Genomic DNA, 57,671 nt, shown 5'->3' on the forward strand with positions numbered 1-57,671 from the left:
AACCAGCAACCCTTCGATTAACAGTCGAATGCTCTGCCAATTGAGCTAAGGAGGATTGAAGCGGGTATTAGCCTAGCAAACACCCGCCGTGGAAACGAAATCGAGGCAGGCCCCTACGGGTATGGGAGCCTTCCTACGCGTCAGCGCGCAGCGCACGGCGTTCCATTTCGAGCATCATCAGCTCCCGGTTGAGCCGCTGGTAGGTTTCAGGGTCGGCCGCCGGGTCCAGCCGCTGCAGCTGCCCCATCTTGTCCGCCTTGACCCTGGTGATCTGCAGCTCGAACAGCCGTGACAGGATGTCCCGGCAGTACTTCTGCACCGCCTCCTCAGTATTTGCCGGCAGCGGCACCACCGCCAGCTCGGAGACCAGGGCCCGCAGCGGTTCCGGAACTTCCTCCATCACGTGCTCCACCCAGCGCACCGGATCAACGGTGAGGCCCGGACCGGTGGCACGCATGGCATCGTGGACGGCCTGGAAGGCAGGGGTGGCGAAACGGGCGGCGGCGAAGCGGTCCCACACTCCGCCGGCCAGCAGGGCGGGTTCCTGGAGGGCCACTTCCAGCGCCTGGCGCTCCATGGAGGCCACGGGGTCCCGCGGGTCCGGCCGGTGGAAGGAGGGCACAGCGCCCGACGGCGGCCCTGCAGCTACGCCGGGTCCGCCCGGTTGGGCGGGGCGGGAGGCAGCCCCGGGGCCGGAGGCGGCGGGGCCGCCTTGGTCGCCCCGCTTTACCGCCGCGGTAACCAGGCGCAGCACCTCGTTGGGGTCCGGCATGCCCAGCCACCCGGTCAGGGCCTGGCAATAGCCCGTACGGGTGGACGCGTCGCGGATCGCGGCAACCACGGGGACGGAGGCTTTCAGGCCCTGCACGCGGCCCTCCACGGTGTCCAGGTTGAACTGCTTAAGGGTGGTGCGGATGGCGAACTCAAACAGCGGCCGCCGGGACTGCACCAGGGCGTGGACCGCCTCGTCGCCTTTGCTTTGGCGCAGGTCGCACGGATCCGCCCCGGTGGGTTCCACGGCAACGTAGGTCTGTGCGGTGAACCGCTGGTCCTCCTCGAAGGCGCGCAGGGCCGCCTTCTGGCCGGCGGCGTCGCCGTCGAACGTGAAGATGACCTCTCCCCCGGTGCCGTCGTCGGAGAGCAACCTGCGGGCGATCTTGATGTGCTCGGTGCCGAACGCCGTTCCGCAGGTGGCCACCGCCGTCGGAATTCCCGCCAGGTGGCACGCCATAACGTCGGTGTAGCCCTCCACCACCACCAGCTGCCGGTCCTTGGCGATGCTCCGTTTGGCGAGATCGATCCCATAGAGCACCTGGGATTTTTTGTACAGGGTGGTCTCGGGGGTGTTGAGGTATTTGGGGCCCTGGTCGTCCTCGTAGAGCTTGCGGGCGCCGAAGCCGATGGTGTCCCCCGCGATGTCCCGGATGGGCCAGATCAGGCGGCCGCGGAAACGGTCGTAGATACCCCGGTTTCCTTCGGAAAACATCCCCGTGAGCTTCAGTTCGGCGTCCGTAAAACCGCGGCCGCGGAGGTGCTTGAGCAGCGCATCCCAGCCCTGCGGAGCGTAGCCCACGCCGAACTGCTCGGCGGCGGCACGATCGAACCCGCGCCCGTGCAGGAAGGTGCGGGCCTCTGCGGCGCCAGGGGTCAGCAGCTGCGCCCGGAAGAATTCGTCCGCGATCTTGTGGGCGTCCAGCAGCCGCTGCCGGCGCCCCACTTCCTCGCGGTTGGGGCCGGTGCCGCCGTCCTCATAGCGCAGCTCGTAGCCGATCCTGGCAGCGAGCTTCTCCACGGCTTCCTGAAAGGAGCTGTGGTCCTGCTTCTGCACAAAGGCAATAACGTCGCCATCTTCGCCGCAGCCGAAGCAGTGGTAGCGGCCTACCTGCGGGCGGACGGTGAAGGACGGCGAGCGCTCGTCATGGAAGGGGCACAACCCCTTGAAGGTACCCAGCCCGGCGCCCTTGAGCGTGACGTAGCCGTCAACCACTTCCTTGATGTCCGTGCGCTGGCGTACTTCGTCGATATCTTCACGTTTGATCAGCCCAGCCACAGAGCAATCCTAGCCCCGGGTACTGACCATCCGGTCCCGGGGTACGACGGCGGCCGCAACCCTGTGGCGGCCCTCACCACAGCGACGGCAGGCTCCCCACCAGGCGTTCGTACATTGCCAGGGCCGATCCGTCGGTGAGCGACGCCACCTGGTCGATGACCACGCGAAGGCGCGCGCCGTCGTCGGGCGCGTCCCGCCAGTCAGCAGCGAACATCGGCTCGAGATGGCGGTCCCCGGTGGCGCTCAGGGCCGTCACCAGCGCGTGGAGCACCTCGCGCTGCCGCTCGTAGATGGGCTGGCGGTGCTCGGTGGTCATCACGAAGGTGGTGGCCAGGCCCTTCATCACGGCGATCTCCATCACCGTCTCGTCCGGAACCATGAGCTGGGCGTTGTAGCGGGTCAGGTTCTCCGGACCGTAAACGGCGCGGGTGGTCTCCAGGGCGCTCTGGCAGAAGCGGCCGATCAGCTGGCTGGTCATGTTCTTCAGGGCGGCCATGGATTTGCGGCTGCCGTCCGCTTCCCGCACCCACACGTCCGTGGCCTCAAGCCGGGCCAAGGCGGCATCGATTGCGGCGGGATCATTGTGCGGCAGGTACCACTGCTTGGCGTAGCCAACCACGCGGGCGCGGTGGTCCGGGTTGTCCATCCAGCGGAGCTGGAAGTGGCCGGCTACGATGGCGTCCTCAACGTCGTGCACGGAATAGGAGATGTCATCGGCCAGGTCCATCACCTGGGCTTCCAGGCAGGACCGGCGTTCCGGGGCGCCCTCCCGGATCCAGTTGAAGATGGGGAGGTCGTCCTCGTAGGCGCCGAACTTGCTGGTGCGCTGGCCGTGGATCACGGGTGCTTCCAGTGCGGACCAGGGGTACTTCGACGCCGCGTCCAGGCTTGCCCTGGTCAGGTTGAGTCCGGCCGGCTGGCCGTCGGGGGCGAGGACCTTGGGCTCGAGCCGGGTCAGGAGGCGCAGTGTCTGGGCGTTGCCTTCGAAACCGCCAATGGCGTGCGCCACCTCGTTCAGCGCCGATTCCCCGTTGTGCCCGAACGGCGGGTGGCCGAGGTCGTGGCTGAGGCAGGCGGTGTCCACAACATCCGGGTCGCAGCCCAGGGCCCGGCCCAACTCGCGGCCCACCTGGGCCACCTCGAGGCTGTGTGTGAGCCGGGTCCGGACAAAGTCGTCAGTGTCCGGAGCTACCACCTGGGTCTTGGCGCCAAGCCTGCGCAGCGCGGAGGAATGCAGCACCCGGGCGCGGTCCCGCTCGAAGTCCGAACGGTAGACGTTCTTGGTGGGCTCCTCCACCCAGCGGGCGGAATCGTTGCTGTCATAGCCCGGCAGCACGGGTGCGGCGGTGCGCGTCTCAGCCACCGGAAACGTCCAGTTCTGCTGCGGAGATATCGGCGGACTGCGCCGCATTCAGTGCACGGGACTCCAGCCAGTCCTTGGGCAGGGCCGGCCTCTTGGGGGACCCCGCACGGCCGCGCGGACCCTCGGCGTCTACGCCGGGATACGGGGATTCCAGGTCCAGTTCGGCCAAAGTGTCGCGCAGGACCTGGAGGCTGGTCACCAGCGCCAGGCGGGTACGCAGTTCACCGCCCACCACATATCCCTTGAAGTACCAGGCGATGTGCTTGCGGATCTCGCGCAGCGCCTTGCCCTCGTCACCGAAGGTCTCCACCATCAGTTCCGCGTGCCGGTAGACGCCCTCGGCCACCTGGCGCAGGTTGGGCCGGAAGCGGGTGTCGCTGCCTTCGAAGGCGGCCTGGAGGTCGCCGAACAGCCAGGGCCGGCCCTGGCAGCCGCGACCCACCACCACGCCGTCAACCCCCGTTTCGCGGACCATGCGGACCGCGTCCTCGGCGGACCAGATGTCGCCGTTGCCCAGCACCGGAATGTCGGGCAGGGCATCGCGCAGGCGGGCGATGGCCGACCAGTCGGCCTGTCCCGAGTAGAACTGGGCGGCGGTCCGGCCGTGAAGGGCGACGGCGGCCACACCTGAATCGCGGGCGATGCGGCCGGCGTCGAGGTACGTGAGGTGGTCCTCGTCGATGCCCTTGCGCATCTTGATGGTCAGCGGGACGTTGCCCTTGGAAGCTTCCTTGACGGCAGTCTGCACGATGGAGGTGAAGAGGTCGATCTTCCAGGGCAGGGCGGAGCCGCCGCCGCGCCGGGTCACCTTGGGGACGGGGCAGCCGAAGTTCAGGTCGATGTGGTCCGCGCGGTTCTCCTCAACGAGCATCCGCACGGCCGCGCCGACAGTGCCGGGGTCCACACCGTAGAGCTGGACGGAGCGGACCTTTTCGTCGTCGTCATGGGAGATGATGCGCAGGGATTCAGGGGTGCGCTCCACGAGGGCACGGGACGTAACCATCTCCGCTACGTACATACCGCCGCCGTACTCGCGGCACAAACGGCGGAACGCCGAGTTGGTGATGCCGGCCATGGGCGCCAGGATCACCGGGGTGTCCACGGTGATGGGGCCCAGCTTCAGGGGCGGGAGTTCCAGCTTGGGGGCGGGAGGAGTTGCTGCAACAGTCACCTGTCCATTGTTGCAAAGCCGGGCAAATCGTGGATTGTCGGTGGTACTTTCGGCCCTCTGTCAGTCCCGCTCGGCGGCCCTGCGGCCCCGGCGGGTCTGGAAAGCTGCGGCCGCGAGCGTACCGGTATCGGGGAGGTCGTCAGGGTTGACGGCGGACCGCGTCATCGCGTGCGTGGCTGCCTGTTCCCCGGCCGGCGCCCGTCCGCCGTCGTCTGCTGCGCGTATGCCGGCCACCTGCGGCTCCGCCGCCTGTGACCCTGTAGCCTTCACCACCAGCACCGCGATCAACGTGGTGACCGGGATGGCCAGGACCAGGCCGATGGAACCCACCAGGGTGCGGATGACCTCTTCGGAGAGTTCCGCGCTGGTGAGCGTGTCCGCGAGCGGGCGGTCGTAGAGCATCACGATGATGAGGATCGGCAGGGCGGCGCCGGCGTAGGCGAACGCGATGGTGTACACGGTGGAAGCGATGTGATCGCGGCCGATCCTCATGGCCGAGGTGAACAGCTTCCGCGCGCTGCTCTGCGGTGCAAGTTCGTACAGTTCCCAGACGGCCGAGGACTGTGTGATGGTCACGTCGTTAAGGACACCGAGGCCGGAGATGATGAGCCCGCACAGGATCACGCCCGAGATGGAGATATTGGCCGAGGTGTTCATCAGGGTGGTGGCGTCATGGTTGCCCACGCCCGCGAGATTGGCAGCACCCGTGGCCCAGGCTGCCAGCAGGGCTGTGATGGCCAGGCCGAAGATGGTGCCCAGGAGTGCCGTGGAGGTGCGCGCGGAGAATCCGTGGGCGAAGTACAGGACCCCGATCATAATCACGGTGGATCCCACCAGTGCAAGCAGCAGCGGCGGTTTCCCTTCCACCAGTCCAGGCAGCATAAAGCTGGCCAGCACGAAGTAGGCGCCGACCAGTCCGATCAGGGCACGCAGGCCGCGCCAGCGCGCGACGGCAATCACCACCGCCGCGTACAGCAGCGCGAGCAGGACGATCGGGAGGGTCCGGACGAAGTCCACGAAGATGTAGGCGGGCGAACCCTGTGAGGCGGAGGCACCTTGTGCGTTGGACAGGTTCAGGTAGCGGATCTGGTCTCCGGGCTTGACGCCGTGGGACTTGGCTACGTCCGGGTTGATGACCACCTTCACCGGGCTGCCGCCCTTGTCCGGTTCGGTGAAGGCAAACGTACAGTCGGCCCCCTGTCCTTGCTGGGCCTGTCCCTGCTGGGGCTGGCCCTGCTGGCTTTGGGCCTGGTTCTGCTGGCTGACGCCCTGCATGCAGTTCTCGACCGCCACGCTCTGGATGGTTCCCGTGTCGAAGGTGACGCCCGGGGCCGCCGAATAAGGGTTGGCCAGGGAAACGCCTTCCTTGCTTCCCGAGGGCCACAGCATCGCCATCCCGGCAAGCGTCAGCAGGGTCAGTGGGATCAACACTGCGGCCAGGATCCGGTTTGCCCGCCGCCTGGCGGCAATCGCCTCTGGTGTCGGCTCCGAATGGTCTGTAGAAGCGTGGGAGTGTCCGGACCCCATCAGCAGTAGAACCTCATACGTTGAACTCTACGTCCGGCACCGTAGGGTTGATAAATGGATCGGCAGAACTGGGAGGAACCGGGCATGGCCAACCGCAGGACTGAGGAAAATGACGGCCTGAACGCGGCTGGAGCAGCCGCGGGAATGCTGCACCAGCCCGTGCTCAGCGTGCTGCCGTCGTCGGGTCCCACCCTGGGCATTGCCCTGGTGCTGCACGGAGGAAAGTCCCACAGCCGCGAGCCGGTGGAGGCCCGGCACCTGAGCCCCGCGCGGATGGTGCCTTTCGCCCGGCATCTCCACCGGGCAGGCCGGCAGCACGGGCTTGCCGTGTGGTCCCTTCGAAACAGCGTGCGGGGCTGGAACGGGGAGGATATGACTCCCCTCCAGGACGCCCGCTGGGCCCTCAAGCAGATCAGCAGCCAGCACCCGGACGTTCCCGTGTTCCTGGTGGGCCATTCGATGGGCGGGCTGACGGCCGTCTGCGCCGCGGACCACCCGCAGGTTGCAGCCGTGGTGGCCCTGGCCCCGTGGCTCAGCCCTGGTACGCCGGTCTCCGGGGTGGCGGCCAAGAAGGTGCTGATCGTCCATGGGACCTTCGACCGTTGGACCAGCCCGTCGGCGTCGCTCGCGTTTGCACGGCGCGCGGCGGCCGGTGCCGCCTCGATGCAGTACGTGGCGCTGAAGGGTGCCGGGCACTTTATGCTCCGCAAGATCAGGCTGTGGCACACGCTCTCCACCGGGTTTGTGTTGAAGGCCTTCAACGAAGCGGCGGGGACGGATGTGGCCCTGCCGCGCGGATTCAACCAGCTGCTGCCGGAATCGTCCGTGCAGGTGACCCTGTAAGCACCCTGTCCGCCCTGCCTGCACCGGCGTCACGAACGAAAGGAACTCCATGCCCTGGCGCCCCCAGCCGAGTGACCGTTTCTACCGGTTGCTGATCTGCATTGGCCTGTTCCTCCGGTGGGCTTTCCGGATCAGGATCATTGCCACGGGCATGGAGCATCTTCCGGCACCCGGGCCGCGCCAGGGAACCGCCCGGGCTCGGACGCCCGGCAGCGGTGCGGTCTTTGCCATCACGCACTTCGGCTTCCTGGACTTCGCTCCGGTGGAACTCATCCTGTGGAAGCATGCGCGTGCCCGGCTGCGGTTTATGATCCATCAGGGCGCGGCCGACCACTGGCTCGCCGGCCCGGTCATCAGTGCCACCAGCAGCGTGGTGGTGGGATACACGGAACGCGCCGGCGCCCTTGACGAGGCGGTCGCCAAGCTGTGGAGCGGTGAATATCTGGCAGTGTTCCCGGAGGCCGGTGTGAGCCGGAGCTTCAAGGTCAGGGAGTGCAAAACCGGCGCTGCCAGGATGGCCGCGGAGGCTGGCGTCCCTGTTATTCCGGTTTCCGTGTGGGGCGCCCACCGTCTGCTGACGAGGGGCCATGGGTTGTCACTGCACTCAGCCTGGCGTGCACCGGTCCGGATCCATGTGGGTGCACCGCTGGAGGTGGGGCCGGGCGTTGACGCCGAAATGGCCACGGCTGAACTGCGCGCCCGGCTGCAGGCGGGGATCGATGTGTGCATCGCGGACTTTCCCCTGCCCGTTCCGCCGGGCGCATGGTGGATGCCTGCCGACCTGGGCGGCGGCGCCCCGACCGAAGCCGAGCGGCAGCTGCTGGACGCCGAAGACGTGCTGACGCGCCGCCGTCGTACTTCCCGCGGAAAGTTGCCCAAGTAGGTAGCGCCAAGTGTCGTTTTGATGAATCAAAACGACACTTGGCGCTACCCAGTTGGGTGGCCGGGCGGCTTAGTCCGAGACCACCCAGGTCTCCGGGCCGGCGTGGCGGGCCTTGCCGCTTTCCAGCAGGGGCTCGACGGCGGCACGCAAGGCCGTCATGGAGTCGTCCAGTTCCAGCATCACCGGGTGCTGGTACGCGATCAGGGACAGCATGTCGCGGACAGCCTCGGCGGCGTCTTCCCGGGCAAGCGCCGGCTCATGGCCAACGAACACGTCCGTGGGCGCTCCCTGCCCGGCGCTCTCCGCACCTGGGGCGGCGTCAGGATCGGACGGCGCGGCGTAGCTGACGGCAAAGGCCCGGATCCGGCCCTTCTTACTGGGCGCAACCCCGGCACCGAACGCAGACTCCGGCTGTGCGCGCAGCACGATGGCGCCGTGGGCTCCCGTGAGGTCGTCCAGGAACAGTTTCTGCACCTGGCCCACGGACAGCACTCCCGGGGAATCCCAGTCGTGGATGGCTGTGTAGTACCGGCCCACAACGTCCGTCAATTCCACAGAGCCGGTGGCCAGGTCCATCACCACGTCAGAACCGGCGTTTTCGTCGTTGGCCGGTCCGCCGTCGTCCTTGGCCGGGAACACCGGAAGGCGCAGGGCGCCCGGTTCCACCACCACCAGCCGCGAACGCTGGATCGGGGTCAGGCCGAAGTGTTCGGCGAAGGCGGCGCCGGGGGTGCCCGGCTCCACCTTGGCGCGGAGCTTCGAAACGCCCGACGGCGACTGTTCGGATTCGCGGCGCAGCATGGTCAGGAGCGTGGCACCGATGCCGCTGCGGCGGTGGTCCCGCGCCACTTCGATGTAGGTCCAGAGTCGCTCGGGGTGCAGCGCCGCCTCATAGACCACGCCTGCTGCGACGGGAATGCCGACGCCGTCGATGACGTCCTCAGCCACGATGCAGCGCCGCCACGGCATGCCGGACCCGTCGGAGGATATGGCCAGGGCGCCGCGGAACTGACCTGCCTGATGGGTCTCCGGACCGCCCCAGATCTCCAGGAGGGCGAGGTCGTCCCCCTCGCGCCATTCGCGGTATTCGATGGCCATGCTCAGGCCCCGATCAGGCGTGCGGCCAGGTAGCCTTCCACCTTGTCCAGGGAGACGCGTTCCTGGCTCATGGTGTCCCGCTCGCGGATGGTCACGGCCTGGTCCTCGAGGGTGTCGAAGTCCACGGTGATGCAGAACGGGGTGCCGATTTCGTCCTGCCGGCGGTAGCGGCGGCCGATGGCGCCGGCGTCGTCGAAGTCGATGTTCCAGTTCTTCCGCAGCTGCGCTCCCAGGTCCTTGGCCTTCGGAGACAGGTCCTCGTTGCGGCTCAGCGGGAGCACGGCGGCCTTGACCGGGGCCAGGCGCGGATCCAGCTTCAGCACGGTGCGGACGTCCACGCCGCCCTTGGCGTTGGGTGCCTCGTCCTCGGTGTAGGCATCCACCAGGAACGCCATAAAGGACCGGGTCAGGCCGGCGGCGGGCTCGATGACGTACGGGGTGTAGCGCTCGTTGGTGGCCTGGTTGAAGTAGCTCAGGTCCGTGCCGGAGGCCTTGGCGTGGGTGGAGAGGTCAAAGTCGGTGCGGTTGGCGATGCCTTCCAGCTCGCCCCACTCGGAGCCCTGGAAGCCGAAGCGGTACTCGATGTCCGTGGTTCCCTTGGAGTAGTGGCTCAGCTTTTCCTGCGGGTGCTCGAAGAAGCGCAGGTTTTCCTCGCGGATGCCCAGGCCGGTGTACCAGGACATGCGCTCCTTCATCCAGTACTGGTGCCATTCCTCATCGGTGCCGGGCTCGACGAAGAACTCCATTTCCATCTGCTCGAACTCACGGGTGCGGAAGATGAAGTTGCCGGGCGTGATCTCGTTGCGGAAGGACTTGCCGATCTGGCCGATGCCGAACGGCGGCTTCTTGCGGGAAGTGGTGAGCACGTTGTTGAAGTTCACGAAGATGCCCTGGGCCGTTTCCGGGCGCAGGTAGTGCATGCCCTCTTCGCTGGCCACCGGGCCCAGGAACGTCTTGAGCAGGCCGGAGAATTCCTGGGGTTCGGTCCACTGGCCCCGGGTGCCGCAGTTGGCGCAGGCGATGTCCTTCAGGCCGTTCTCGGCGGCGCGGCCCTTCTTCTCTTCGTACTCTTCCTCGAGGTGGTCTGCGCGGTAGCGCTTGTGGCAGGACAGGCACTCCACCAGGGGGTCGGAGAAGACCTCCACGTGGCCGGAGGCTTCCCATACCTGGCGCGGCAGGATGACCGAGGAGTCCAGGCCCACCACGTCCTCGCGGCCGCGGACCATGGACTGCCACCACTGGCGCTTGATGTTTTCCTTCAGTTCGGCGCCGAGGGGCCCGTAGTCCCAGGCAGAACGCGAACCTCCGTAGATCTCACCGGCCTGGAACACAAAGCCCCTCCGCTTGGAGAGGGAAATGACCTGGTCGAGAACGGATTTTGCTGCCATGGGGGTAACTCCAATTTCTACAGGGCCGCTGGGTGCGGTCCGCGGTTTTCAGGCCCCGGTGCGCCACAGGTGTGCACCAGTGGCTGCCGGGAGGGGCGGATGAAGGAAAGATGCGTGAAAGCTGCGTGTCCTAGCCTACCGGTGCCTACCTGCGGAACGCTCCCCGCGGCCAGGGCAGGGTCGCCAGGACGATGGCGGCAAGGGTGAGGATGGTGCCCAGCACGGTGGCCGGCGCCACCACGGTTCCCGGCGCCGGGAGGATCACGTCCAGCGCCAGCGAGCCCAGCAGCTGGCCGGCGATCATGCCAAGGCCAGTGACCAGCACGCCCAGGCTGCGGACCAGCAGCGCGCCCAGCCCGATGAACACACAGCCCATGGGCCCGCCCACGTAGTACCACCACTCCCCCGGCAGCGGGTTGCCCGGCCCGGCCACGGCCAGCTTGATGCCGTAGGCCGTCCACAGCACCAGGCCGCCGGCAACGAAGTTGACCAGCGTGGCGGCGATGGGAGTGCCGTAATGGATGGTGGCCGTTCCGTTCATTGCCTGCTGGAAGCTCATCAGGAACCCTGCCAGCACGGGCAGGAGGAGGGGAAGCAGCAGGGCCGACGGACCGGCGTCGGGTGCACCTGATCCCGTGCCGCCTGCCGCCGCGGCCCCTGTGAACCGCGGCGAAACGGCCCAGGCGACGGCGGCGATGGTCAGCACACAGCCGATGATCCGGATCCCCGTGACCGATTTCTTGCCCGCCGGCCCGATGCCCAGCCGGTCAACCAGCAGTCCGCTGACGGTCTGGCCGGTGACGGTGGCCACGGTGAAGAGGGCAACGCCGAGGATGCCCACCGTGAAGGACTGGGCGAAAACGAACAGCGCGCCGATGCCGCCGGCCAGGACATAGATGCGGGGAAAGGCCCTGCTCCTTACGGCGGGGAGGATGCTGGCCAGGCCGGCGCGGCCGCGCGGCAGGACCAGGGAGATGAGGATCATCACCAGCAGGCCTGTGCTGAAACTCACCACGGACGCGGCGATGCCGTCGCCCAACCTGGCTCCCAGCGCACCGTTAATGCGGCCCTGGACTGGAATGGCAAGGCCCGAGCCCACCGCCAGCGGCAGGCCTGCGAGCAGGGGCAGGCGGTGGGTGGAGGTCATTGAATCCACATTACGTCAGGCATTATTGCTTCATGAGCAACGTTGAAGAGGTCCCCATCCGCGACAGCATGATCCGCCTTGGCCAGCTCCTCAAGCTCGCCAACCTCGTGGAGGACGGCGTGGAGGCGGCGGACCTGATCAAGAACGGGCTCGTTAAGGTCAACGGTGAGATCGATGACCGCCGCGGCCGCCAGCTGCACAACGGGGACACTGTCACCGTGAACAACCAGACGGTGAAGGTGGTCGCGCCGGAGGCCTGACCGGCTCCGCATCCCGGCGCCCGGCGGGCCTACTGCCTGAGCCGCCGCCCGCCGTCGTACTCCTACTTCTTGAGTACCTCGTGCGTGAGGAACTCGGACACGTGCCCGATCTCCTGCTGGTTGATTCCGTGCCACATGCCCGTGTACAGCACCTTGGTGAGCTTGACGTGCTTGCGGACCCAGCCCATGGTGTATTCGATCTTGTCGGGGGTGATCACGGGGTCCTGCTGGTCCCGTCCCCAGAACAGGGGGATGGTGCCGTCCAGTTCGTCGTCCTTGAACGAAGGATCGTCCCCGGCGTCCACCACAAAGCCTGAGAGTCCGACGACGGCGGCGAAGTCAGCGGGCCGCTGCCGCAGGAGCGTGGTGGCCATGGCCATTCCCATTGAGAAGCCGAGCAGGGTCACCGACGGGTGCCCCACCCGGATGGCGTCGATCCAGTCGAGCACATAGGACGAAGCGGCCTTGACCCGGTCCAGCGAGTAGTCGATGGATGCGGTGAGCGGGAACCAGGTGAAGCCGGGGCCCATGGCGATCGGTGCCCGGACCGATGCAACGGTGAAGTCCTCCGGCAGCAGGTCGGCCAGACTGAGCAGGTCCTGTTCGTTGGCGCCGTAACCGTGCAGGAGCACCAGCAGCGGCTTGCCGTCGCGCTGGTCCTCAGGATGGGACCACAGAACAACAGGGGCAGGAAATACTTCGGCTTCAGTCATGGTTTCCATTCTTACAGTTACCCAAAGGTAACAACTTACGTTCGCGTAGCCCGCGAAACGGAAGGCAGGATAGGACCGTGACTGATACAACCAGCATCCCAACGTCCACTGCCCCGGCCGGATCCCACCCCTGGACCCGGTATGTGGCCATGGGCGATTCCTTTACAGAGGGCATCGGCGACCCCGAGCCCTCAAGCCCCGGCGGCTACCGCGGCTGGGCGGACCGGGTGGCGGAGGAACTGGGCCGCACCAAGCCCGACTTCGCCTACGCGAACCTGGCAGTGCGCGGCCGGCTGCTGCAGCAGATCGTGGACCAGCAACTCGCACCGTGCCTGGCGCTGAAGCCGGACCTGGTGACACTGTCCGCGGGCGGTAACGACCTGCTGCGCCCGGGCGGCGACCCCGATGCGCTGGCCGAGAAGCTCGATTCAGTGGTCCAGTTGCTGGCCATGGACGGCGCCACAGTGGTTCTGTTCAACGGCCCTGATACGGGGTCCTCGGTGCTGGGCAGGATCCGCAGCAAGGTGGCCATTTATAACGAGAACCTGCGGACGGTGGCGGCCCGGCACGACGCCATCATTGCCGACATGTGGTCCCTGCGCCAGCTCAACGATCCGCAGATGTGGGATGTGGACCGGCTGCACTTCTCCCCGCTGGGCCACCACACCATCGCGGCGATGGTCCTGGATTCCCTGAACATTGACCACACCCTGGAACCGCTGCAGCCCAAGCCGCTGCCGTCGCGGACCTGGCGCGAGGCCCGGTCCGGCGACCTTGTGTGGGCCCGCGAATACTTTGTGCCCTGGGTGCTGCGGCGCCTGCGGCACCAGTCCTCCGGGGACGGCATCATGCCAAAACGGCCGACGCCGGGACCTGTGTTCGGCCCGGGTGTTCCGTTGGGTTCGGGCGAGGGTCCGTTGGGAACCACCGAGGCTGCCCGGCGCTAGCGTAGTGATGGCGGCCGGCGGGGCGCGCAGTTGAGTAGCGTGGTGGACATGGAACCGCGCGATGTGGTGCGGCTGCGGCTGCGGTCCCAGATGCTTCGCGGGCCCGGTGCTGCCTCGCCGGAAGCCGCCCTGCAGTCACTGCTGGCGGTGCAGGCGCAGGAGTTTCCCTATGCCAGATGGAGTCTGGTCCAGCGCGTGGGGGCCGCGACCGGGGACGCCGGAGCCGTCCCCGCCGGCGCGGCGGACATCGAGCAGGCGGTGGCGGACGGCCGGATCCTGCGGACACACATCCTGCGGCCCACCTGGCATTTTGTCCACCGGGACGATCTCCGCTGGCTCCGTGCACTCTCCGAGCCACGGCTGGAACAAATCAACGCAGCCACCTATCGCCGTACGGGTATTGACGCGGCTGCGGCCGCCCGTGGCGCGGAAGTCCTGGGCAGCGCGGTGTCAGGCGGCAACCATCTGACCCGGGACGGACTGGCAGTAAGGCTTCACGACGCCGGGTTCCCGGCTAAGGGCCTGGAGCTCGCTTACCTGATCATGCACGCCGAAATCAGCGGCGTCCTGGCCAGCGGCACGCCCGTGCGCAGCCCGGGCGGGGCACTGAAACAGACGTACGCGCTCTTTGACGAACGGGTCCCCGCCAGCCCCGGGTTGACCCGGCCGGAAGCTTCGGCGGAACTTGCTCGCCGCTACTTCACCAGCCGCGGCCCGGCGACTGTCAAGGACTGCGCCGACTGGTCCGGGCTGACCATGACGGACGTCCGGAAGGGCCTGCAACTTGCTAGCGAGGCACATCCGGAAGCCCTGGCTGAAACGGCAATTGACGGCGTCGTGCACTATTACGCCGCCGATCGTCCCGGTGGCAGCGACGGGGAAGCCGAAAGTACCTCGGAACCCCGCCCCCGGATCGACCTGATCCAGTGCTACGACGAGTACGTGATGGGCTATTCCGCCACGCGGCACTACATGGGCGGCGGCGCGCCGGCCTTCCCCTTCCAGGGCGAGCCGATGCATGTGGTGCTGCTGGACGGGCGGATGGCCGGCTCGTGGCGGCACACGCTGTTCCCGGGCCGCTGCGAGCTCGATATCCGGCTCTCGCGGGCTGAAACTCCCGGGTCTGCCCTGGCCGCGGCCGTGCAGGACGCCGTGGACAGGTACAGCGCCTTTATAGGGCTTCCCACCATCCGCCTGGAGTCCGGGGCTTAAGCTGGAAGGACACCAATGAGAGGCACGGCACCGTGAGCAACTTGTTTTTCTGGATCATCATTTTGTCATTTCTGATCCCGATGGCCATGCGGATGTACCGGAAGTCCGTCGCCCGCAGGAACCACGAACAAAGCTTCTCCGGACGCTACCCGGACCAGTTTCCCGGCGGCGGGATGTATCCCGGCTCCAATGGCCCGCAGAGCAATCAACCCCGGGACGGTTTCACCCAGCAGGACTACTTCGGCGGCGGATTCCGGCAGCTTGACCGGCCGCAGCCGCTCCCGGGCGAGCCGCTGCCGCCGGTCCAGCCGATCCCGCCGGTCCCGCCGATGGGCCAGCAGTTCCCGCCTTACGGGCAGCGCGAAGAAGCCCCGCAGCAGCCTGCTGCCCCCGCAACTCCCCCGCCGCCGTCGGCCCCGCAAGGCTACCGCGCGCGCAAGCTCGCCGAACTGGATCAGCAGTACAGCAACGGCGAGCTCTCCATGGAGGAGTACATGAGCCGCCGCAGCGACATAATGAACGGCTAAGCCCTCTTACCAAAAGCAACGCGGGGTCACTAGATGCCCGATAACTCCGGATCTTCGGGCCGGAAGTGACCTCGCGTTGCCCTTTGAAAACGTCATTAATCCACTTGCGGGAAGCCCAGGTCGATGACGGACGTTGCCGGGTCCGGCCACCGTGTGGTGACCACTTTGCCGCGGGTGTAGAACCGGATACTGTCCGGCCCGTACATGTGGGTGTCGCCGAACAGCGAGTTCTTCCAGCCGCCGAACGAGAAGGTGCCCACGGGAACCGGAATGGGCACGTTGACGCCGACCATGCCTGCTTCGACGTCGAACTCGAACTGGCGTGCGGCACCGCCGTCGCGGGTGAAGATGGCAACCCCATTGCCGAACTCGTTGTCGTTGACCAGGCTGACGGCGTCACTGTAGGTATCCACCCGCACCACGGACAGGACCGGGCCGAAGATTTCGTCGTCGTACACCCTCATGCCCGGCTTCACGTGGTCCACCAGGCTGACTCCGATGAAGAACCCGTTTGAATCAAACTGCTGTTCGCGGCCGTCCACCACCACGGTGGCGCCCTCGTTTTCAGCACCAGCCACATACGAGGCCACCTTGTCCCGGTGTTCAGCAGTGATCAGCGGGCCCATCTGCGACGCCGGGTCGGTGCCCGGGCCGATCTTCAGGGTGGCCATCCGGCCCTTGATGGCGGCGACGAGGTCGTCGGCGATGCTCCCGACGGCGACGAGCACGCTGACCGCCATGCAGCGCTCACCCGCCGAGCCGTACGCGGCCGAGATGGCGGCGTCCGCGGCCATGTCCAGGTCCGCGTCAGGCAGCACCACCATGTGGTTCTTCGCCCCGCCCAGGGCCTGGACCCGCTTGCCGTGGTCCGCGGCCCGCTTGTAGATCGACTGCGCGATGGGCGTCGAGCCAACGAAGCTGACAGCTTTGACGTCGCGGTGTTCGAGCAGGACGTCCACCGCCTCCTTGTCGCCCTGGACCACGTTCAGTACGCCGGCAGGCAGGCCTGCCTCCGCGAAGACTTCCGCGATGAACACCGCTGAGGACGGATCCTTTTCGCTGGGCTTCAGGAGCACGGTATTGCCGCAGGCCAAGGCGCTGCCGATCATCCACAGTGGCACCATGGCCGGAAAATTGAACGGGGTGATGCAGGCGACCACGCCCACCGGCTGCCGGACGGAGTGGACGTCCACGCCGCTGGAGACCTGCTCCGAGCGTTCGCCCTTGAGCATATGGGACAGTCCGGTGGCGAACTCGATGTTCTCGAGGCCGCGGGAGATCTCGCCTTCGGCGTCGGAAAGTACCTTGCCGTGTTCGCTGGTCAGGATGGCGGCCAGTTCGGCCTTGCGCTGGGTCAGGATTTCCCGGACCCGGAAAAAGATATTGGTCCGCTTGGCCAGGCTCGTTGCCCGCCAGGCCGGCAGCGCCGCCTTGGCCGCGGCGATGGCTTCCTCTACGCGGGCCGCGGAAGCCAGGGCCACCTGCTTCTCTTGCTCCCCGGTGGCGGGGTTGAAGACGGGGCCGAAGCGCTCGGCGTCGGCAACCCGGCTGCCGTTGATGTAATGCGGAATGGTTTGCATGGAAGTCTCTCTTCTACTTTGCTGAATCCAGGGAACCGTCGGCGAGCTTGATGATCATGGAGCAGTCCTTGCCGGACTCGCCCGCGTCGATAAGGCGCTGGTAGAGCCGCTGAACGTGCCTGCCGATTTCGAGCGGCGTGCCGGTGTCTTCCGCAGCGCTGATGGCCAGGCCAATGTCCTTGTTCGCCAGCTCGGCAGTAAACGTGGGAGCAAAGTCGTTGTTGGATGCGGCGGTGGGGACCACGCCGGGAACGGGGTACCAGGTGCGCAGGGCCCAGCTGTCCCCGGACGACACGGAGGCGATGTCCCAGAACACCTTCTTGTCCAGGCCCAGCCGGTCCGCCAGCACTGCACCCTCGGCCGTGGAAGCCAGGTTGATCAGGAGCATCAGGTTGTTGCAGATCTTGGCCGCTTGGCCGGTGGTGGCTCCGCCGGTGGGAATGATGTTGGCGGCCATCGGCCCGATGTACGTGGTGGCCTCAGACACGGCCTCCGGTTCACCGCCCACCATGAACGTCAGTGTCCCTGCCTTGGCGCCGCTCATCCCGCCTGAGACAGGGGCGTCCACGAAGCGGAAGCCGGCGGCAGCGGCGGCGTCGTGCAGTTCCTTTGCTGCGGCAATGTCAATGGTGGAGGAATCCACCAGGAGCGTGCGTGCATCGGCGTGTGCCAGCACGCCGTCCACTCCCAGGTAGACGGCCTTTACGTGCTCGCCTTTGGGAAGCATGGTGAACACGGCGTCCGCGCCGGTGACTGCCTCCGCGATGCCTCCCGCCGGCTTTACCCCTTCGGCCTCCGCAGCGGCGAGGGCAGCCGGGTTGAGGTCGAATCCGCGGACGTCGTGCCCCGCTTTTGCGAGGTTCGCCGACATGGATCCGCCCATGTTTCCCAAACCGATCCAACCGATTACTGCCATCGCCCAAGCTCCTTTGCTGTGCCTCCGGCCGGGAGCAGCCGGAAGGTCTGTGTCCACCATCACACCCTGCTACAGTGCAATCAAGGGGAAAAATCACAGACGGTATGTGCATTGATGCACACGGAATGAAGGGACACGGGGTGGCGCGGCTTCCAAGTCCGGACGACTTGCTCATTCTGCTCACGGTGGCCCGGCTGGGCCGCTTCAATGCCGTCGCCGAAACGATGGGCACCACGCACACCACCATCTCGCGGAGAATCCTTGCCCTCGACAAGCAACTGGGCGGCCGCACGCTGGAGCGTAGCCCGCACGGGTGGGAGCTGACGGAGCTTGGCGCGTCGGCCGTGGCCGCGGCGGAAACGATCGAGGAAACGCTCGGTTCTTTGGCCGCCGTTGTGGGCCAGGACCGGGACGCCGTGTCCGGCATGGTGCGCATCAGCACCTCTGACGGTTTCGGCGCCGAGTTCGTGACTCCTGCGCTGGTCCGTCTCCAGCAGCGGCACCCGTTGCTGAATGTGGAGATGCTCAGCGCCACACGCAAGGTCAGCCAGAACCGCTCCGGCGTGGACCTGGAAGTGGTGGTGGGCCGCACGGACGTGAGCAATGCCCAGGCAATCTTCCTGACCAACTACTTCCTGCGGCTTTACGCAAGCCCCGCCTACGCCAAGGAGCGGGGTTTGCCGGAAACGCCCGACGGCGTGGGGCAGCACGGCTTCGTCTCTTACGTTGAGTCGGCACTCCAGGTTGCCGAACTGGGCCACCGGTCCTCGCAGCTTCCGGTGCCGAAATCCAGCTTCCAGGCGACCAGCATCTTTGCCCAGGTGGAGGCGGTACGCCGCGGCGGCGGGATAGGACTGCTTCCGAACTTTATGGTGGCGCAGAGTCCGGAATTTGTTCCGGTGCTCCCGGACGCATTCCAGCGCCAGATTCCCGTCTGGGCCGTGGCCCGGCCGGAATCGCTGCGGTCCGCCCGGGTTCAGGCCGTGATTGCTGCGCTGAAGGAGGAAGTGGCGGAACGGCAGGATCTTCTGGCAGCTTAGCCCCTGTCACCCGCAGCACATTGTCAGGCCTGGAAAAGGCGCCTCACCACCTGCCCTGCGGCGAGTGCGTCGAGGCCCTCGTTGATCTCGGCAAGGGGCCTGGTGTCGGTGTGCAGCAGCTCAACGGGCAGCCGGCCTTCGCGCCAGTACCCCAGGTAGAGGGGGATATCCCGGTTCGGTACGGCATCGCCCATGTACGAGCCCAGCAGCCGCTTGCCCGCTCCGGCAAACTGGAGCGCAGGCACCGTCAGTTCCGCCGTCGGATGCGGCAGCCCTACCGAGACCACGGCGCCCCCACGGGTCACGTGCTCGAGGCAGGACGCGATGACCCGGGCTGAGCCGACAGCTTCTACGGCCGTATCCACGCCATCACCTGCAGCTTCCGCGATCAGCCGGGCAGCGTCGTCGGGAGTTCCCACGGCTGTTGAACCGCACTTCATGGCGAGCCCGTGCTTGCTGGTGTTGGGGTCGATGGCTATGACCGCTGAGGCGCCTGCGAGCGCCGCAGCCATGACTGCCGAAAGCCCCACGGCCCCGAGGCCGAAAACGGCTACGGACTGACCTGGTTGAACCGCCGCGGTGTTGAGGACGGCTCCCATCCCGGTGAGCACGGCGCAACCAAACATCGCCGCGATGGTGTCGGGGACGTCGTCGTCGATCACCACTACCGATTCACGGGCCACCACGGCATAATCCGCGAACGCCGAAACCCCCAGATGGTGATTGATCCGCTCCCCCTCGGGAGTGCGCAGCAGGGCCTCGCCATGCAAAAGGTCGCCGGAACCGTTGACCTCGGCCGCGCGGTGGCACAGGGCGGGCCGCCCCGCAAGACACGCACGGCAGGAACCGCAACTCGGGACGAACACGAGGACCACGTGGTCCCCCACGGATACGTCCGTGACGCCTTCGCCTACAGAGGCGACCCGTCCCACGGCCTCGTGGCCCAGCGCCATGGGAAGCGGCCTGACGCGGGAACCGTCCACTACCGACAGGTCCGAGTGGCACAGGCTGGAGTAGGCGACAGTGACGCCCAGTTCGCCGGCCCGGGGTTCGGGACGGCTGAGCTCCTGGACCACCAGCGGCTGCGCTTCGCCGTAACTGGTGCCGGCGGGAACGGTGGAATAAAGGACGGCTGCTCGCATGAGGTTCCTTACCTTGAAATTGGGGGCAGGCAGCTGCCCGGATCGGCGGGGACGTCCGGTCCGGGCAGCTGCCATTTCCGTCTTAATGTTCCGCGAGGACTACTTCTTGGTGGCCGCGAGAAGGTCAGCCGTGCCCTGGGCGTCCGCGGCGTCGACGTCCCGCAGCGAGATTCCGCGGGTTTCCCTCAGGAAGAGGACAGAGACCGCTGTGACGATGCAGGCACCCAGCAGGTACAGCGCCACCGGCGTGGAGGACTTGAAGCTGCCCAGCAGCGAGCTGGCGATGATCGGTGCCAGCGAACCGGCCACGATCGAGGTCACCTGGTAGCCGAGCGAAACGCCCGAATACCGCATCCTGGTGGGGAACATTTCAGCCATGATGGAGGGCTGCCCGGCGTACATGAGTGCGTGGAACAGCAGGCCGATGGTGATCGCGGCCAGGATGACGAGGTCGTTGGCGGTGTCCATCATGGGGAACGCGAAGAAGCCCCACGTTCCGCCCAGGACAGCTCCCGCCATGTAGACCGGGCGGCGGCCGAAGGCATCAGACATTTTTCCAACAAGCGGGACCGCACAGAAGTGAATGAAGTGGGCCACGAGCAGCAGCAGCAGGATGCGGGAGGTGTCGGTCTGGACAACGACCTTCAGGTAGGTGATTGAGAAAGTCACCACGAGGTAATAGAGGATGTTCTCGGCAAAACGCAGGCCCATGGCGGTGAAGACACCCCTCGGGTAACGGCGGAAGACCTCGGCCACGCCGTAACCCTTTTTCTCTTCCGTGACCTCCCTGCGCGCTTCCAGGAAGATGGGGGCATCCTGGACCTTGGTGCGGATGTAGTAGCCGATAACGACGATCACTGCCGAGAGCCAGAAGGCCACGCGCCAGCCCCAGCCGAGGAACGCCTCCTGCGAAAGGGTGGAGGACAGGATAAACAGCACGCCGGTGGCTAGCAGGTTGCCCATCGGGACGGCGGATTGCGGCCAGCTGGACCAGAACCCGCGCGACTTGTTGGGGCTGTGCTCGGCGACGAGTAGAACAGCCCCGCCCCATTCGCCACCTACGGCGAATCCTTGGACGAAGCGCAGGAACACCAGTGCCGCCGGAGCCCAGTAACCGATCTGGGCGAAACCTGGCAGGCAGCCCATCAGGAAGGTGGCCACGCCTACGAGGATGATGCTCAGCTGCAGGAGCTGCTTCCGGCCGAACTTGTCCCCGAAGTGGCCGAAGACAATGCCGCCTACAGGCCGGGCAACGAAGCCGACGGCGTACGTGACGAATGCCGCAATGATGCCGTCCAGCTCGGTTCCGGAATTGGGGAAGAACATCTTCCCGAACACCAAAGTGGCTGCTGAGGCGTACAGGAAGAACTCATACCACTCCACCACCGTTCCGGCCATGGAGGCTGCTACAACTTTTCGCAGGCCTGACGCCTTGACATCGGTTTCCCCGGACCGTTGTGCGGCGGACTTTTCCGTACTCATTAATGAACTCCTTCGGCGTCCTCTTCGACGCCACTGGGACAGGCTAAGGCGGGTACGTGTGATTTTGGCCACGCGCCGCCGGGTCCAAATGAGTATCGTCCGCCAATCCGTAGAGCTCAACGGCGAATCCTGCAGAGCCTATCTGCATTTATGCACATCCTGTGGATGGCAGGCCGGTTATGCCGAGAGGTGCACCCGGAGCTGGTCGCCCAGTTGGCCGATTTCAGTGAGGAATCCGTCGTGCCCGATAGGTGCCTCGATGAAGTGGACCTCCACGTCCCCTGGGAGCGCGCGGGCCAGTTCGAGGGACTGGGACGGGAAGTAGAGCCGGTCCGAATCCACGGCAGCCACGAAGAAGCGCGCACCGGCACGGGACAGGGTCTGCTCAAGCGGCCCGCGGCCGCGGCAGACATCGTGGCTCATCAGCGCTTCGGTAATGGCGATGTAGCTGTTGGCGTCAAACCGCTGGACCAGTTTGGTGCCCTGATGGTCCAGGTAGCTCTCCACCTGGTACCGGCCGCGCAACGCGAGCTGCTCGCCCTGGAGCGGCGATTCCGGGGCCTGGTGTGTCCGGCCGAAGCGGCCGTCCAGCTCCCCCGGTGAGCGGTACGTGATGTGGGCTATGCGCCGGGCCAGGGCCAGGCCCGCCTCCGGGAGTGGGCCGCCGTAGTAGTCGCCGCCATTGAAGTTGGCGTCCTGGCGGATGGCGAGCGTCTGCGCCTGGGCGAAGGCGATCTGCTCAGCGGTGCTCGCGGCCCCCACGGAAATCACCGCGCAGCGCTGCACGCGTTCCGGATACGTCACGGCCCATTCCAGCGCGCGGGCGCCGCCCATGGACCCGCCCAGCACCGCGAACCAGCTGCTGATACCCAGTTGGTCCGCCAGCCGGGCCTCCGCAACGGTGCTGTCCCGGAGGGTCACCAGCGGAAAACGGGAGCCCCACGGCTTGCCGTCGGGTGCCGGCGAGGACGGCCCGGTGGACCCGTAACAGCCGCCCACAATGTTGATGGAGACAACGAAGAACCGGTCGGTGTCCACCGGAGCGCCGGGGCCGGCGAGCTGCTCCCACCAGCCTTCTTCGGTGGTGTCGCCGCGGGTCACGTGCGTGCTGCCGGTGAGCGCGTGCTCGATCAGGACAGCGTTGCTGCCGTCCGCGTTGAGCGTGCCCCAAGTTTCGTAGGCCAGGGTGACATCCGGCAGGTAGCCGCCGCCTTCCAGCTTCAAATCCCCGATGGAGGCATAGCGGACAATCCCGTGTTCGGGGACGGTGGTACGGGTGACGGTAACCGTCATGGCAAGACCTCTTCTACGCGCTTGCCTGCCGTCGTCTGACCGGCAGGCCAGGTCTTCACCCGGGGCACCCCACCGCGGAAGGAGGGTTGCCGGCCAGCAAGCCGGGGCTGTCACTGGCACTCATGACCTGCATTGAGTGTACGAAACAGCCCCCGCCTGCCGCCAAGAGTGTGACTGGTTGTGACTTGCCGGCTTGCCGCCGCTGTGGCCATCGTCGGGCGCCGCTGGTGCCCGTGGTCCGGCGACGTTGGTGCCTGTGGTCAGGCGACGTTGGTGCCTGTGGTCAGGCGCCGCTGGCCTCCTTGGCCGCGCGGAAGCCGGCTTCGAGGTCAGCCAGGATGTCATCGATGTGCTCGATTCCCACGGAAAGGCGCACCAGGCCGGGCGTGACGCCCGCGACTGCCTGCTGTTCCGGCGAGAGCTGGCTGTGGGTGGTCGACGCCGGATGGATCACCAGGGAGCGGACGTCGCCGATGTTGGCAACATGGGAGTGCAGTTCCAGCGCGTCCACGAAGCGCTTGCCCGCCTCGGCCCCGCCGGCCAGGTTGAACGAGACGATGGCACCGGTCCCCTTGGGTCCGTACTTCCGGCCCCGTTCGTACCAGGGGCTGGAGGGCAGGCCCGCGTAGGCGACGGATTCGACGTCGTCCCTTCCTTCCAGCCAGCGCGCAACTTCCGTGGCATTGGCCACGTGACGTTCCACCCTCAGGCTCAATGTCTCCAGGCCCTGGGCAATGAGGAAGGCGTTGAAGGGCGACACCGCCGAACCCAGGTCGCGCAAGAGCTGGACACGGGCCTTGAGGATGTAGGAGAGGTTGGCGCCCAGTGCTCCCTCGGCGCCAAGGTCGCGGGCGTAGACCAGCCCGTTGTAGGTGGGGTCCGGAGTGTTGAAACCCGGGAACTTCTCCGGGTCTTTGCCAAAATCGAACTTCCCGGAGTCCACAATGACGCCGGCGATGGCAGAACCATGCCCGCCCAGGTACTTGGTGGCCGAGTGCACCACGATGTCCGCGCCCCATTCGAGCGGGCGGATCAGGTACGGAGTGGACAGGGTGTTGTCCACGATCAGCGGCACGCCGGCCTCATGGGCAACCTGGGACACGCCTTCAATGTCGAGGACGTCCTGCCGCGGGTTGGAAACTACTTCGCCGAAGAAGAGCTTGGTGTTGGGCTGCACCGCGTCGCGCCACTGGTCCAGGTTGTCCGGGTCCGCCACAAAGGTGACCGAGATGCCGAACTTCTTCAGGGTGTGCGCGAAGAGGTTATACGTGCCGCCGTAGAGGCTGGGGCTGGCCACGATGTGGTCCCCCGCCTCGGCGATGTTCAGGATGGCGAACGTCTCCGCGGCCTGCCCGGAGCTCAGCAGCAGTGCCCCCAGGCCGCCTTCAAGGCTGGCGATCCGCTGTTCCACGGCCTCCTGTGTGGGATTGCCAATCCTGGTATAGATGGGAGCCAGTTCGGCCAGGGCGAAGCGGTTGGCGGCACTTTCCGCGCTGGGGAACACAAAGGACGTGGTCTGGTAGATCGGGAGGGCGCGGGCGCCGGTAGCGCTGTCCGGCTCCTGGCCGACGTGGATCTGGCGGGTTTCGAAGGACCATCCGTTGGACATTTCAAGGCTCCTTTGACATGGGCCCGGCATGCTCGAAGCACTGCGGGCCGCGCTTGCAATCCGGCCTCTTGCCGGACAGCCAGGTCCTCACCCGGGGCACCCCACCGCGGTTGGAGGGTTGCCGGCCAGCGAGCCGGGGCTTGGCGCTGGCACTCATGACCTGAACCCAGTGTAGGAACACGCAGAGTACGCCCGACAGCATTGTGACGAACATGGTCCTGGACATCTTTACCGCCCTGGTGCGAATTTGTGGGGCCTGACCAGCGAAAATCCCAGTAAGGGTACCCTTAGCTGAGAGCCCGATCACAAAGTGCCAAGATGATGGCATGCGCATGGATCACGTCTCTTACGCCTGTGAACACGATGGCCTGGCGGCCACCACCGAACGTATTTCTTCTGCCCTCGGCGTCGAGGCAGTGAAGGGCGGGGTACACCCCCGGTTCGGCACCCGAAACATGATCATCCCCCTCGCCGGGCACAAATACCTCGAAGTCGTGGAGGTCCTGGACCACCCTGCTTCGGACAAGGCGCCGTTTGGACAGGCCGTGCGTGCCCGGTCTGCTGCGGGCGGCGGCTGGATGGGCTGGTGTGTCGAAGTGGACGACCTCGCCCCGTTTGAAGAGCGGCTTGGACGCTCGGCCGTCAACGGCAACCGCAAGTTTCCTGACGGCCGCGAACTGGTCTGGAAGCAGATCGGGATCCTCGGCCTGATCGCCGACCCCCAGGTTCCCTACATGCTCAAGTGGGAGGGCGATCCGTCCCTGCACCCGTCCAACGCCTACGAGAGCAACGTCAAGATGAGCTGCCTCACCATTGCCGGGTCGGCTGCACGGGTCACCGAGTGGCTGGGCGAGCCGGTGGAAAAGCCCCTCGAAGACGTAGCCGTTGATTGGGTGGCGCCGCACGGTACGCCCGGCATCCTGTCCGTCACTTTCGAAACCGCCAGCGGAGCCGTCACCATCTGACCCTCCGTCCGATGCCCGGGCCGCCCGGCCCGGGCATAGTAGTGGTGCGCCCCGGTTATCGCCTGGGCACCCTGTCCTTCCAAACTTCGGCCGCCATCAGCCGGTGACAACGGCGTCACCAGTTGATGGCGGCCGAATCCATTTTCCGGACCCGTCCGGGATTGAGTCTGGGCCGGCAGCCATATTCCCCGATCGTCCGAAGGATCCCGATTTCCGGGTTGAAGAGAAATCCACCATCACCTCCCGCAGCTTTCCCCGCAACGCGCCATCACCTGGTGACCTGGGCTTTCATGGAAAACGCCAAAAAAATTTTTAAGAAATTTCCTGGGATAGCTTCTGAAGGCCCTGTTTTGTCAGACCCCCTCACGATGATTGCTGTATGGGTAAAGCGGCGGTGGTGAAGGCGTTTGAGGACATCAAGGCCGCCCTTGCCGTGCTCAACGCCGAGGCGTCTGGGTGTGGTGCGGAGCCATACTCGGATGCCGATCCGCTGGCCGGTTTAGCTGATGGGTGCCTGGACATCCTCGCCGGGACGCGGACCGCTGAGGCCGGGATCGCCGCTGTGAAGGCCCGCGCTGCCGTGACGTACTCGGACACTGCCCAGCTCATCGCGGGGCCGGACGCCCCGGTGCAGGCACTGGAAATGGCTGTCGCCGCGGAAATCGGCGCCCTCCTGGCACTCGGTCCCCGGGCAGCCGGCGCGTTCCTGGCCGCGTCCCACACGGTGGCCAAGGAGTTGCCGCTGGCCTTCTCGGCGCTGCAGTCCGGGACGATCACCTGGCCGCACGCCCTGGTCATGGTGGAGGAAACAGCTGGCCTTGACCCCGCCGGCGCCGCCGCACTTGAGGCCCACTTCCTGGACCCGGACGTGCCCCGGCCGTCTACGGCCGCGCCGGTCGGGGAGTTGCCCGCCTACCGGTTCCGTGCCAAGGCCAGGAACTGGCGGGAACGCCACCACCCCGAATCCATCGAGAAGCGCCATGCCAAGGGTGTGGCGGACCGGCGGGTGGAATACCGGCCGGACCGCGACGGGATGGCCTGGCTGTCCGCCTGCCTGCCCGCGGACCAGGCGATGGCGGGCTGGAACCGGCTCACCGCCCTCGCCCGCGGGATGCAGGGACCCGACGAGCCCCGTACCCTCACCCAGTTAACGGCCGACAACTTTACCGAAGCGATTCTTGGCAGCGGCAACCACTCCGGGCGTGCCCATGCAGGCGGTGCCGACGGAACCCATACTCTGCCCGGCACCGGCACCGGCAACGGCAACGGCAACGGCAACGGTGCCGATGCCGGAACCAGCGCCGATGCGGCGCCGGGCCCGTTGTCGGGGATCCGGGCGCAGGTGCTGGTCACCGTGCCGGCCCTCTCCCTGATGGGCCAGACTGATGAGCCGGCAATGCTGGACGGGTATGGGCCTATTCCGCCCTCGATGGCGCGCAGGCTCATCGCTGATGGTGCCGCCTCGTTCTACCGTGTGCTGGTAGATCCGCGGGACGGCGCGCCGTTGGAGATTGGCCGGACCAGCTACCGGGTGAGCAAGGCGATGCGGCAATGGCTGAGGCTGCGGGACGGCAAATGCCCGTTCCCCGGCTGCAACAACCCATCCCTGGACAACGAGGCTGACCATATTCTCGCCTGGCATAAGGGCGGCAGTACGGGGATTTCTAACCTGGGACAGCCCTGCCCGAAACACCACAAACTCCGACACACCAGCGGCTGGAAACCCACCCCGGCAACCAAAACCGAACCACCCGGCTGGACCTCACCCACCGGCCGCCACTACAAAAGCGAACACCAGGACTGGGAACCACCCCACTGGCCACAACAATCGAAGCCAGGACAACAGCAGCCAGAGCAACTGCTGCCTGTCCGCCTCAATCCAACTTGCCTGCCCCCGGACTTTGTCTACGGCCCCTCCCCAGGAGAAGAAGAACTCGAGCGGTTCCTCCACGGCCGCTCTTAGCGAACCCGGAATCTAAGAGGGCCGCCCGACGACCTGCAGATCACGCATGCCAGCATACGGGGCTGGGCGGGTGAAGCACTCCGACAAGGCTCAACAGTGGTCGACCGAACCTTGCTTTGTCAGCTGGGCCGCTTCAGGCCTAACCGTGTCAGCTGGGCCGCTTCAGGCCTAACCCTGTCAACCGGGCCGCTCCAGGCCTAACCCTGTCAACCGGGCCGCTCCAGGCCTAACCCTGTCAACCGGGCCGCTTCAGGCCTAACCCTGTCAACCGGGCCGCTTCAGGCCTAACCCTGTCAACTGGGCCGCTTCAGGCCTAACCGTGTGAGCTGGGCCGCGTCAGCGTGACGGTGTCAGGGCGGCCGCATCAACCTGGCTGCGTTAGTTTGGGCTGCGTCAGCTTGCCTGCCTTAGCCCAGCCCGACTGCCCTGCCGAAGAGGCTGAATCCCACGAACGCCACGATGTCCAGGAGTGCGTGGGCGATCACCAGCGGCATTACCCGCCGCGTCCGGGTATACAGCCACGCGAAGACCACCCCCATCACAAAATTGCCGATGAATGGTCCGAAGCCCTGGTACAGGTGGTAGCTGCCGCGCAGCAGTGAGCTCACCAGAATAGATAGCGGCACGCTCCAGCCGAACTTTCCAAACCGGTCCAGAAGGTACCCCACCACGATGACTTCCTCCACCACGGCGTGGCGGATCGCGGACAGGATCAGCACCGGGACCGTCCACCAGTAGGCGTCCAGTGCGCTCGGAATGATCGCGGTGGTGATTCCCAGCGCCCTGCCCGCGGCGTACAGGCCAAGGGACGGGATGCCGATCAGCGCCGCCAGTCCCAGCCCCTGGAACATGTCCCGGCCCGGGCGTGCGAAGTTGAAGCCCAGCTTGCGGAATGCAGAACCAGGGTTGCCGCCGTCGCCCGCCGCCGCCTGCCGCTGGTCGGTGAGGAAATAGATCACCAGCAGCACCGGCACCAGCGCGAAAATGATGTCCAGCAGCTGGTAGGTGAGGTCGAAATACTCCCGCGTGCTCTGCGAACGGTTGAGAGTGGAGGTACCTTCCGCCAGCGGCGCCCGGGTCATCTTGTCCAGGAGCTGCACCACTGAGTACACGGCAGACTGCCCCAAGGACAGGCCTAAGACAATCCAGACTTCGATCCGCAGACGACGGCGGGAGGGAACCAGCATGTACCCATCTTGCCTGCAGTTTCTGGATCCAGGCTGATTGGCCGGCGGTCACACGTGGCGGCGCGGGATCAGCGCCTAAGTATGGTTCCAGCTCAAAGCTTCAGCTGCCGGCGACGATCACTTCGGTGCCGTTGGCCTCGAACGCCGCCTTGTCCCGCGCCGAGATGCCCGAGTCCGTGATCAGGCGGGTGAAGTTGTACCCGTCCATGGTGGCGAAGGCACGCACCCCAACCTTGGAGGAGTCGGCCAGCACGTAGGAAACGCGCGCGCGGCTGGCCAGCAGGGCGTTGACCGAGGCTTCGCCCTCCCCCGTATTGGTTGGCCCTACCTCGAGATCGATGCCGTTGACACCGATGAAGGCGATGTCCAGCACCACTTTCTGCATAATGATGTCCGTGTAGGGGCCCACCAGTTCGTAGGACCTCGGGTTCAGGATGCCGCCAGTGACCATGACCTTGATGTTGGGCCGCACGGCCAACTGCCCGGCGATGTTGATGGCGTTGGTGACCACCGTCAGGGTGGGTTGGTTGGAGGGCGCGTTGAGGTCCTCGCGGGTGGCCAGGATCTGCGCCAGCACGGTGCTGGTGGTGCCGCCGCAGAGGCCGATGACGGCGCCGGGAGCTATGAGGCGGGAGGCGGCCTGGGCGATCTGCTGCTTGGCCTCGGCGTGATCATCCCGGTTGTACCGGCCGGGCAGGTCGTAGGCAAGGGCACCCGTTGTGGCGCCACCCCGGGTCCGTGTGAGCAGCCGGCGTTTGGCCAGGCTGTCCAGGTCGCGCCGGGCCGTGGCAGGCGAGACGTGGAGGGTGCTGACGATCTCATCGACCTCCACTTGGCCGGTCTTGGCGAGGAGGTCAAGGATTGCCGTCAGACGGTCGGTGCGGGTCATGCAAGTGCCTCCAGATACTCGCGCCATCAGCATCGATGACGTTTTCTGATCATAACAGAACCTAAATGATCATCTAACGTCACTTTGAGGGATGGTTTCAGCGAGCCCGGGCTCCGGCCCGCCATACAGCGTACGTCAGCGGCATGCCGGGGCGGTACGCGAGGTGCGTCGCGGACGGCGCGTTCAGCAGGTGGAGGTCAGCACGGTGTCCGACGGCGATGGAACCCACCGCCCGTTCGCCATCGGCGTCGTTCCCCTTGTCCTTCCCGAGCGCAAGAGCCCCGCCGTAGGTTGCAGCCCGGACGGCTTCGTGGACACTCAGATGCATCTGCAGCACCGCGGTCGTCACACAAAAGGCCATGGAGCTCGTGTAGGACGTGCCCGGGTTGCAGTTCGAGGCGAGCGCCACCTGGACACCGGAGTCGAGCAGTTCCCGTGCCGGGGCAAGGGGCTGGCGGGTTGAGAGGTCGCAGGCAGGCAGGCATGTTGCCACCGTGCCGCGGGTACCGGTTCCGGTGGCGGCATCCCACCCCGCCCAGGTCCCGGCCAGGGCATCCACGTCCTTGTCGGCCAGGTAATTCACGTGGTCCACACTGGCGGCTTCGAACTCAACCGCGAGCTGGACACCGGGCCCCTCGCCGAGCTGGTTGCCGTGGACGCGCAGTCCCAGGCCGGCGTCGCGGCAGGCCAGCAGGACCCGGCGGGACTGCTCGGCGTCGAACGCCCCCGTCTCACAGAACACGTCGGCCCACTGCGCATAAGGACGCACGGCGGCGAGCATCGGTCCGCACACAAGGTCCAGGTAGTCGTCCGGATCTTGCCCAGCGGGGACAAGGTGCGCGCCAAGGTAGGTCACCTGGTCCGCAATCGTGGAGGCGATGCGCGCGCTCCGGGCTTCATGCTCAACGTCCAGGCCGTACCCGGTCTTGGTCTCAAGGTAGGTGGTTCCCTGCGAGACGGCTTCGGCCACCCGGCCCAGCGCCAGCCGGGTGAGGTCGAAGTCGGACGTTGCCCTGGTGGCGTTCATGGTCACCCCAATACCACCGGCGGAGTAGGACTCACCCGCCATCCGCGCCTCGAATTCGGCCGTCCGGTCGCCGGCGAACAGCAGGTGGGTGTGCGAGTCCACCCACCCGGGGAGCACGGCACGTCCGCCGGCGTCGACGGCGTCATCCGCAGCGGGAGCGTCGGCTGCAGCACCAACCCACGAAATCCGCTCGCCTTCAATCACCACAGCGGCATCTTTCAAGACCCGGTGGTCCAGGTCCTGGGTCATCAGCTCGGCGATATTGGTGATCAGGGTGCTCATAGGACCATTCTTCAGCGCCGGACGGACCAGCGGGTGGCCGCCAGCGCCTGCGCTGTCCGGGATGCCGGACCCGTCGCCGCTGGTTCAGTCGTACTCTGGCCCGCAAGGATCTGGGCGGCGGCCAGTTCCGCCATAGCCGCTGAAGTCTGGAAGCCGTAACCCCCTTGGCCGGCGAGCCAGTAGAACCCCGGGGCTTCTGCGTCAAAACCGGCCACGGGCACGCCGTCGGCCGCTTCTGTCCGCAGCCCCGTCCACGCCTTGCGGACCTCGGTGATGCCCAGGGTGGTCACTTGGTTCAGCCGGGCTACCAGGCGCTCTATGTCCCCGGGCCGGGGCTTGGCGTCTTCGGGGCCGCTGGGCACGGTTTCGGAGGGCGAAATGAGGACGTCCCCGCCGTCGCGGCGGAAGTAGAACGTGTTGTCCGCTGCCGCCACCATGGGGCTGTGTTCAGGCAGGGGGCGTTCGACGGCGGCAATCGCCGCAGTGCGCCGGTACGGCTGCAGCCCGAGCTTCTCCACCCCGCTGATGACGGCCACTTCGTCCGCCCACGCGCCGGCAGCGTTCACCAGGACGCCGGCTTCGAGGGCTTCCATCCCAGCGCCCACCTGCCAGCCCGAGCCCACGCGCTGGGCGGAGTGGACCCGGGCTCCGGTAATGATGTCCACGCCGGCGGCGAGCGCCCGTTGACGGTGGTCCGCCAGCAGCAGGGGCGCGTTGCAGCCGAAGGAGCCGGTATCCAGTCCGGCGGCGCTGAATGTTCCGGGGACGAGTGCGGGGCAAAGCTCCAGCGCTTCGGCCGGGGTGATGGACCGCATGTGCCCGCTCCCTTCGGCTGCCACCGCGTCCTCCGTGCCAATCAGCATAAAACTGCGCGGCGAGAGCACCGGCTCGGGCAGTTCGGCATCGCGCGCTGCGATCAGTTCCAGGGTCCGGACTGTCAGTTCCTGGACCACTGCCGGGCCGTAGCTGGGGATGAGTTGGCGGGCGGAGCGGGAGGACGTGTGGTACGCCAACTCCTGCTCCGCCTCCACCAGCGCAACAGTGCAATTCCCTGCCAGGGCAGAGGCAAGGGACAACCCGGCGATGCCGCCGCCAACAATCAGGACGTCGTAGTGTGCTGCCATGCCTTCATCCTTGCAGAGTTATGCCGGGCTGTGACCGCCCGCAGGCTGCGTCGTTAGGCTGCGTCCGCGTCCTCAGCCTGCCACCTCGGCACGGCTGGCGACGAAGGCACCCACGCACGCTTCGACGTCGTCCGCTGAATGCGCGGCCGAAAGCTGCACGCGGATCCTCGCTGCCCCGCGCGGAACCACCGGGAAGCTGAAGGCGGTGACGAAGACGCCGTGCTGCAGCATCCGGTCCGCCACCTTGGCGGCCAGGACGGCGTCACCGAACATCACCGGGACAATGGCGTGCTCGCCGGGCAGCAAGTCAAAGCCTTCCTCAGTCATGCGGCGCCGGAACAGTGCGGCATTCTCAAAGAGCTGACGCCGCAGATCCGCCGAGTTCTCCACCAGGTCCAGGGCTTTGATGGTTGCGGCCACGATGGCCGGGGCCAGCGAGTTGGAAAACAGGTAGGGGCGGGCCTTCTGCCGGAGCATGGCCACCACTTCACTGCGGCCGGAGACGTATCCGCCCGAGGCGCCGCCCAGTGCCTTACCGAATGTGCCTGTGAAGATGTCCACCCGGTGCGACACACCGGCGTGTTCGGGAGTTCCTGCCCCGGTTGCCCCCATGAAGCCGACCGCGTGCGAGTCGTCCACCATCACCAGGGCATCATGCTTCTCGGCGAGGTCGCAGATCGCTTCCAGTGGCGCCAGGTACCCGTCCATGGAGAAAACGCCGTCGGTGACGATGATCTTGCGCCGGGCATCTTTTGCTTCCACCAGCTTGGCCTCCAGGTCCGCCATGTCCTGGTTGGCGTACCGGTACCGCTGTGCTTTGCAGAGGCGGATCCCGTCGATGATGGAGGCATGGTTCAGGGCATCGGAGATGATGGCATCCTCCGGGCCGAAGAGGGATTCGAAGACCCCGCCGTTGGCGTCGAAGCAGCTGGAGAACAGGATGGTGTCCTCGGTTCCGAGGAACCGGGAGACGCGGGCTTCGAGTTCCAGGTGCAGGTCCTGGGTGCCGCAGATGAAGCGCACGCTGGCCATCCCGAAGCCGCGCTCGTCCATGGCCGCCTTGGCCGCGTTGATGATCTCCGGGTGGTCAGCCAGGCCCAGGTAGTTGTTCGCGCAGAAGTTCAATACATCCGAACCCGGCTGGCCGAGGGCACCGGCGGTGATGTGGCTTGACTGGGGCGAGTTGATGCTGCGTTCGGTCTTGAAGAGCCCTGCGGTGCGGATCTCCTCCAGCTCGGCGCCCAGCTGGTCCTTGATCGAGGTATACATGGTGTTCCTTAGAGTCGGGTCCAGTCGAGGACAACTTTTCCGCCCGCACCGCTGCGGGCCAGGTCAAAACCCTTTTCCCAGTCGGTGGCAGGGAGCGTATCAGTAACGACGGCGGAGATGCCGGCGTGCAGCACGGGGTTGGACGAGAGCATGGCGCTCATGGCGTACCAGGTCTCGTACATTTCGCGGCCGTAGATGCCCTTGAGCGTCAGCATGTGGGTCACCACCTTGCCCCAGTCAATCGTGATGTCCTGGCTGGGCAGCCCCAGCATCGCGATCCGGCCGCCGTGGTTCATGTTGTCGATCATCTCCGGCAGGGCGGTGGGGTGGCCGGACATCTCCATGCCGATATCGAATCCTTCCCGCATGCCCAGCTCACGCTGGGCATCGCGGACCCTGGTGGTGGCGACGTTGATGGCGAGGTCTGCGCCCAGTCGGCGGGCCAGTTCGAGCCGGTGCGGGGACACGTCGGTGATGGCGATCTTGCGGGCACCGGCGTGGCGGGCGACGGCGATGGCCATCAAACCGATGGGCCCGGCTCCGGTGATGAGCACATCCTCGCCCACCAGCGGAAAGCTCAGGGCCGTGTGCACGGCGTTGCCGAAGGGGTCGAAGATGGCGCCGAGTTCAGGAGTCACGGAGGGATCGTGGTGGACCCAGACGTTGGTTTCGGGGATCACCACGTATTCGGCAAACGCGCCGTCCCGCTGCACGCCCACACTGACCGTGTGGATGCACATCTGCCGACGGCCCGCCCGGCAGTTCCGGCAGATTCCGCAGACCACGTGGCCTTCGCCGGACACCCGGTCCCCCACCTTGACGTCGCGGACGTCCTCACCCACCTCCACCACTTCACCGTAGAACTCGTGACCGGGGATGAGGGGAGCTTCGATGATCCCTTGCGCCCAGGAGTCCCAGGACTGGATGTGGAGGTCGGTACCGCAGATGCCGGTAGTCATCACGCGGATCTTCACGTCGGCCGGGCCGGCCACCGGTTCGGGGCGGTCCACGAACTCGAAACCGGCCTGTGGGCCGGCCTTGTACAAAGCCTTCATCGGCTTCCTTACTCTTTGTCTGCGTCACGTTGTCTGCGTCGTCGGCGGGTGCTGACCTCCTCATTACAGCGAGGAAGAAGCTTTAGCACAACCGCTAATTTCTCAATCAACGATGTAGCAAAAGCTAACGCATAGACTGAAAGCATGGAGATACACCAGCTGGAAATCCTGCGCGAACTCGGCGCCCTGGGAAGCGTCAAGGCGGTAGCGGACACACTGATGGTCACTCCCTCGGCGGTATCCCAGCAACTGGCGCTGCTGCAGCGCACTGTGGACGTCCCGCTGACGCGCAAAGAGGGCCGTAACCTGGTGCTCACCGAGGCAGGCCAGGTGCTGGCGGACGCCGGTGCCGCCGTCGTCAGCGCCATGGCGGACGCCCGCGGCGCCATCGGGAATTATCACGGCGAGGCGGCCGGCAGGGTCACCCTGTCCGGTTTCCACAGTGTGGGGCAGGCCGTCTTTGCACCGCTGGCGAGGATCCTCGATGCCCCGGGCCAGCCGCGGATCGAGCTGTCCGACGAGGACGTGGCGCAGCAGGATTTCCCCGCCCTGACGGCGCGCTACGACCTGGTCCTGGCCCACCGGATGGACCACAGCCCGCGCTGGCCCGCCGAACGGGTCACGGTGATACCGCTCGCGCACGAGCCGCTGGATGTTGCCCTGCCGGCTGGCCACCCTTTGGCAGGGAAGCCTGCCGTCACGGCGGACGACGTCGGCGGCGAGGCCTGGGTGACCAGCCACACCGGCTACTCCCCCGCCGATGTCCTGTCCGCCGTCGCGGCCGTCTCCAGCAGCGAGCTGAACATCGTCCACCGGATCAACGACTACTCCACCGTGGCCGCGCTGGTGGCTGCCGGCGGCGTGGTGGGGCTGCTGCCGCGGTACACGGCGGGCCCGGTACTCAATCCGGACATTGTGCTGCGGCCGCTTGAGGGCATCAGCACGCGGCGCCGGATCGACCTGCTGGCCCGGCCGGAAAACCTGAAGCGCCGTTCGGTCATGATCGTCTCGGAAGCGCTGCAGGGCATCATGGCCGGGCTGGTGGAACAGGGCTGACCCAACTGGGTAGCACTAAGTGCCGTTCTGAGCGTCCAAAACGACACTTGCCGCTACCTACTTTGAGTGGCCCTTGCCGTGTCCGTGCCCGCGGCCCATCCCGAACCCGGGTCCGTCGCCGGCGCCCTCCGCGATCCGCTCCGCCGTGGCCTGGTCGCCGTCCTTCACTCCGGACACCCGGACGGCGTCCCCGGTGGCGATGTCCGCAATGGTTCCCTCGGCCGGCTTAAGCCGCTTGCCGCCGTCGTCCCTTCCCTCGGAGTCGTCCGGCTCGGCGGCCGGAGCCTTGGTGACCTTTGTGTCCGCGTTGACCGCGTACGCCTGGGAGTAGCCATCCTCGCTCTTGACGGTAATCGAGGTGTCGCTGACGGCCTCCACCGTGCCGCGCTGTTCAAGGATGGTCTGGAAAGTGCCGTCGGCCTTCTTGACCACGCCTTCGCTGTGGAGATGCTGCGGGCGCTGCGATTTGTCCGGCTTTTTTTGCCCCGGAGCATCATCGGACTTGCCGCGCTCGGACTGTGACTGCGAGGGCGACGGCGGGGCGGGGTCACTTGCTGCCCACACAAAGGCCGCCCCCGTCCCGGTCAGACCCAGCGCGACGACCCCCGCGAGTACGGCTTTGCGGTATTTGAACGGTCCCCGGACAGACATTGAACATACCTCCCACAACGGCGGCAGGGCCGGCCTCCCTGGAACCGGCGCCCTGGAGCTTCAGTGTAGGACCGCCGCGTGCCGCTGCACACGAGTAGTCAGCGGCCGACGGTGACCTGAGTACTACTTAAAACAAAACTGGGTAGCGCCAAGTGTCGTTATGAACGCTCAAAACGACACTTGGCGCTACCCAGTTGGGGTTGGCGGGCTAGACGGTGACGCCCAGCTTCTCCAGGATCAGCTCGCGGACCCGGGCGGCGTCGGCCTGGCCACGGGTGGCCTTCATGACCCCGCCCACGATGGCACCGATGGCCTGCACCTTGCCGCCGCGGATCTTGTCTGCGACGTCGGGCTGCGCGGCCAGGGCGGCGTCGATGGCTTCGAGCAGGGGCCCGTCATCGGAGACCACGGCCAGGCCGCGCTTCTCCACGATGTCCGCGGGGGTGCCTTCGCCGGCGAGCACGCCGTCCAGCACCTCAGAGGCCATCTTGTTGTTGATCTTGCCTTCCTCCACCATGCGGGCGAGCTCCACGATGGTGGCGGGCTGGACACCGAGCTGGCCCGGGTCCACGTCGGCGTTCTTGGCGCGGCCCACGATCTCGCCCATCCACCACTTGCGGGCGACGGAGGCGGAAGCACCGGCGGCGATGGTTTCCTCGATCTCGTCCATCACCCCGGCGTTCACTACATCGCGGAATTCCAGGTCGGAGTAGCCCCAGTCCGCCTGGAGACGCTTGCGGCGGGCGGCCGGCGGCTCGGGCAGCGTGGCCCGCAGCTCCTCCACCCATTCGCGGGACGGAACCACGGGAACCAGGTCCGGTTCCGGGAAGTAGCGGTAGTCGTCGGCGTCGGACTTCGCACGGCCGGACGTGGTGGTGCGGGTGTCCTCGTGCCAGTGGCGGGTCTCCTGGATGACCGGCTCGCCGGAGTCCAGCACCGCGGCGTGCCGCTGGATCTCGTAACGGACCGCGTGTTCGACGGCGCGCAGCGAGTTCACGTTCTTGGTCTCGGACCGGATGCCGAACCGTTCGCGGCCATGCGGGCGGAGCGAGACGTTGGCGTCGCAGCGGACGTTGCCCCGCTCCATCTTCGCGTCGGACACACCGAGGTTCTTCACGATCTCGCGCACCGCGGCCACATAGGCCTTGGCCAGCTCAGGCGCGCGGGAACCGGCACCCTCGATGGGCTTGGTGACGATTTCCACCAAGGGGACGCCGGCGCGGTTGTAGTCCACCAGCGAGAAGTCTGCTCCCTGGATACGTCCGGTGGCGCCGCCCATGTGGGTCAGCTTGCCGGCGTCCTCCTCCATGTGGGCGCGCTCGATCTCCACCCGGAACACCGTGCCGTCAGAGAGTTCGATGTCCAGGTATCCGTCGTACGCGATGGGTTCGTCGTACTGGGAGGTCTGGAAGTTCTTGGGGGTGTCCGGGTAGAAGTAGTTCTTCCGGGCGAAGCGGCAGGATTCGGCGATCTTGCAGTTCAGGGCCAGGCCGATCTTGATCGAGGACTCGATCGCTGCCTTGTTCACCACGGGCAGGACGCCGGGCATGCCGAGGTCCACTTCGTTGACGTTGGTGTTGGGCTCGTCGCCGAAAACGTTCGGGGCGGAGGAGAACATCTTGGTCTTGGTGTTGAGTTCCACGTGGACCTCGAACCCCAGGACGGGATCATACTTCTCCATGGCCTCTTCGAAGCTCAGGATTGCGTCGGTGTTCATTATTTTGCCTCCTGGGCTTCGAGGGTTTCGACAGGCTCAACCACCGACGGGACAGGCTCAGCCACCGGCGAGGCGGCTCCGGCCACGGCAGCGGCCAGATCCGGGGCCTGGGCCAGCAGCGGGCCACCCCACTTCGCCTCGAGCAGCGATTCCAGCACGGCGCCAACCCGGTACAGGCGGGCGTCCTCGCGGGCCGGGGCCAGCAGCTGGATGCCTACGGGGAGGCCGTCCTCGTCCGCAAGGCCGCCTGGCAGGGACAGGCCCGGCACGCCGGCGAGGTTTGCGGGGATGGTGGCGACGTCGTTCAGGTACATGGCCAGCGGATCGTCCAGCTTCTCGCCGAGGCGGAAAGCGGTGGTGGGGGCCGTGGGCGAAATCAGGACGTCCGCCACGGTGAAGGCAGCCTCGAAGTCACGCTGGACCAGGGTGCGGACCTTCTGCGCGGAGCCGTAGTAGGCGTCGTAGTAGCCGGCGGACAGGGCGTAGGTGCCCAGGATGATACGGCGCTTGACCTCGTCGCCGAAGCCGGCGGCGCGGGTGGCACCCATGACACGTTCGATGGTCATGGGCCCGTCCTCGGGCAGGACGCGCAGGCCGTAGCGGACGCCGTCGAACTTTGCGAGGTTGGAGGACGCCTCGGAGGGCATGATCAGGTAGTAGGCGCCCAGGGCGTACTGGAAGTTGGGGCAGGAAACCTCAACGATCTGCGCGCCTGCCTCCTTGAGGAGCTCCAGGGCATCGTTGAAGCGGTTTTCTACGCCGGCCTGGTAGCCCTCGCCATGGAGTTCCTTGATGATGCCGATCCGCAGGCCCTCAACGTTGCCGGTCTTCGCTGCGGCGACGAGGTCCGCCAGCGGGTCCGGCAGCGAAGTGGAGTCGTGGGGGTCGTGCCCGCCGATGACCTGGTGCAGGAGTGCCGAGTCCAGGACGGTCCGCGAAACGGGGCCGATCTGGTCCAGCGAGGAGGCCATGGCGATGGCGCCGTAGCGGGACACGCTGCCGTACGTGGGCTTCACGCCCACGGTGCCGGTGACGGCGCCCGGCTGGCGGATGGACCCGCCGGTGTCCGTACCCAGGGCCAGGGGTGCTTCGAAGGCAGCAACCGCCGCCGCGGACCCGCCGCCGGAGCCGCCCGGGATCCGGTCCAGGTCCCACGGGTTGCGCGTGGGGCCGTAGGCGGAGTGCTCCGTGGAGGAACCCATGGCGAACTCGTCCAGGTTGGTCTTGCCCAGGATGGGCATCTTCGCGGCGCGCAGGCGCTCCACCACGGTGGCATCGTAGGGGCTGTGCCAGCCCTCGAGGATCTTCGACCCTGCGGTGGTGGGCTGGCCCACCGTGACGATGAGGTCCTTAACGGCGATAGGCACACCGGCCAGCACATGCAGTGCTTCGGCTTCCGCTCCGCCGGCGGCGCGGATGGCGTCCACCTCGGCGGCGACGGCGAGCGCCTCTTCGGCGTTGACGTGCAGGAAGGCGTTGACGCCGCGTTCTCCGCCGTCAACCGCGGCGATCCGGTCCAGATATGCCTGGGTGACCTCCACCGAGGTCACCTCGCCGGCAGCCAGCTTTTCAGCCAGGTCAGCGGCTGAGAGGCGGATGAGTTCGTTGTTGTCAGTCATGGTTATGCCTCATCCAGGATTGCCGGAACCTTGAAGCGGAACTCGAGCGAGTCCGGTGCACCGGAAAGTGCCTGTTCCGCTGTGAAGGTGTGCCCCACAACGTCCTCACGGAAGACATTGCTGAGCGGGATGGGGTGGGATGTGGCCGGCACGTCGTCACCGGCGGCTTCACTGACGGATTTGACCGAATCAACGATGACGGCGAGTTCTCCGGCCATCCTGTCCAGCTCTTGAGCACTCATCTCAATGTGAGCGAGCCGCGCGAGATGCGCAACATCGTCACGGTTGATCGCAGCCATGGATCTCCCCTGCAAAGTTCGAATTGATTTCCGATCCATTCTAGTGGGGAAACGAAGATGCCCGTCTGACGACCCCCAGCGGGCGTCAGACGGGCACCTTCATGCCGGGGTACTGCCCACAAGGGGCAACACGCGGCAGGTACAGACTAGCCGATACCAATAGCTCCAGTCAGCACTCCAATTCCGAGCATGACCAGCGAAACAACTGCCGCACGCCACAGGACTTTCTTGTGGTGGTCGCCCAGGTCAACCTTGGCCAGCGATACCAGGAGCAGGATGGCGGGAACCAGCGGGCTCTGCATGTGGAACGGCTGGCCCGTGATGGAGGCGCGGGCCATCTCGGCGCCGCTGATGCCGTAGTGCGCAGCAGTCTCGCTCAGGACGGGAAGCACACCGAAGTAGAAGGCGTCGTTGCTCATGAAGAACGTCATGGGGATGCTCAGGAGGCCGGTGATAACGGCCATGAACGGGCCCATGCTGGACGGGATGATCTGGACCAGCCAGGCGGACATCGCTTCCACCATGCCCGTGCCCTTGAGGACACCGGTGAGGACAGCGGCGGCCATGACCATGCTGACCACGGCAACGATGGACGGTGCGTGTGCAATCAGCTGGGCGCCCTGGTCCTTGACCTTGGGGAAGTTGACCAGCAGGGCGATGGCGGAACCGACCATAAAGACGTACGGCAGGGGCACGAGGTCTGCGATGAGCATGCCCATCACGGCCACCGTGAGGGCCAGGTTGAACCACTGCAGCTTGGGGCGCAGGGTGGTGCGGTTCGGATCCAGGGCAGTGCCTGCCATGGCGGTGTTGTCTTCGTCCACGAGTGTTTCGGTGCGTTCCAGGACTGCAACGGAGGAGCCGGCGGAACCGTCGACGGCGGGAACTGCTCCGCCGGGGTTGTTCCCCTTGCGTCCTGCGCCGCCGCTGAAGGTGCCACTGCCGCCGGCCGGCCTGCCGCCGTCGAACGCTTCAGCGGTGTCAGGCACTCCCCAGATTTCGGGCTGGGTGGCGCGGAGACGGTTGCGTTCCTGAAGGCCCAGGACCCAGGCGAAGACCAGGACAACGGCCAGGCCGGCGGCCAGGGACGGGATCATGGGGACGAAGACCTCATTGACGTCGATCTTCAGGGCGCTGGCGGCGCGGGCGGTGGGGCCGCCCCAAGGCACGATGTTCATGGTGCCGTTGGCCAGGCCCGCCACGCAGGTAAGGACCACGGGGCTCATCTTCAGCCGCAGGTAGATCGGCAGCATGGCGGCGGTGGTGAGGATAAAGGTGGTGGATCCGTCGCCGTCCAGGGATACCGCAGCTGCCAGCAGGGCGGTGCCCAGGACCACCTTGGCGGGGTCGTTGCCCAGCTTGCGCAGGATGAAACGGACCAGCGGATCAAACAGCCCGACGTCGATCATCAGGCCGAAGTAGATGATGGCGAACATCAGCAGGGCTGCTGTGGAGGTCATGGACTTCATCGAGTCCATCACCATGTCGCCAATGCCCAGGCCGGCGCCGGCGAAAAGGCCAAAAACTGTGGGGACGATGATCAACGCCAGCACTGGCGTCAACTTCTTCGTCATGATCAGCACCATGAATACCGCGATCATGGCGAATCCAAGTAATACCAGCACGGCTGGGCTCCTTCTTTGTGAACAGCGGCACAGCGGTGTGACGCGTGCTACAGACTTTAGGGTGGCCGCCGTCACGGCAGTGCCTTTGGCTCAATTGATTGGCATACTGCTTATTGCGAGCATTTAGCTCATTGTGCTCACGGGCTTTGCGGGCCCGAATCACCCACCCCGATCGAGGAGGATCATGCCGCGTTCCAGTCCCCGCGCGCCGCTGCGGTTCTCCACGCAAACGCTGCTGCTGCAGCTGGCGGTGGTGCTTTTGGTGGTTCTGCTCAGCGCCGCGGTCCATGCCTGGCTGACGTATGACCGGGTGGGCCGCGAGGCGGAGAACCAGGCACTGACGCTGGCCCGGACCGTAGCCTCGGATCCGTCCATCCGGGCCGACGTACTGGCCATCAGCGAACAGCCCGGCACTCCCCCGCCCTCCGAACTCGCCGCCGGACCGCTGATGGCATCCGCCGAAGCGGTACGCATCCGGACCGGTGCGCTGTTTGTGGTGATCACCGACGAAACAGGTCTACGGCTTGCCCATCCGGATCCGCAGCGGCTCGGCGAAAGGGTGAGCACCGATCCGTCCGAGGCGCTGTCCGGCCAGGAGGTGACCACCCGGAACACCGGAACACTTGGTCCGTCCGCCGGTGCGAAGGTTCCCGTCTACGCCCCCGGCAGCAGCACCGTAGTGGGCGAGGTCAGCGTGGGGTATTCCATGGAAACCGTGGGCCAGAGCGTGGAACGGGACATCGGCCCGGTTGCGCTGACTGCTACCGGCGCCCTGCTCGCCGGCGTCCTGGGATCCTTCCTGCTGCGCCACCGCCTGCAGCGCCTCACCCTGGGCCTGGAGCCGGAAGAGATCAGCACCCTGGTCCATGACCAGGTGGCGGTCCTCCAGGGTGTGGACGACGGCGTAATCGGTGTTTCCGCCGACGGCAGGATCACCGTTTTCAACGCCGCCGCCCAGCGCCTGCTGGGGCTCGGCGGCCTCGCCGGAACCCCTTGGGCGGACGCCCCCGTACCGGACCTGCTGAAGTCCCTGACCCGGCCTGGCTCCGGCGATACTTCCGCCGTTGAACTCGTGGCGGGCGGCCGGGTGCTGGTGGCCAACGCACGCAAAGCCCTGCACCGGCGGGAGGACCTGGGCTGGGTGGTGATGCTCCGCGACCGCACGGAGCTGCAGCAGCTCACCCGGCAACTCGACGCCGTGGGCACCATGTCCACCGCATTGCGGGCGCAGCGGCACGAGTTCGCCAACCAGCTGCACACCATCGCGGGGTTCATGAGCATTGGCCAGCACCAGCAGGCCCGCGAGTACCTTGCCCGGTTGGCCGCCACCGGGCCGCTGAAATTCCCAGTGGACCAGGCCGAGCTGCTCCAGGACCCGTACCTGCAGGCCTTCGTCGGAGCCAAAGGCGTGGAGGCCGACGAGCGGGGGGTGGCCCTGCGGATAGGGCCCGAGACCCTGGTCCGCGGGCAGGTCACCGACGCCCAGGACGTGACCACAGTGCTGGGCAACCTGATCGACAATGCCGTGAATGCCGCCGTGGCCGGCTCGGCGGAGGACCGCTGGGTGGAGCTGGAGGTGCTGGATGAGCCGGGCGACGACGGCGGCACGCTCCATGTGGTGGTCGCCGACTCGGGCGACGGGCTGGCGGAGGAAACGGACGCCGAAGCGGTCTTCGCCGAAGGTTTCACCACCGCTTCCGGCCCTGTACGTGCCGGCGGCGGCCAGGGGTTCGGGCTTGCCTTGGCCCGCCAGCTGGCCAGGCGCCGCGGCGGGGACGTGAAGTTGCTCGAACGCGGACGGCGGGGCGGCCCTGGAGCAGTCTTTATGGCAACTCTCCCCGGCACCACTGCTGGGACTACGGCGGGGACCAAGGACTCCCGGCTCAATGATGCGGCGTCCCGGGATGCCGCAGGAAAGGACCACCATGGCTGATGATTTTCGGGTGCTGATCGTGGATGACGACTTCCACGTGGCCAAGCTGCACGCCGCCTATGTGGATTCGGTGGCGGGGTTCCTGGCGCTGGCGCCGGTGGGAACGGCGTCGCTGGCGCTGCAGGCCATCCATAGCCTCCGGCCGGACCTGGTGCTGCTGGACGTTTACCTGCCCGACGCTTCAGGGCTGGACCTGCTGCAGCAACTGGATGTGGACACGGTGATCCTCAGCGCCGCCTCGGACGCAGCCTCCATCCGCGTGGCCTTCCGCCGCGGTGCCCTGGGCTACCTGCTGAAGCCGTTTACCTCGGAGTCCCTGTCCCAGCAGCTGCGGTCCTATGCCCGGTACCGGCGTCTGCTGTCCCAGCCGGGAGCGCTGGACCAGGATGCGGTGGAGCGGGCCAAGCGCTCGCTCATCCCCGGTGACGTTTCGCCGTCGTCAAGGCCCAGGTCCGCCACGGAGGCCGCGGTGCTCGAGTCCCTGGTCCCCGGTGAGCAGTACTCGGCGGCGGAGGTTGCAGGCCGGGTGGGTGTTTCCCGGGCGACGGCGCAGCGGTACCTGTCTTCGCTGGCCGACGACGGCGCCGTGGACATCCAGCTGCGCTACGGCACCACCGGCAGGCCGGAGCACCGCTACGGCCTGCCGGCGGGGTAAGTTAGTTCGCGCTCTTCTGCGCCACGAGTTCGATTTCGACGAGCATTTCGGGGTCCAGGAAGGGCAGGACGTGGACCAGGGACAGGGTGGGCCGGATGTCGCCGAACACTTCACCGTGCGCGCGGCCGGCTTCTTCCCACTTGCTGATGTCCGTCAGGTACAGCTTGGACTGGACCACGTCCTCGAAGCTGAAGCCCGCGTCCGCGAGGACCTTGCCGAGCTTCTGCAGGATGAACTGGGTCTGCGTGTAGAAATCGTTCCCCACGATGCCGTCCTCGCCGCTGGCTGCGGTGGCGGAAATGTACAGGGTGTTGTCCACCTGGACGGCGCGGGAGTAGCCGAGGGTCTGTTCCCAGACGGAGCCGGTGCCGAAGGTTTTGCGCATGGTGGGCCTTTCAAAGCTGGAATGAGTCGGCACCACTTTAGGGCGGCTACAGGTCCAGCCGGTAAACCAGCAGTTTTATGTCAGTTCCGGGGACAAACCAGTCCCGGTCCGGCACCCGGGCGAAGCCGGTCCTGTTGTACAGGCCGCGTGCACTTTTCCAGGTGCTTCCGGTGGTCAGCGAGACGGCGTTGATCCCGTCGAGTGCCTTGGCGTGGGCCACAATGGCGGCCATCATGGCCTTGCCGGCGCCGCTGCGCTGCACGGCCGGGTCCACCACCAGCATGCGGAACTCCAGCTCGTCGTGCAGGGCGATGTCCGCGTACGGCTCGCCGGCCAACGCCAGGGTCACCGACCCCACCACGTCTCCACCCCGCTCTGCCACCCAGACCGTGGCCTGGCCGGCGCGCTCCGCGACGTCCTGGACCTTGCGCATATACGGGTGCCCGGCGTCGTCAAAATACCCGGCTGCCAGGTACGAATCCCTGGTGATGCGGGCAACGGCGTCGAAATCGGATTCGACGGCGGGACGGACGGTTATCTGCGAAGGCACCCATCAATGGTAGTGGTACTGACCAGTACCACCCTGCTAAACCCGGCTTTCCGTGACTGAACTATCATTCAGGGCGGGACCGGCAGTCCTGGCCGGCACCGGCAGTCAGAGCGGAAATTTGCCGGACAGCTCCAGGCTGGCCGCGCAGGTCCAGGCGTCAAGCCGTTCCTCGTCCGTGGGCCCGCCATCCAGCGGGCTTGTCAGCCTCGGGCGGCGGACCCAGCACCCTGCTTCCTCCGCGATCAGGGCGCCGGCGGAGAAGTCATGCTCGTTCAGCCCCCGTTCGCCGAAGGCGTCGTGCGTGCCGTCCGCCACCATGCACAGGTCCAGGGCGGCGGATCCCAGCCGGCGGACGTCCGCGAACCCCTCCAGCAGTCCGGCAAACTGGGCGGCCTGCTCGGAGCGGACCAGCGGATCATAGTTGAAGCCGGTGGCAAGGATCTGCCCCTTGCGGCCCGGGACGGGGCCTTCCAACCGGGTCAGGGTTCCGGCTTCGTCCAGCCACGCGCCCTGGCCGCGGGCAGCGTAGTAGATGCGGCCCAGTGCAGGGGCGTTGACGACGCCGGCCAGCCAGGCGCCGTCGGAATCCGCCACCGCAACAGAGGTGCCGTAGTAGACGATGTTGCGGATGAAGTTGGTGGTGCCGTCCAGCGGGTCGATGGACCAGCGGTAGCCGGTAGGGTCCGCCGGCCTGGTGGTCCCGTGTTCCTCACCGGTGATGCTGTCCCCCGGCCGCGCAGCCGTAATGACGCCACGAACAGCGTTCTCAGCGGCGATGTCGAACGCGGTGACCCAATCGCCGGCGTCGCCCTTGTTGCTGACCTGGAGCGCGTCACCGTTCCGGCCGGCAAGGACTTGGGCGCCCGCCGCTGCGGCTTCCCTGGCCACCTCCAACAGTTCGGCCGGCGATATCAGTGCTGCCCCGGCACCACTCATGAGGCTGCCTCCGCCTCTGCCGGTTGGGCGGCACCAGTGCCGTCCCCCAGGGCAGCGGGACCGCCGGCCAGCAGCTGCCGGAAGCCGTCCTCATCCAGCACGCGTACGCCCAGCTGTTCAGCCTTGTCCAGCTTGGTTCCGGCGTTTTCGCCGGCCACCACATAGCTGGTGTTTTTGGAGACGGAACCTGCGGCTTTGCCTCCGCGCAGCAGGATGGCCTCCTTCGCCTCGTCCCGGCTGAAGTTCGGCAGGGAGCCAGTCACCACCACGGTGAGACCCTCCAGGGTCCGCGGCATGGACTCATCCCGCTCGTCCTCCATGCGGACACCGGCTGCAGCCCAGCGGTCCACGATGTCAACGTGCCAGTCCTCGGCAAACCACTCCTTCAGGGCGGCTGCAATGGTAGGGCCCACGCCGTCAACATGTGCCAGGTCTTCCTCCGAAGCAGCACGGATGGCGTCCATGCTGCCGAAGGCCTGCGCAAGCGCCCGCGATGCCCGGGGGCCGACGTGCCGGATGGACAGGGCCACCAGGACCCGCCACAGCGGCTGGGTCTTGGCCTTTTCCAGCTCCTTGAACAGCTTTTCGGTGGTGGCGGTGGGCTTGGACGGTGACTTCGCCGTGCCCTTGCTGTAGAAGTAGGGCACCAGTTCGAACTCCCCGGTGGGCACCCCCTTGCTGCGCTTCTCACGCCTGATGCGGACGTCAGCCAGAAGCTCCGGGGTGAGGCTGAACAGCGCAGCTTCGGTGGTGAGCGGCGGAACCTCGGGCTCGGCCGGCTGGGTGAGGGCGATGGCAGCTTCCCAGCCGAGGGCTTCAATGTCGAAGGCGCCACGACCCGCAAGGTGGAACACACGCTCCCGCAACTGCGACGGGCAGGATTTTGAGTTGGGGCACCTGATGTCCACGTCGCCTTCCTTGGCCGGAGCCAAGGGCGTGCCGCAGGAGGGGCACTCGATGGGCATCACGAAGTCGCGGACCGGAGGATCCTGCTGGTCGCGCAGCGCCAGGACCGGGCCCACAATTTCCGGGATGACGTCGCCGGCCTTGCGGAGCACCACGATATCGCCGATCTTCACGCCTTTGGCCTTGACCACGTCCTGGTTGTGCAGGGTGGCCATTTCCACGGTGGACCCGGCCACCTTGACCGGCTCCATCATGCCGAAGGGCGTGACGCGGCCGGTGCGGCCCACGTTCACCTGGATGTCCAGCAGCTTGGTGTGCACTTCCTCCGGCGGGTACTTGTAGGCGACAGCCCACCGCGGCACCCGGGTGGTGTAGCCGAGGGCCCGCTGGGTCGCGAAGTCATCCACCTTGACCACGATGCCGTCGATCTCATGGAGCAGTTTGTGGCGCTTGTCCCCATACCGCTTGATGAAGTCAAGGACCTCGTCAAGGCTCCCCAGCACTTCGGAGTACGGGCTCACCGGCAGGCCCCAGGCCTTCAGTGCGGCGTACGTTTCGGACTGGCTGCGCGCCTGGAGCCCTTCGCGGGCGCCGATGCCGTGGACAAACATCTTCAGGGGCCGTTTGGCTGTTTCGGCCGGGTCCTTCTGGCGCAATGAACCCGCTGCGGCGTTGCGCGGGTTTGCGAGGGGCGCTTTGCCTGCTTCGATCAGCGCTTCGTTGAACTCGGCGAAGGCCTGGGACGGAATAAACACCTCGCCCCGGATTTCCATCTCCGCCGGAAACCCTTCCCCGCTCAACTCCTGCGGGATCTCCTTGATGGTGAGGACGTTATGGGTAATGTCCTCCCCCGTGGTGCCATCACCGCGGGTAGCGGCGCGGACCAGTTTGCCATCCCGGTACAGCAGGTTGACCGCCAGGCCGTCGATCTTCAATTCGGTCAGCCAGGCCGGTTGCTGCGATCCGTCACCGAGTTTCCCGATACTGGCCGACGCTTTGGTGAGCCAGGCTTCAAGTTCATCGAGGGAAAAAACATCCTCGAGGCTGTACATCCGCTGCAGGTGCTCCACGGCAGCGAAGGCGGCGGAGACTTCCCCTCCCACTTCCTGGGTGGGCGAGTCGTTGGATACCAGCTCCGGATGCAGTGCCTCGATTTCCTCCAGCCGCCGGAACAGTTCATCGAATTCGGCGTCGGAGACCAGGGGTTCGTCTTCCTGGTAGTACGCGAACCGGTATTTCCGGACCAGGTCCACGAGGTTCTCGTATTCCTCGCGGATTGAGTCTGTGGGGGTTTCTTCCGGTTCCACGGGTTCGGTGGTGCGGGTGGCGGTCTGTTCTGCGGGGCCTGGTCCTGTACTCACAGACCTATCTTGCCATCAAGGCACGTCAGCGGGGTTTCGAACCCGTGACCCTTCACCTAGTGGGCCCGAAGGCGGGACCGGTTCCTGCCCCACCACAGGAAGGAGGCACCGGCAGCGCCCAGCAACAGGACGCCGGCGATGATCGGCAGGACGGCGGGATCACCGGAACCTGGATCACGGCCAGGGGTGACAGCAGCCACCCGGCTGGCCCGGGCAGAACGGGTGACTGGCGTATTCCAGTCCTGGCCGCTGGAGGCGCCGGTGGGTGGCGGAGAAATAGAAGATCCGGTGGCGGTGACGGCGGACGGACTGGTGGATTCTTCCGGTTCCGCCGCCGGGGCAACCTGTACGGGAACAGTGTCGTCCGGAGGAGCCACCGACGGAGCCGGCTGCTCGGGAGCCGCCGTCACAGGATCGGCGGGCGGAGCCGGCGGGCTCTGCGGTTCCCTCGGTTTCCGGGTCCGGGTGGGCTCTGCGGGCTTGGGATCGCCGGCAGGCTGTGCCCCGCAGAACACCAGGAAGCACTGGTCCGGAGATGTTGTGGATGCGGGCGTGGGTTCCGTAGTTTGGGCGGAAGCCGGGCCGGCCGGAAAGAGGCCAAGGGTGATGGCCAGGACTGCTGCTGATGCCGTCGTCGAAGCAACTCGGAGAACCGATGAGGACGGGGTCATTTGCTACCTTTCGATGCGCGCAGTCCCCCACCGCGGCTTTCTGGTGTCCCCGGTAGTCTTCTACACCGCGCAGCAGGGCCGCAAATCCACCGGATCCGCGGCCCTGCTGTTCCAGGCGTGTCAGTCCCTGTTTTCGGGCGGGAGCGCAACCTGGATTTTGCGCGCCTTTCCGCGCCCCACCACGTACCCGCGGCCGGGGATGAAGTCGGTGCCGGTCCGGCCCAGCGATGTGTTCAGCAGGCTGTCGCCTTCGATGTCGCCGGGGTTCAGCAGCAGGCCCCGCCGGCCGGATTTGAAGGGCTGGGCCAGGGACCAGGCCGAGGACCAGGTGGAGGTTTCGGATTCACCGATGACCCACTGGTCCGCCTTAATGGACGCTGTCACCAGCCGGCCCACGCCGGACTCTGCCATGGTGTCGGTGAATTCCGTCAGCCCCTCGATGAAGATGGCCAGAGCCCCCGGGTTTCCCGAGGAGTGCTCCACCAGGTCTTCCACTACCTCGGCTACGTCGTCCGGGCCCACCACGGAGCGGTTCCAGATGGGCAGGGAGGCGACGGCGGACCGGCGGGCCCCGATGTAGATGAGCTCCGTACCGGGGTTGGACCGTCGGAGGGCGTAGGCCAGGGTCACGAGCGCGACGGTCCGGCCGGCGCCCGGCGGGCCGGCTAGGAGGAGCGGTCCCCGGGCCATGACCTCAGCCGGGCGGAGCGTTTCGTTGTCGACGCCGATCACGGGCAGGTCCGGGCCGCCGGCGGGAAGGACGTCCAGATCCACCTGCTCCGGCAGCCTCTCGATGCCGGGGGCGGACTCCAGGCCCTGGCGCAGCATGGCTTCGCTGAGCTTATGCACTTCACGGGCCTGCAGGGCAAGGTTGGAGTTCCCGCCCAGCACGGCAAGCTGCACTTCGAGCCCGTCCAGCAGCCCCCGGCCGGGCGGGGAGCCGGCGCCCAGCACGTCCCGCGGAACATCCATGGACATGTAGTCCTCCTCGGAGGAGAGCCGGAGGACCAGGCGCCGCTGGATGGAAGCGAGCAATGAGGCCGGGACCGAGTTGGGCCTGTCCCCGGTGACCACCAGGTGGATGCCGAGGGTACGGCCGTCGGTGGCCAGCTGCAGGAAAATGTCCCACAGCCCGGACAGCCTGCTGTGTTCGTACGCCTCGCGGAATGCCGACATACCGTCCACCAGGACAAAGATCCGCTTCTCATGGGGCCGGTTGGCGAGCTTTCGGTACTCCACGATGGTGGAGGCACGTACCTCGGCGAAAGCGGCGGACCGCTGCTCAGCGATGTCCCGCAGCAGGCGCAGGAGGCGGCCTACCCGTTCCACGTCGTCGCCATTGATGATCCCGCCCACGTGCGGAAGCTCCTCCAGCATCCGCAGCCCGGAGGATCCGCAGTCGATTCCGTAGACATGGACGGGCCCGCCGCGGGGTGTGACTGCTGCGGCGATCGCGATGCCGCGCAAAGCCGCAGATTTTCCTGATCCGCCCGTGCCGTAGATGGCCATATTGCCGTCTTTGTCCGGCTGGTAGAACACGGTGGGCTGGGCCTGCCTGGCAGGATCATCCGCCACCCCGAGGAGCAACTGTTCGTCCGTACGGGGATTGGGCAGCCTGGAGAAATCGTAGGTCTTGGCCAGTTCATCCAGCCACGGTTTGCGCGGGGCCTCGATCGCAAGCGAGCCGGCCGCGCGGACAATGGTGGCAGTCATCCGCGCGATGTCGTTGGGGCCTGCCGGCGCCTCGAGCACGGGCTTTTCCGGGGCCGGAGCCTCCCAGTTGGGGCCCGAGCCGAACGCCATCTCCACAATGTCGATCTGCGGCCGTTGCGGTTTGTCCGTGGTCCAGCCGCCGGCGTAGCCGGTCTGGAAGCCCTGGATCCGGCCGGGACCGGTCTTGGCCGCGCCCCGACCCGGGATGGCGGGGTCGAAGTAGGCGGCGTCCGGGACGCCCAGGATGTCCGTGGCGTCGTCTTCGTCGGCCATCCGCAGCGCCACCCGAAGGTTTGTGTTGGCGCGCAGGCTGTCCTTGATCACCCCGGCCGGGCGCTGGGTTGCCAGGATGAGGTGCAGGCCCAGGGACCGGCCGCGCGCGGCAACGTCCACCACGCCGTCCACGAACTCGGGGACCTCGCTGGCGAGCGCGGCGAATTCGTCCACGATGATGATCAGGTAGGGTGGCGCTTCCGGATCGGCCTCGCGCTGGAGCGCCAGCAGGTCCTTGGCCTTTTTCCGGTTCAGCAGGTGCTCCCGGTAGTGCAGTTCGGCGCGCAGCGAGGTCAGCGCGCGCCGGACCAGGTGCGGCGAAAGGTCCGTTACCAGTCCCACCGTGTGCGGCAGGTTAATGCAGTCAGCGAAAGCGGCCCCGCCCTTGTAGTCCACAAACAGGAAGCTGACCCGGTCGGGGCTGTACGCCGCCGCCATGCCCATCACCCAGGACTGCAGGAATTCGGACTTGCCGGCACCGGTGGTTCCGCCCACCAGGGCGTGCGGGCCCTCGTTTTTCAGGTCCAGGTACAGCGGTTCCACGCCTTTGGAGCCGACCAGTGCGCGAAGCGTGCCGTTGTCCTTGCGGTTTGGTACGGCGCTGCTGTGAACGGAGTTGTTTTCCGTCCAGCGTTCGGCGACGGCCTGGGGGTTGTCCAGGAAGTCCTTCCCGATCAGGGTGGCATAGGAGACGGCCCGCGGGAGGTCGGAATCATCGGTGACAGGTTTGCCCACGTCCACCACCGGGGTCAGCATCCTGGCCAGCTGCCCGGCAAGTTCGGCGTCAACGCTCTCGCAGCTGACGGGGTAGGTGTGGCGGCCCAGCCGGACCTGTCCGGTGGTGGTGCCGTGGTCGCCGTCCACCACCATGAAGTCGCGGCAGGCAGCGGGCAGGGCCTGCACATCGGTGGCCACCCACAACACGTGCACGCCGGCATCCGGGCCGCGTTCGGCGAGCCGGGTAAGACGCCCCCGGTCCACGGGGGCATCGTCCTCCACAACCACCAGCACGGCCGGCACCACCGGTGCCTCCACCTCGTCCTTGGCTGGATCCAGGGCGGGGCGAAGGGCGGGGCCGGAGCGTTTGGCGGCGGCTTCCCTGGCTTCCACCAGGTCTTCGAGGCGGGCCACCAGGGAAGCCCCGCCTGCCGAACCGGCGGCCAGGTGGTCGCCGGACAGGGGGCTGTGGCCGGAGCCGACATGCGGCAGCCACTGGAGCCAGTTCCACCGGTCCCTGGACTGGGCGGAGGTGATGGCTGTGAGGACCACTTCTGCGGGTGAGTGCAGCCCTGCGAGCTGGAGCACCATGCCGCGGGCAATATCGTCCACCAGCCCGCGGGCGCCCGCGATGCCCAGGGACCCGGCTGTCCGGAACTGGGATACCACCGGAACGCCTTCGATGTCCCGGAACTGCTTGATGCAGTCCTGGATTTCGCGGGCGTACTCCACCTCGGTGTCGTTGTTCGCCGGCTCCTCCAGGAGGACCCGCGACGGCACGGTGCCCAGGCCGAACCGCAGGCCCAGGAAGCCGCTGTGTTCCGGGCGGTGGGTCCACAGCAGCGGACCCAGTTTGTAGATTGCATTAACGGTGTCGCTGACGGAGGGTGCCTCCTGCAGCCGGACGGCACGCTCCACGTGCTGCAGTTCCGTGATGTCCTCCCGGAAGGCGGCCATGGAGGCGCGGAAATGCTTAAGCTGGTCCTTCTGCTGGCGACTGGTCCTCATCTTCTGGTCCACGAAATGGCCCACCACGAACAGCGGCATCATCAGCATAAACACCGCCGAGAGCGGATTGTTGCTGACCGAAAAAATCACCGCGCCCATCAACAGCGGGATGAGCAGCATGATGAAGGGGAAAGGATGGTCTTCGGGGCGTTTGGGTCCTGCGGGCAGGACGCGCTTCGGTTCCTCAAAGCGGGGAACCACCCGGGGTGAACGGTTGAAGTCCACCAAAGGCGAGGTGGGCGCGGCGGCCTGGTTGTGTCCCAGCGGCACCACGGTGATGGTGGTGTCGCCCAGGGTGACGGTGTCCGAGGAGTTCAACGTGGCCCGGGTGACCGGCAGGCCATCCATCAGGAGCCCGTTGGCGGAGTTCGTATCAACGATTTCCACGCCTTCGCCCACCGTGATGCGGGCATGGCGTTTAGAGGTCAGCGGATCGGAGAGCCGGATGTCCACGTCCCGGTCCCGGCCGATGTAGCTGGTGCCGGATGGCAGCGAAAATTCGCGGCCGACGTCGGGCCCTGACAGCACGCGCAGGGTGGCGGCCGCGGGGCCGCGGGGGGCACCGGAGTCACCGAACTGCGCGCTGACCCGCGCCAGGGACACCACGGAACCGGGCCGGAGGCCGGACTCGAGGAGGTTGTCTTCGCGGGCGAGGACGTTGCCGCGCATGCCGCCGCCCACAAAGGCCTCATCGATCTTCAGCGAAAGGTTGTCCGGGGCGGGCGTGCCCTTGCGGGCAGGATCGGCGGCCCAGAGGGTTGCAGCAACGTCGGCCACGGTAGCGAGGCCGTCCACGGTGACAGCGAGGTCCTTGGCGTCGGCAGGGTCCCGGCGGAGTGTCAGCCGGATCCTCATCCTTCGTCCACGCCCCTCATCTTTTCCAGCAGGTACAGGTCATCGGCCGTGACCAGGTGCGAGGTGACTGCGTGCTCCACCAGCCGGGCACGGCGGTTGGTGGCCAGTTTGCCGCCGCCGCCACGAAGGCCAACAACGCCCACGCGGTCCAGTTTGTCGCACACGTTGTCCAGTTTCCGGTTGAAGCGGGTCAGCGCCCAGCCCAGCGTTTTGGCGGCGGCAGCGGAGGACGGGATGGCACTGAAGCCGGTCCCTTCGCGCCGCAGCATCGGCTCGGCGAGCGCCACAATCAGTGCCTTCTGGGAATCCGTGAACACCACGGGGCCGATGGTGGTGTCTCCGTTGCTGTCCTCCTCCCGCGCCTGCTGCCGGAAAGACGGCGTCTTCAGGTGGACCGCGAATTCGTACGTGGTGGGTCCGGCAGTGAAAATGATGTTCGTGTGGCTGAACACCAGCGGGATGCGGGCGCCGGGCGAGAGCCAGGCCTGCATGCCGCCGGAGGCGTCTGCCACGGTGGCGGAAAGCATGCTCCCAACGTTGCTGAGCCACCAGATCCCGTCATAGCGGGCCACTTGCAGGAACTGCCGGTGCAGGTACGGGTTGTCGTCCACTTCCAGGTCGCCTTCGCGGCCGATGTTGAAGACGTCCTCGTCCGAGGGTTCGTACCATTCACCACAGAAATCTATTGCTAGATCCCCCATTTTCTGTGCCTCCTCATTGGGCAAAGCGCTGTAAATCGTGCTGGTGTAAGTGTCTGGATCGGGGCGCCGTCATGGGCCGGTGCAGGCGATGGAGGCTTCTTCCATCGGTGAGAAGGCGCCGTCCGAGCGGACGATCATCACCTGGACGCAGGTCTGCCCGGACGGGTTCGGCGTCACCTGGATGGGGGGCTGGGCGATCGACTGGTATTCGCCGCCGCCCCCGATGGTGTAGACCCGCCATTTGTAGGTGTCTCCGGGCTTGGGCTGCGGATTGTTCCAGGTGAACGAGGCGCCGCCGGGGGTCAGGGTTCCGGTGAGCCCTTCGACGTCGGGCACGGTGCCGTTGTCCAGCGCATCGGGCGGCGGCTTGCTGGCTTCCTGGCTCTGTGTAGCCTTGGGCGCCTGCGGTGCGGCGTTGGCGATCACGATTCCGACTACCGCGGCGAGGACCAGCAGGGTACCGCCGGAGATGGCAAGCCAGAGGTTGCGTTTCCCGTGGTCAGTGCCGGAAGCGGCGGCTTCGGCAGGTTCTTCCACCTTTGCGGGCCGGTGGAGCGTTGTGTCGGCAACGTCTCCGCCGTCGGGAAGCCTGCCGTCCTGGGGCCCGCCGGCCTGAATCCTGCCGTCCGGGGAAAGTCCGGGGATAACCGGCGCACTGCCGGCAGCGCCACGGAGGACCGTGGCGGGGGTCCAGTCCTGGGGCTGGGCAGCAGGCGCTGGCGGCGCCAGGGCTGCCGGTGGGGTAAAGCGCGACGGCGGCGCCTCCTGTGCGGGGACCTGCGGCCGGGTGCGGGCCGGGAAAGTGGGCGCACTGCCGGTCCGCTCCGGGTCGATGGCCGCGATGCTCCGCACCCGCGTTTCTTCGGCGCCGTCATCGGGGTGGCTGTCCTCCTGGTGCGGCTCTTCGAGAACTTCGAAGGGCGTGACCGACAGGTTCAGTTCAGCCTGGATGCGCTGCAGGGCAAGGGCGAAGGCATGGGCCGAGGAGTACCGGGACTGGGGTGACTTGGCCATGGCCGTGGACAGTGCCAGTTCCAGGGATTCCGGGACGTCGGCGCGGCCCAGCCGGGGCACGGGCATGTTGCTGATTCTGCTGATCAGCTCGCGCTGGGAGTTGTCGGCGCCGGGCATCACAAAGGGCGACCGCCCGGCCAGCAGCGTGTACAGCGTCGCGCCAAGCGCCCACACGTCCACCATCACGCCGTCCACGGTGCCGTCGGTGAACTGTTCCGGCGGGGACCACGGGATGGACATGCCGGAGTCCTCGTCGGCGTCGCCGGCCAGGGTCCCGGAAATGCCGAAGTCGGTCAGGGCAGGGCGGTTGTAGTCCGTCACCAGGATGTTGGCGGGTTTGATGTCGCGGTGCGCGATGCCCGCGCGGTGGGCGGTCTCAACGGCGGACGCCACCTGGATGCCGACGGCCAGCACCTCATCAACGCTGAACCGCTGCCGCCGGTACCGCACGTCCAGGCTGGGCCGCGAGCAGTACTCCATGGCCAGGTAGGAGTGCCCGTCGTCGGTGACCTCCGCCTCGAAGATGGTGACGATGTACGGGTGGGAGGACAGCTGGGCCATGAGGTTGGCCTCGGACTCGAACCGGCGGCGCGCACCTTCGGTTTTCAGGTCCGAGAGCAGCACCTTGACGGCCACCCTTCGGCGGGGCCGGTCTTGTTCGTAAAGGTAGACGTCGGAGAACCCGCCGGATCCCAGCAGGCTGATGTAAGTGAACCCCGCGATACGGGGCGGCGGCGCAGGCGGCCGTTTGGAACTCAAGGAATCTCCTCAAAACGCAGAGAGATGTTGTCGCCCAGTTCAGCGATGTCCCCGTCCAGCAGGATGGCCATCTCGTTCTGGGCCAGGCGGCGCGGGGGCTGGCCTTCACGCACCAGGACGGTGCCGTTGGTGGCTTTGAGATCGCACAGCATCACGTGCCAGCCCTCCAGCCGGACTTCGACGTGCGAGCGGGAGATATCCCCTCCCGGGCTTGCCACCTGGACCAGCCGGGGCATCACTCCGCCCTGGACCCGGGACACCGAGGGTTGCCGGCCGATCACCAGCGACTGGTCGAGGTCCACAAGTTCTCCGGTGGAGATGCGCATCCGTCCCAGGCGCGGACGGGCCACCTGGACTGCGTCGGGCAGAAGCCCCGCGCCGCACGCCGCACAAGTGGCACTGGTGGGCGGATTGGGGTGGTCCTGGGGGCAGAGCCGCGCAAGCACCAGCGGCCCGGCCGCCTCAGAGGAGTTTGTCACCGTGCGGACGGGCCGGGCGGCCATCCCTTTCAGGCTGCCCTTCATCACCGTCTGGCCGTCGTGGTCGGCGTCGTATTCCGCATGGTTTGCTTCCGGAGCGGGCGCAACAGGAACCGATACAACAGGGGCGGCTGGAGTTGGGGCCACGGAGGCAGTGGAGGGTGCCGCCGACAACATGGGTGCGGGAACTGCACTCGGCGGCGCCGGTTCGCTGCTGCCCCCGGCCGCCGTCCGCCAAGGCACGGAGTCGATCAGCCCGCTGGTTGGGGCCATGGGCGCGGAGTTGGGTGAACCGGCGGAAGGTGCCTCCAAAACGACGGCGGGCGGAGCGCCTGCCGTCGCAGGGGATACTTCCGGGCGGGCAGGGGTATCGGCCGGGCCAGATTCCGATGACTCCCCGGCCACCTGCTGTTCAACGGCCTGATCTTCAACGGCCCGCAGTTCAGCGGCTTCGGGGTCCTGCGCCTGAGGTTCCGGCTGGTCTGCCGGCTGCGGCTCTTCCCGGACGGCGGCATCTTCGATCCTGCGGACCACGGTCCGTTCCCACAGGTGGTCATACGAGCTGGTCATCTCGCTGGCCACTGGCTGTTCGGAAGCACTGGACGTGGTGTCCTCCCGGGCCGCACTGAGGCCAGTGTCAGTTGCAGGGCCAGCATCAGTGGCGGGGGCAGCTTCCGGGTCCGGGTCAACGCCTGAATCTGGGTCAGCGCCTGACTCCGGGGCAGCGTCCGTTTCGGCCAGGCCGTCGTCCTCGAAGTCCTCATCGATGACCGCATAAACGGTCTCCGCCGACGCCCCATGCTCGGGAGCAACAGTGATCTCCGGAAGGTCAGCCTCTTCGGACGCTTCAATCACGGGGCCCGGGACCGCGGAGGTGGGCGCTTCCGGTGCTACAAAAACCGGCGCGGCCGGGTCGGCTGCAGCGGGCGCCGCAGCAGCGGTTCCGGCAGCAACAGCGGGCTCAACTGCTGCGGGAGCAGGCCTGGCGGCGCCGCTGGCCTCGGCCCCGAGGGTGAGGACCAGGGACTGCAGCAGCACCACGCCCTCCGCCAGTGGCAGGTCCGGCAGGACGGCGTGCGCGGACTTTGGCTCGGGGTCCACGCTGCGGCCCGCCGCGGGAATCACCAGCCGGCACAGCCCTGACTGATCGAGCCGCCGCTCGGTCCAGGTGGTCACGTCCCGGCCGTTCAGCTTCACCGGACCGTCGGCCGACTGGACAGTGACGTCCAGGTCCCCGCGCAGGAAGACGCGCAGTGGTCCCTGGAAGTCGAGGATGCCGAAGGACGGGATGTTGGCCAGCGATCCCCCGGAACTGCTGGTCACCGCATGAAGGACTTCGTGCACTTCCGGCCGGCTTTCGAGCAGGCCCCAGAGTGCGGCAATGAGGGCCGGCTTGGTGTCCGGCTCCAGGAGGACAACTGTGTGGGAGCGGACGATACCCAGCCAGGTCCCGGGGATGTAACTAACGGCGGTCATCGCCCGGTTCCCCACTCTCGTCGGCTGGGCCCGGTTCCGCGGCGTCCGGTTGAACACCGCCCGCGTCAACAGTGCCCGCTTCAACAGTGCCCGGTTCCGCAGCCTCTGGTTCCCGAGTGCTTGAATCGACGGTGCCCGTGCGATCTACGGCGCCCGTACGGGGCAGTGTTGTTTCGTCTTCGGCCGTCTCCGGGCGTGGCGCAGTGGTTGCTGCACCGGCATCGTTGAGGACGTTCCGGACGTCCACCACAATGACCGTGACGTTGTCCCTGCCGCCGCTGCGAAGTGCGGCCTGGATCAGGGCGTCCGCCGCGTCCTGGGGGTGGCCCACCGTGCTGAGGATCCGGTAGATGTGGTCAT

General features: G+C 66.7%; 47 protein-coding genes and 2 riboswitches (1 of these 49 running past the window's edge). Of the genes, 12 read left to right on the forward strand and 35 right to left on the reverse strand.

Annotated features, from left to right (window positions below; all coding sequences use genetic code 11):
• Positions 1-133: 133 nt before the first annotated feature.
• The 4 genes from dnaG to QRN11_RS18965 all read right to left on the reverse strand — a co-directional run bounded on the left by dnaG (position 134) and on the right by QRN11_RS18965 (position 6,111).
• Positions 134-2,050 carry a DNA primase gene (dnaG, locus tag QRN11_RS18950; protein ID WP_285314049.1) on the reverse strand — a complete coding sequence of 639 codons (1,917 nt, stop codon included), beginning with the start codon at positions 2,048-2,050 and terminating at the stop codon, positions 134-136.
• Positions 2,051-2,123: 73 nt separating this feature from the next.
• Positions 2,124-3,413, reverse strand: a complete 1,290-nt coding sequence (locus QRN11_RS18955; protein WP_091418243.1) for a deoxyguanosinetriphosphate triphosphohydrolase — start codon at positions 3,411-3,413, stop codon at positions 2,124-2,126.
• A complete protein-coding gene (dusB, locus tag QRN11_RS18960) occupies positions 3,406-4,584 on the reverse strand; it encodes a tRNA dihydrouridine synthase DusB (protein ID WP_285314050.1) in 1,179 nt (392 codons plus the stop codon). Before dusB ends, QRN11_RS18955 begins: the two co-directional genes overlap by 8 nt.
• A gap of 60 nt (positions 4,585-4,644) precedes the next feature.
• A complete protein-coding gene (locus tag QRN11_RS18965; protein ID WP_285314051.1) occupies positions 4,645-6,111 on the reverse strand; it encodes a YibE/F family protein in 1,467 nt (488 codons plus the stop codon).
• Positions 6,112-6,195: 84 nt separating this feature from the next.
• Here QRN11_RS18965 and QRN11_RS18970 point away from each other — a divergent pair, with 84 nt between their 5' ends.
• Both QRN11_RS18970 and QRN11_RS18975 read left to right on the forward strand, forming a co-directional pair.
• Positions 6,196-6,954, forward strand: coding sequence for an alpha/beta hydrolase (locus QRN11_RS18970; protein WP_285314084.1), 759 nt, complete (start codon positions 6,196-6,198; stop codon positions 6,952-6,954).
• 49 nt (positions 6,955-7,003) lie between these two features.
• A complete protein-coding gene (locus tag QRN11_RS18975; protein WP_285314052.1) occupies positions 7,004-7,837 on the forward strand; it encodes a lysophospholipid acyltransferase family protein in 834 nt (277 codons plus the stop codon).
• A 69-nt stretch (positions 7,838-7,906) separates the two neighbouring features.
• On the opposite strand, the gene QRN11_RS18980 is transcribed toward QRN11_RS18975, so the two are convergent.
• The 3 genes from QRN11_RS18980 to QRN11_RS18990 form a co-directional block, all read right to left on the reverse strand.
• Positions 7,907-8,935: a GNAT family N-acetyltransferase gene (locus QRN11_RS18980; protein ID WP_285314053.1), complete on the reverse strand. Its 1,029-nt coding sequence runs from the start codon at positions 8,933-8,935 to the stop codon at positions 7,907-7,909.
• Between the two features lie 2 nt (positions 8,936-8,937).
• Positions 8,938-10,323, reverse strand: coding sequence for a glycine--tRNA ligase (locus QRN11_RS18985; protein ID WP_285314054.1), 1,386 nt, complete (start codon positions 10,321-10,323; stop codon positions 8,938-8,940).
• A 145-nt stretch (positions 10,324-10,468) separates the two neighbouring features.
• Complete coding sequence (locus QRN11_RS18990) at positions 10,469-11,470, reverse strand: DMT family transporter (protein ID WP_285314055.1); 1,002 nt, start codon at positions 11,468-11,470, stop codon at positions 10,469-10,471.
• Positions 11,471-11,502: 32 nt separating this feature from the next.
• Here QRN11_RS18990 and QRN11_RS18995 point away from each other — a divergent pair, with 32 nt between their 5' ends.
• Positions 11,503-11,730: an RNA-binding S4 domain-containing protein gene (locus tag QRN11_RS18995; RefSeq protein ID WP_142060251.1), complete on the forward strand. Its 228-nt coding sequence runs from the start codon at positions 11,503-11,505 to the stop codon at positions 11,728-11,730.
• A gap of 62 nt (positions 11,731-11,792) precedes the next feature.
• Here the strand turns inward: QRN11_RS18995 and QRN11_RS19000 are convergent, their stop codons facing one another.
• A complete protein-coding gene (locus tag QRN11_RS19000) occupies positions 11,793-12,443 on the reverse strand; it encodes an alpha/beta hydrolase (RefSeq protein WP_285314056.1) in 651 nt (216 codons plus the stop codon).
• A 149-nt stretch (positions 12,444-12,592) separates the two neighbouring features.
• Here QRN11_RS19000 and QRN11_RS19005 point away from each other — a divergent pair, with 149 nt between their 5' ends.
• From QRN11_RS19005 to QRN11_RS19015, 3 genes are read left to right on the forward strand one after another with little or no spacing between them, the layout of a single operon-like run.
• Entirely contained in the window at positions 12,593-13,390 is a 798-nt protein-coding gene (locus QRN11_RS19005) for an SGNH/GDSL hydrolase family protein (RefSeq protein ID WP_285314085.1), read from the forward strand.
• A gap of 48 nt (positions 13,391-13,438) precedes the next feature.
• Positions 13,439-14,602, forward strand: a complete 1,164-nt coding sequence (locus QRN11_RS19010; RefSeq protein ID WP_285314057.1) for a winged helix DNA-binding domain-containing protein — start codon at positions 13,439-13,441, stop codon at positions 14,600-14,602.
• A gap of 32 nt (positions 14,603-14,634) precedes the next feature.
• On the forward strand, positions 14,635-15,129 hold the full coding sequence (locus QRN11_RS19015) for a hypothetical protein (RefSeq protein ID WP_285314058.1): 495 nt from the start codon (positions 14,635-14,637) through the stop codon (positions 15,127-15,129).
• Between the two features lie 95 nt (positions 15,130-15,224).
• Here the strand turns inward: QRN11_RS19015 and QRN11_RS19020 are convergent, their stop codons facing one another.
• On the reverse strand, positions 15,225-16,709 hold the full coding sequence (locus tag QRN11_RS19020) for a CoA-acylating methylmalonate-semialdehyde dehydrogenase (RefSeq protein WP_285314059.1): 1,485 nt from the start codon (positions 16,707-16,709) through the stop codon (positions 15,225-15,227).
• Positions 16,710-16,722: 13 nt separating this feature from the next.
• Positions 16,723-17,625 carry a 3-hydroxyisobutyrate dehydrogenase gene (gene mmsB / locus QRN11_RS19025; RefSeq protein WP_285314060.1) on the reverse strand — a complete coding sequence of 301 codons (903 nt, stop codon included), beginning with the start codon at positions 17,623-17,625 and terminating at the stop codon, positions 16,723-16,725.
• A 140-nt stretch (positions 17,626-17,765) separates the two neighbouring features.
• Between mmsB and QRN11_RS19030 the strand changes: the two genes are divergently transcribed.
• Positions 17,766-18,665 carry a LysR family transcriptional regulator gene (locus QRN11_RS19030; protein ID WP_091418268.1) on the forward strand — a complete coding sequence of 300 codons (900 nt, stop codon included), beginning with the start codon at positions 17,766-17,768 and terminating at the stop codon, positions 18,663-18,665.
• 23 nt (positions 18,666-18,688) lie between these two features.
• Here QRN11_RS19030 and QRN11_RS19035 read toward each other — a convergent pair whose 3' ends face one another.
• From QRN11_RS19035 to QRN11_RS19050, 4 genes are all read right to left on the reverse strand, one after another.
• Entirely contained in the window at positions 18,689-19,807 is a 1,119-nt protein-coding gene (locus QRN11_RS19035; RefSeq protein WP_285314061.1) for an alcohol dehydrogenase catalytic domain-containing protein, read from the reverse strand.
• A 99-nt stretch (positions 19,808-19,906) separates the two neighbouring features.
• Positions 19,907-21,289: an MFS transporter gene (locus QRN11_RS19040; protein WP_091418270.1), complete on the reverse strand. Its 1,383-nt coding sequence runs from the start codon at positions 21,287-21,289 to the stop codon at positions 19,907-19,909.
• 177 nt (positions 21,290-21,466) lie between these two features.
• A complete protein-coding gene (gene metX / locus QRN11_RS19045; protein WP_285314062.1) occupies positions 21,467-22,582 on the reverse strand; it encodes a homoserine O-acetyltransferase MetX in 1,116 nt (371 codons plus the stop codon).
• A gap of 12 nt (positions 22,583-22,594) precedes the next feature.
• A riboswitch (SAM riboswitch) is annotated at positions 22,595-22,710 on the reverse strand.
• Between the two features lie 155 nt (positions 22,711-22,865).
• Positions 22,866-24,191, reverse strand: a complete 1,326-nt coding sequence (locus QRN11_RS19050) for a bifunctional o-acetylhomoserine/o-acetylserine sulfhydrylase (RefSeq protein WP_285314063.1) — start codon at positions 24,189-24,191, stop codon at positions 22,866-22,868.
• 44 nt (positions 24,192-24,235) lie between these two features.
• Positions 24,236-24,352: riboswitch (SAM riboswitch) on the reverse strand.
• Positions 24,353-24,517: 165 nt separating this feature from the next.
• Here QRN11_RS19050 and QRN11_RS19055 point away from each other — a divergent pair.
• Complete coding sequence (locus tag QRN11_RS19055; protein WP_091418275.1) at positions 24,518-25,156, forward strand: VOC family protein; 639 nt, start codon at positions 24,518-24,520, stop codon at positions 25,154-25,156.
• Positions 25,157-25,535: 379 nt separating this feature from the next.
• Positions 25,536-27,119: an HNH endonuclease signature motif containing protein gene (locus QRN11_RS19060; protein WP_285314064.1), complete on the forward strand. Its 1,584-nt coding sequence runs from the start codon at positions 25,536-25,538 to the stop codon at positions 27,117-27,119.
• 407 nt (positions 27,120-27,526) lie between these two features.
• Here the strand turns inward: QRN11_RS19060 and QRN11_RS19065 are convergent, their stop codons facing one another.
• From QRN11_RS19065 to tdh, 6 genes are all read right to left on the reverse strand, one after another.
• Positions 27,527-28,306, reverse strand: coding sequence for a CPBP family intramembrane glutamic endopeptidase (locus tag QRN11_RS19065; RefSeq protein ID WP_285314065.1), 780 nt, complete (start codon positions 28,304-28,306; stop codon positions 27,527-27,529).
• 100 nt (positions 28,307-28,406) lie between these two features.
• The gene (locus QRN11_RS19070) at positions 28,407-29,195 is read right to left on the reverse strand and encodes a DeoR/GlpR family DNA-binding transcription regulator (RefSeq protein WP_285314066.1); all 789 of its coding nucleotides are present in this window, start codon (positions 29,193-29,195) and stop codon (positions 28,407-28,409) included.
• Positions 29,196-29,292: 97 nt separating this feature from the next.
• Positions 29,293-30,504 carry an imidazolonepropionase gene (gene hutI, locus QRN11_RS19075; protein ID WP_091418281.1) on the reverse strand — a complete coding sequence of 404 codons (1,212 nt, stop codon included), beginning with the start codon at positions 30,502-30,504 and terminating at the stop codon, positions 29,293-29,295.
• 11 nt (positions 30,505-30,515) lie between these two features.
• On the reverse strand, positions 30,516-31,628 hold the full coding sequence (locus QRN11_RS19080; protein ID WP_285314067.1) for an NAD(P)/FAD-dependent oxidoreductase: 1,113 nt from the start codon (positions 31,626-31,628) through the stop codon (positions 30,516-30,518).
• Between the two features lie 72 nt (positions 31,629-31,700).
• Positions 31,701-32,897: a glycine C-acetyltransferase gene (locus QRN11_RS19085; RefSeq protein ID WP_285314068.1), complete on the reverse strand. Its 1,197-nt coding sequence runs from the start codon at positions 32,895-32,897 to the stop codon at positions 31,701-31,703.
• Between the two features lie 8 nt (positions 32,898-32,905).
• Positions 32,906-33,952, reverse strand: a complete 1,047-nt coding sequence (gene tdh, locus QRN11_RS19090; protein ID WP_091418286.1) for an L-threonine 3-dehydrogenase — start codon at positions 33,950-33,952, stop codon at positions 32,906-32,908.
• 144 nt (positions 33,953-34,096) lie between these two features.
• Here tdh and QRN11_RS19095 point away from each other — a divergent pair, with 144 nt between their 5' ends.
• Positions 34,097-35,008 carry a LysR family transcriptional regulator gene (locus tag QRN11_RS19095; RefSeq protein WP_285314069.1) on the forward strand — a complete coding sequence of 304 codons (912 nt, stop codon included), beginning with the start codon at positions 34,097-34,099 and terminating at the stop codon, positions 35,006-35,008.
• A gap of 57 nt (positions 35,009-35,065) precedes the next feature.
• Here QRN11_RS19095 and QRN11_RS19100 read toward each other — a convergent pair whose 3' ends face one another.
• The 5 genes from QRN11_RS19100 to QRN11_RS19120 form a co-directional block, all read right to left on the reverse strand.
• Positions 35,066-35,659, reverse strand: a complete 594-nt coding sequence (locus tag QRN11_RS19100) for a hypothetical protein (RefSeq protein ID WP_285314070.1) — start codon at positions 35,657-35,659, stop codon at positions 35,066-35,068.
• Positions 35,660-35,867: 208 nt separating this feature from the next.
• Positions 35,868-37,376: an Asp-tRNA(Asn)/Glu-tRNA(Gln) amidotransferase subunit GatB gene (gene gatB, locus QRN11_RS19105; RefSeq protein ID WP_091418292.1), complete on the reverse strand. Its 1,509-nt coding sequence runs from the start codon at positions 37,374-37,376 to the stop codon at positions 35,868-35,870.
• Positions 37,376-38,995, reverse strand: a complete 1,620-nt coding sequence (gatA, locus tag QRN11_RS19110) for an Asp-tRNA(Asn)/Glu-tRNA(Gln) amidotransferase subunit GatA (protein ID WP_285314071.1) — start codon at positions 38,993-38,995, stop codon at positions 37,376-37,378. The genes gatB and gatA overlap by 1 nt, the downstream gene beginning before the upstream one ends.
• 2 nt (positions 38,996-38,997) lie before the next feature.
• Positions 38,998-39,294: an Asp-tRNA(Asn)/Glu-tRNA(Gln) amidotransferase subunit GatC gene (gene gatC, locus QRN11_RS19115; protein WP_091418296.1), complete on the reverse strand. Its 297-nt coding sequence runs from the start codon at positions 39,292-39,294 to the stop codon at positions 38,998-39,000.
• A 146-nt stretch (positions 39,295-39,440) separates the two neighbouring features.
• On the reverse strand, positions 39,441-40,919 hold the full coding sequence (locus QRN11_RS19120; RefSeq protein ID WP_285314072.1) for a CitMHS family transporter: 1,479 nt from the start codon (positions 40,917-40,919) through the stop codon (positions 39,441-39,443).
• Between the two features lie 184 nt (positions 40,920-41,103).
• On the opposite strand from QRN11_RS19120, the gene QRN11_RS19125 reads away from it, so the two are divergent.
• Positions 41,104-42,852, forward strand: coding sequence for a sensor histidine kinase (locus QRN11_RS19125; protein WP_285314073.1), 1,749 nt, complete (start codon positions 41,104-41,106; stop codon positions 42,850-42,852).
• Positions 42,845-43,507, forward strand: coding sequence for a response regulator (locus QRN11_RS19130; RefSeq protein ID WP_091418523.1), 663 nt, complete (start codon positions 42,845-42,847; stop codon positions 43,505-43,507). Before QRN11_RS19125 ends, QRN11_RS19130 begins: the two co-directional genes overlap by 8 nt.
• 1 nt (position 43,508) lies before the next feature.
• Here QRN11_RS19130 and QRN11_RS19135 read toward each other — a convergent pair whose 3' ends face one another.
• The 10 genes from QRN11_RS19135 to QRN11_RS19180 all read right to left on the reverse strand — a co-directional run.
• Positions 43,509-43,892, reverse strand: a complete 384-nt coding sequence (locus QRN11_RS19135; protein ID WP_091418300.1) for a RidA family protein — start codon at positions 43,890-43,892, stop codon at positions 43,509-43,511.
• A gap of 46 nt (positions 43,893-43,938) precedes the next feature.
• Entirely contained in the window at positions 43,939-44,442 is a 504-nt protein-coding gene (locus QRN11_RS19140) for a GNAT family N-acetyltransferase (RefSeq protein ID WP_285314074.1), read from the reverse strand.
• A gap of 105 nt (positions 44,443-44,547) precedes the next feature.
• Positions 44,548-45,378, reverse strand: coding sequence for an inositol monophosphatase family protein (locus QRN11_RS19145; RefSeq protein WP_502935054.1), 831 nt, complete (start codon positions 45,376-45,378; stop codon positions 44,548-44,550).
• Positions 45,375-47,591, reverse strand: coding sequence for an NAD-dependent DNA ligase LigA (gene ligA, locus QRN11_RS19150; protein WP_285314087.1), 2,217 nt, complete (start codon positions 47,589-47,591; stop codon positions 45,375-45,377). The genes QRN11_RS19145 and ligA overlap by 4 nt, the downstream gene beginning before the upstream one ends.
• Before the next feature lie 110 nt (positions 47,592-47,701).
• Positions 47,702-48,316, reverse strand: coding sequence for a hypothetical protein (locus tag QRN11_RS19155; RefSeq protein ID WP_285314075.1), 615 nt, complete (start codon positions 48,314-48,316; stop codon positions 47,702-47,704).
• 120 nt (positions 48,317-48,436) lie between these two features.
• On the reverse strand, positions 48,437-52,882 hold the full coding sequence (locus tag QRN11_RS19160) for a type VII secretion EssC family protein (RefSeq protein ID WP_285314076.1): 4,446 nt from the start codon (positions 52,880-52,882) through the stop codon (positions 48,437-48,439).
• Positions 52,879-53,583, reverse strand: a complete 705-nt coding sequence (locus tag QRN11_RS19165; RefSeq protein ID WP_091418310.1) for a hypothetical protein — start codon at positions 53,581-53,583, stop codon at positions 52,879-52,881. The genes QRN11_RS19160 and QRN11_RS19165 overlap by 4 nt, the downstream gene beginning before the upstream one ends.
• 69 nt (positions 53,584-53,652) lie before the next feature.
• A complete protein-coding gene (locus QRN11_RS19170) occupies positions 53,653-55,356 on the reverse strand; it encodes a serine/threonine-protein kinase (RefSeq protein ID WP_285314077.1) in 1,704 nt (567 codons plus the stop codon).
• Positions 55,353-57,311 carry an FHA domain-containing protein gene (locus QRN11_RS19175; RefSeq protein WP_285314078.1) on the reverse strand — a complete coding sequence of 653 codons (1,959 nt, stop codon included), beginning with the start codon at positions 57,309-57,311 and terminating at the stop codon, positions 55,353-55,355. The genes QRN11_RS19170 and QRN11_RS19175 overlap by 4 nt, the downstream gene beginning before the upstream one ends.
• Positions 57,298-57,671, reverse strand: partial view of a PP2C family protein-serine/threonine phosphatase gene (locus tag QRN11_RS19180; RefSeq protein ID WP_285314079.1) — the 3' end only. Its footprint extends 637 nt past the window's final position; 374 of the gene's 1,011 nt are visible here — the last part of the coding sequence; the start codon falls outside the window, past its right edge; the stop codon is at positions 57,298-57,300. The genes QRN11_RS19175 and QRN11_RS19180 overlap by 14 nt, the downstream gene beginning before the upstream one ends.

Source organism: Pseudarthrobacter sp. fls2-241-R2A-168 (assembly GCF_030209335.1).
GTDB lineage: Bacteria > Actinomycetota > Actinomycetes > Actinomycetales > Micrococcaceae > Arthrobacter.

Bases quoted from the DNA above. Each gene is read 5' to 3' on its own strand.
- QRN11_RS19145 (WP_502935054.1), bottom strand. From the start codon at position 45,378: ATGAGTGGTGCCGGGGCAGCACTGATATCGCCGGCCGAACTGTTGGAG.
- gatC (WP_091418296.1), bottom strand. From the start codon at position 39,294: ATGGCTGCGATCAACCGTGACGATGTTGCGCATCTCGCGCGGCTCGCT.
- tdh (WP_091418286.1), bottom strand. From the start codon at position 33,952: ATGAAGGCTTTGTACAAGGCCGGCCCACAGGCCGGTTTCGAGTTCGTG.
- QRN11_RS18965 (WP_285314051.1), bottom strand. From the start codon at position 6,111: ATGGGGTCCGGACACTCCCACGCTTCTACAGACCATTCGGAGCCGACA.
- QRN11_RS18990 (WP_285314055.1), bottom strand. From the start codon at position 11,470: ATGACCTCCACCCACCGCCTGCCCCTGCTCGCAGGCCTGCCGCTGGCG.
- QRN11_RS19125 (WP_285314073.1), top strand. From the start codon at position 41,104: ATGCCGCGTTCCAGTCCCCGCGCGCCGCTGCGGTTCTCCACGCAAACG.
- QRN11_RS19055 (WP_091418275.1), top strand. From the start codon at position 24,518: ATGCGCATGGATCACGTCTCTTACGCCTGTGAACACGATGGCCTGGCG.
- QRN11_RS19175 (WP_285314078.1), bottom strand. From the start codon at position 57,311: ATGACCGCCGTTAGTTACATCCCCGGGACCTGGCTGGGTATCGTCCGC.
- QRN11_RS19165 (WP_091418310.1), bottom strand. From the start codon at position 53,583: ATGGGGGATCTAGCAATAGATTTCTGTGGTGAATGGTACGAACCCTCG.
- QRN11_RS18970 (WP_285314084.1), top strand. From the start codon at position 6,196: ATGGCCAACCGCAGGACTGAGGAAAATGACGGCCTGAACGCGGCTGGA.
- mmsB (WP_285314060.1), bottom strand. From the start codon at position 17,625: ATGGCAGTAATCGGTTGGATCGGTTTGGGAAACATGGGCGGATCCATG.
- QRN11_RS19050 (WP_285314063.1), bottom strand. From the start codon at position 24,191: ATGTCCAACGGATGGTCCTTCGAAACCCGCCAGATCCACGTCGGCCAG.
- gatB (WP_091418292.1), bottom strand. From the start codon at position 37,376: ATGAACACCGACGCAATCCTGAGCTTCGAAGAGGCCATGGAGAAGTAT.
- QRN11_RS18995 (WP_142060251.1), top strand. From the start codon at position 11,503: ATGAGCAACGTTGAAGAGGTCCCCATCCGCGACAGCATGATCCGCCTT.
- QRN11_RS19020 (WP_285314059.1), bottom strand. From the start codon at position 16,709: ATGCAAACCATTCCGCATTACATCAACGGCAGCCGGGTTGCCGACGCC.
- QRN11_RS19060 (WP_285314064.1), top strand. From the start codon at position 25,536: ATGGGTAAAGCGGCGGTGGTGAAGGCGTTTGAGGACATCAAGGCCGCC.
- QRN11_RS19005 (WP_285314085.1), top strand. From the start codon at position 12,593: ATGGGCGATTCCTTTACAGAGGGCATCGGCGACCCCGAGCCCTCAAGC.
- QRN11_RS19160 (WP_285314076.1), bottom strand. From the start codon at position 52,882: ATGAGGATCCGGCTGACACTCCGCCGGGACCCTGCCGACGCCAAGGAC.
- metX (WP_285314062.1), bottom strand. From the start codon at position 22,582: ATGACGGTTACCGTCACCCGTACCACCGTCCCCGAACACGGGATTGTC.
- QRN11_RS19065 (WP_285314065.1), bottom strand. From the start codon at position 28,306: ATGCTGGTTCCCTCCCGCCGTCGTCTGCGGATCGAAGTCTGGATTGTC.
- QRN11_RS18985 (WP_285314054.1), bottom strand. From the start codon at position 10,323: ATGGCAGCAAAATCCGTTCTCGACCAGGTCATTTCCCTCTCCAAGCGG.
- QRN11_RS19085 (WP_285314068.1), bottom strand. From the start codon at position 32,897: ATGTATACCTCGATCAAGGACCAGCTGGGCGCCGAGCTGGAGGAGATC.
- QRN11_RS19155 (WP_285314075.1), bottom strand. From the start codon at position 48,316: ATGACCCCGTCCTCATCGGTTCTCCGAGTTGCTTCGACGACGGCATCA.
- QRN11_RS19130 (WP_091418523.1), top strand. From the start codon at position 42,845: ATGGCTGATGATTTTCGGGTGCTGATCGTGGATGACGACTTCCACGTG.
- QRN11_RS19100 (WP_285314070.1), bottom strand. From the start codon at position 35,659: ATGTCTGTCCGGGGACCGTTCAAATACCGCAAAGCCGTACTCGCGGGG.
- gatA (WP_285314071.1), bottom strand. From the start codon at position 38,995: ATGACTGACAACAACGAACTCATCCGCCTCTCAGCCGCTGACCTGGCT.
- QRN11_RS18980 (WP_285314053.1), bottom strand. From the start codon at position 8,935: ATGGCCATCGAATACCGCGAATGGCGCGAGGGGGACGACCTCGCCCTC.
- QRN11_RS19080 (WP_285314067.1), bottom strand. From the start codon at position 31,628: ATGGCAGCACACTACGACGTCCTGATTGTTGGCGGCGGCATCGCCGGG.
- hutI (WP_091418281.1), bottom strand. From the start codon at position 30,504: ATGAGCACCCTGATCACCAATATCGCCGAGCTGATGACCCAGGACCTG.
- QRN11_RS19070 (WP_285314066.1), bottom strand. From the start codon at position 29,195: ATGACCCGCACCGACCGTCTGACGGCAATCCTTGACCTCCTCGCCAAG.
- QRN11_RS19040 (WP_091418270.1), bottom strand. From the start codon at position 21,289: ATGAGTACGGAAAAGTCCGCCGCACAACGGTCCGGGGAAACCGATGTC.
- QRN11_RS19135 (WP_091418300.1), bottom strand. From the start codon at position 43,892: ATGCGCAAAACCTTCGGCACCGGCTCCGTCTGGGAACAGACCCTCGGC.
- QRN11_RS18975 (WP_285314052.1), top strand. From the start codon at position 7,004: ATGCCCTGGCGCCCCCAGCCGAGTGACCGTTTCTACCGGTTGCTGATC.
- QRN11_RS19035 (WP_285314061.1), bottom strand. From the start codon at position 19,807: ATGCGAGCAGCCGTCCTTTATTCCACCGTTCCCGCCGGCACCAGTTAC.
- QRN11_RS19000 (WP_285314056.1), bottom strand. From the start codon at position 12,443: ATGACTGAAGCCGAAGTATTTCCTGCCCCTGTTGTTCTGTGGTCCCAT.
- QRN11_RS19095 (WP_285314069.1), top strand. From the start codon at position 34,097: ATGGAGATACACCAGCTGGAAATCCTGCGCGAACTCGGCGCCCTGGGA.
- QRN11_RS19010 (WP_285314057.1), top strand. From the start codon at position 13,439: ATGGAACCGCGCGATGTGGTGCGGCTGCGGCTGCGGTCCCAGATGCTT.